The sequence below is a fragment of the Vibrio splendidus genome (assembly GCF_024347615.1).
Lineage (GTDB): Bacteria > Pseudomonadota > Gammaproteobacteria > Enterobacterales > Vibrionaceae > Vibrio > Vibrio splendidus.
Map to the genome: position 1 here is coordinate 1844619 of NZ_AP025508.1, position 54577 is coordinate 1899195.

Annotated in this window: 74 protein-coding genes and 1 pseudogene (2 of these 75 only partly in view); 62 read left to right on the plus strand and 13 right to left on the minus strand. The window is 43.0% G+C overall.

The features are described from left to right. The 24 genes from OCU90_RS08265 to OCU90_RS08380 form a co-directional block, all read left to right on the plus strand. Positions 1–319 carry the end of an MBL fold metallo-hydrolase gene (locus OCU90_RS08265; protein ID WP_061024935.1) on the plus strand. Its footprint begins 527 nt before the window's first position, so 319 of the gene's 846 nt are visible here — the last part of the coding sequence; the start codon falls outside the window, past its left edge; it ends in the stop codon at positions 317–319. Between the two features lie 38 nt (positions 320–357). Next, positions 358–915: a nucleotidyltransferase family protein gene (locus tag OCU90_RS08270; protein ID WP_061024756.1), complete on the plus strand. Its 558-nt coding sequence runs from the start codon at positions 358–360 to the stop codon at positions 913–915. Between the two features lie 139 nt (positions 916–1054). Further along, the gene (locus OCU90_RS08275) at positions 1055–1408 is read left to right on the plus strand and encodes a tRNA-binding protein (RefSeq protein WP_017087128.1); all 354 of its coding nucleotides are present in this window, start codon (positions 1055–1057) and stop codon (positions 1406–1408) included. Between the two features lie 96 nt (positions 1409–1504). Then, positions 1505–1762, plus strand: a complete 258-nt coding sequence (locus OCU90_RS08280; RefSeq protein ID WP_004733879.1) for a hypothetical protein — start codon at positions 1505–1507, stop codon at positions 1760–1762. A 98-nt stretch (positions 1763–1860) separates the two neighbouring features. After that, on the plus strand, positions 1861–2277 hold the full coding sequence (locus tag OCU90_RS08285) for a nucleotide triphosphate diphosphatase NUDT15 (RefSeq protein WP_061024754.1): 417 nt from the start codon (positions 1861–1863) through the stop codon (positions 2275–2277). 25 nt (positions 2278–2302) lie between these two features. Continuing rightward, complete coding sequence (locus OCU90_RS08290) at positions 2303–2740, plus strand: NUDIX hydrolase (RefSeq protein ID WP_061024752.1); 438 nt, start codon at positions 2303–2305, stop codon at positions 2738–2740. Between the two features lie 87 nt (positions 2741–2827). Next, positions 2828–3235, plus strand: coding sequence for a bleomycin resistance protein (locus tag OCU90_RS08295; protein ID WP_017083593.1), 408 nt, complete (start codon positions 2828–2830; stop codon positions 3233–3235). A 151-nt stretch (positions 3236–3386) separates the two neighbouring features. Then, a complete protein-coding gene (locus OCU90_RS08300; protein WP_054541346.1) occupies positions 3387–3818 on the plus strand; it encodes a DUF2000 domain-containing protein in 432 nt (143 codons plus the stop codon). A 222-nt stretch (positions 3819–4040) separates the two neighbouring features. After that, complete coding sequence (locus OCU90_RS08305) at positions 4041–4961, plus strand: alpha/beta hydrolase (RefSeq protein ID WP_017083595.1); 921 nt, start codon at positions 4041–4043, stop codon at positions 4959–4961. 126 nt (positions 4962–5087) lie between these two features. Beyond that, entirely contained in the window at positions 5088–5507 is a 420-nt protein-coding gene (locus OCU90_RS08310; RefSeq protein WP_061024749.1) for a GNAT family N-acetyltransferase, read from the plus strand. A 34-nt stretch (positions 5508–5541) separates the two neighbouring features. After that, positions 5542–5976: a GNAT family N-acetyltransferase gene (locus tag OCU90_RS08315; protein ID WP_061024747.1), complete on the plus strand. Its 435-nt coding sequence runs from the start codon at positions 5542–5544 to the stop codon at positions 5974–5976. A gap of 89 nt (positions 5977–6065) precedes the next feature. Further along, complete coding sequence (locus OCU90_RS08320) at positions 6066–6422, plus strand: hypothetical protein (RefSeq protein WP_017070704.1); 357 nt, start codon at positions 6066–6068, stop codon at positions 6420–6422. Between the two features lie 36 nt (positions 6423–6458). Beyond that, positions 6459–6929: a GNAT family N-acetyltransferase gene (locus tag OCU90_RS08325; protein ID WP_017066546.1), complete on the plus strand. Its 471-nt coding sequence runs from the start codon at positions 6459–6461 to the stop codon at positions 6927–6929. 88 nt (positions 6930–7017) lie between these two features. Then, positions 7018–7362 carry a VOC family protein gene (locus OCU90_RS08330; protein ID WP_061024745.1) on the plus strand — a complete coding sequence of 115 codons (345 nt, stop codon included), beginning with the start codon at positions 7018–7020 and terminating at the stop codon, positions 7360–7362. A gap of 119 nt (positions 7363–7481) precedes the next feature. Next, positions 7482–7898 carry a VOC family protein gene (locus tag OCU90_RS08335; protein WP_061024743.1) on the plus strand — a complete coding sequence of 139 codons (417 nt, stop codon included), beginning with the start codon at positions 7482–7484 and terminating at the stop codon, positions 7896–7898. 52 nt (positions 7899–7950) lie between these two features. After that, positions 7951–8370 (plus strand): GNAT family N-acetyltransferase, encoded by a 420-nt coding sequence (locus tag OCU90_RS08340; protein ID WP_061024741.1) that lies wholly within the window; start codon positions 7951–7953, stop codon positions 8368–8370. Between the two features lie 89 nt (positions 8371–8459). Beyond that, entirely contained in the window at positions 8460–8867 is a 408-nt protein-coding gene (locus OCU90_RS08345; RefSeq protein ID WP_061024739.1) for a GNAT family N-acetyltransferase, read from the plus strand. A gap of 66 nt (positions 8868–8933) precedes the next feature. Continuing rightward, the gene (locus OCU90_RS08350) at positions 8934–9515 is read left to right on the plus strand and encodes an HD domain-containing protein (protein WP_061024737.1); all 582 of its coding nucleotides are present in this window, start codon (positions 8934–8936) and stop codon (positions 9513–9515) included. Between the two features lie 122 nt (positions 9516–9637). Continuing rightward, the gene (locus OCU90_RS08355; protein ID WP_004733862.1) at positions 9638–10030 is read left to right on the plus strand and encodes a hypothetical protein; all 393 of its coding nucleotides are present in this window, start codon (positions 9638–9640) and stop codon (positions 10028–10030) included. A 199-nt stretch (positions 10031–10229) separates the two neighbouring features. After that, a complete protein-coding gene (locus OCU90_RS08360) occupies positions 10230–10487 on the plus strand; it encodes a hypothetical protein (protein ID WP_004733861.1) in 258 nt (85 codons plus the stop codon). Between the two features lie 139 nt (positions 10488–10626). Next, entirely contained in the window at positions 10627–11631 is a 1005-nt protein-coding gene (locus OCU90_RS08365) for a S66 family peptidase (RefSeq protein WP_061024735.1), read from the plus strand. Positions 11632–11782: 151 nt separating this feature from the next. Next, a complete protein-coding gene (locus OCU90_RS08370) occupies positions 11783–12241 on the plus strand; it encodes a DUF302 domain-containing protein (RefSeq protein WP_029406454.1) in 459 nt (152 codons plus the stop codon). Between the two features lie 266 nt (positions 12242–12507). Then, positions 12508–13023 carry a P-loop NTPase family protein gene (locus tag OCU90_RS08375; RefSeq protein ID WP_061024733.1) on the plus strand — a complete coding sequence of 172 codons (516 nt, stop codon included), beginning with the start codon at positions 12508–12510 and terminating at the stop codon, positions 13021–13023. A 132-nt stretch (positions 13024–13155) separates the two neighbouring features. Beyond that, positions 13156–13398, plus strand: a complete 243-nt coding sequence (locus OCU90_RS08380; RefSeq protein ID WP_061024731.1) for a hypothetical protein — start codon at positions 13156–13158, stop codon at positions 13396–13398. A 105-nt stretch (positions 13399–13503) separates the two neighbouring features. On the opposite strand, the gene OCU90_RS08385 is transcribed toward OCU90_RS08380, so the two are convergent. After that, a complete protein-coding gene (locus OCU90_RS08385) occupies positions 13504–13836 on the minus strand; it encodes a PBPRA1643 family SWIM/SEC-C metal-binding motif protein (protein ID WP_004733856.1) in 333 nt (110 codons plus the stop codon). 253 nt (positions 13837–14089) lie between these two features. On the opposite strand from OCU90_RS08385, the gene OCU90_RS08390 reads away from it, so the two are divergent. The 4 genes from OCU90_RS08390 (at position 14090) to catB (ending at position 16844) form a co-directional block, all read left to right on the plus strand. Further along, positions 14090–14806 (plus strand): HAD family hydrolase, encoded by a 717-nt coding sequence (locus tag OCU90_RS08390; RefSeq protein WP_061024729.1) that lies wholly within the window; start codon positions 14090–14092, stop codon positions 14804–14806. Positions 14807–14902: 96 nt separating this feature from the next. Beyond that, complete coding sequence (locus OCU90_RS08395) at positions 14903–15286, plus strand: nuclear transport factor 2 family protein (protein WP_061024727.1); 384 nt, start codon at positions 14903–14905, stop codon at positions 15284–15286. Between the two features lie 106 nt (positions 15287–15392). Then, positions 15393–16124 (plus strand): glucose 1-dehydrogenase, encoded by a 732-nt coding sequence (locus OCU90_RS08400; RefSeq protein ID WP_004733853.1) that lies wholly within the window; start codon positions 15393–15395, stop codon positions 16122–16124. 93 nt (positions 16125–16217) lie between these two features. After that, entirely contained in the window at positions 16218–16844 is a 627-nt protein-coding gene (catB, locus tag OCU90_RS08405; RefSeq protein WP_061024725.1) for a type B chloramphenicol O-acetyltransferase, read from the plus strand. Between the two features lie 82 nt (positions 16845–16926). On the opposite strand, the gene OCU90_RS08410 is transcribed toward catB, so the two are convergent. Together OCU90_RS08410 and OCU90_RS08415 are read right to left on the minus strand one after the other, a co-directional pair. Then, positions 16927–18105 (minus strand): BamA/TamA family outer membrane protein, encoded by a 1179-nt coding sequence (locus OCU90_RS08410; protein ID WP_004733851.1) that lies wholly within the window; start codon positions 18103–18105, stop codon positions 16927–16929. A gap of 118 nt (positions 18106–18223) precedes the next feature. After that, positions 18224–18589, minus strand: coding sequence for a c-type cytochrome (locus tag OCU90_RS08415; protein WP_061024723.1), 366 nt, complete (start codon positions 18587–18589; stop codon positions 18224–18226). A gap of 244 nt (positions 18590–18833) precedes the next feature. Between OCU90_RS08415 and OCU90_RS08420 the strand changes: the two genes are divergently transcribed. The 3 genes from OCU90_RS08420 to OCU90_RS08430 all read left to right on the plus strand — a co-directional run bounded on the left by OCU90_RS08420 (position 18834) and on the right by OCU90_RS08430 (position 19844). After that, complete coding sequence (locus OCU90_RS08420) at positions 18834–19085, plus strand: Rho-binding antiterminator (RefSeq protein WP_004733849.1); 252 nt, start codon at positions 18834–18836, stop codon at positions 19083–19085. 8 nt (positions 19086–19093) lie between these two features. Continuing rightward, positions 19094–19327, plus strand: a complete 234-nt coding sequence (locus OCU90_RS08425) for a hypothetical protein (RefSeq protein ID WP_004733848.1) — start codon at positions 19094–19096, stop codon at positions 19325–19327. Between the two features lie 67 nt (positions 19328–19394). Next, positions 19395–19844, plus strand: a complete 450-nt coding sequence (locus tag OCU90_RS08430) for a GyrI-like domain-containing protein (protein ID WP_061024721.1) — start codon at positions 19395–19397, stop codon at positions 19842–19844. Between the two features lie 173 nt (positions 19845–20017). On the opposite strand, the gene gltS is transcribed toward OCU90_RS08430, so the two are convergent. From gltS to OCU90_RS08445, 3 genes are all read right to left on the minus strand, one after another. Further along, on the minus strand, positions 20018–21241 hold the full coding sequence (gene gltS, locus OCU90_RS08435) for a sodium/glutamate symporter (RefSeq protein WP_054541361.1): 1224 nt from the start codon (positions 21239–21241) through the stop codon (positions 20018–20020). 77 nt (positions 21242–21318) lie between these two features. Beyond that, a complete protein-coding gene (locus OCU90_RS08440) occupies positions 21319–22692 on the minus strand; it encodes a patatin-like phospholipase family protein (RefSeq protein WP_061024719.1) in 1374 nt (457 codons plus the stop codon). A gap of 249 nt (positions 22693–22941) precedes the next feature. After that, entirely contained in the window at positions 22942–23538 is a 597-nt protein-coding gene (locus tag OCU90_RS08445; protein WP_061024932.1) for a glutathione S-transferase, read from the minus strand. 173 nt (positions 23539–23711) lie between these two features. Between OCU90_RS08445 and OCU90_RS08450 the strand changes: the two genes are divergently transcribed. Continuing rightward, complete coding sequence (locus OCU90_RS08450; RefSeq protein WP_017078225.1) at positions 23712–25967, plus strand: peptidase U32 family protein; 2256 nt, start codon at positions 23712–23714, stop codon at positions 25965–25967. A gap of 249 nt (positions 25968–26216) precedes the next feature. Further along, complete coding sequence (locus tag OCU90_RS08455) at positions 26217–27539, plus strand: IS4-like element ISVbsp1 family transposase (protein ID WP_009845967.1); 1323 nt, start codon at positions 26217–26219, stop codon at positions 27537–27539. A 71-nt stretch (positions 27540–27610) separates the two neighbouring features. Here OCU90_RS08455 and OCU90_RS08460 read toward each other — a convergent pair whose 3' ends face one another. Both OCU90_RS08460 and OCU90_RS08465 read right to left on the minus strand, forming a co-directional pair. Next, the gene (locus OCU90_RS08460) at positions 27611–28075 is read right to left on the minus strand and encodes an acyl-CoA thioesterase (RefSeq protein WP_016786146.1); all 465 of its coding nucleotides are present in this window, start codon (positions 28073–28075) and stop codon (positions 27611–27613) included. A 242-nt stretch (positions 28076–28317) separates the two neighbouring features. Continuing rightward, positions 28318–30141: an ABC transporter ATP-binding protein/permease gene (locus tag OCU90_RS08465; RefSeq protein ID WP_061026097.1), complete on the minus strand. Its 1824-nt coding sequence runs from the start codon at positions 30139–30141 to the stop codon at positions 28318–28320. 555 nt (positions 30142–30696) lie between these two features. Between OCU90_RS08465 and artP the strand changes: the two genes are divergently transcribed. The 7 genes from artP (at position 30697) to OCU90_RS08500 (ending at position 35610) form a co-directional block, all read left to right on the plus strand. Then, positions 30697–31425: an arginine ABC transporter ATP-binding protein ArtP gene (gene artP / locus OCU90_RS08470; protein WP_099426150.1), complete on the plus strand. Its 729-nt coding sequence runs from the start codon at positions 30697–30699 to the stop codon at positions 31423–31425. A gap of 120 nt (positions 31426–31545) precedes the next feature. Beyond that, positions 31546–32277 (plus strand): lysine/arginine/ornithine ABC transporter substrate-binding protein, encoded by a 732-nt coding sequence (locus OCU90_RS08475; RefSeq protein WP_017063913.1) that lies wholly within the window; start codon positions 31546–31548, stop codon positions 32275–32277. 3 nt (positions 32278–32280) lie between these two features. Then, complete coding sequence (gene artQ / locus OCU90_RS08480) at positions 32281–32967, plus strand: arginine ABC transporter permease ArtQ (protein WP_061026093.1); 687 nt, start codon at positions 32281–32283, stop codon at positions 32965–32967. Further along, positions 32964–33632 (plus strand): arginine ABC transporter permease ArtM, encoded by a 669-nt coding sequence (gene artM, locus OCU90_RS08485; RefSeq protein ID WP_061026092.1) that lies wholly within the window; start codon positions 32964–32966, stop codon positions 33630–33632. Before artQ ends, artM begins: the two co-directional genes overlap by 4 nt. A gap of 443 nt (positions 33633–34075) precedes the next feature. Next, on the plus strand, positions 34076–34369 hold the full coding sequence (locus tag OCU90_RS08490; RefSeq protein ID WP_061026090.1) for a hypothetical protein: 294 nt from the start codon (positions 34076–34078) through the stop codon (positions 34367–34369). A gap of 138 nt (positions 34370–34507) precedes the next feature. Next, positions 34508–34723, plus strand: coding sequence for a DUF6434 domain-containing protein (locus OCU90_RS08495; protein ID WP_061026088.1), 216 nt, complete (start codon positions 34508–34510; stop codon positions 34721–34723). Positions 34724–34917: 194 nt separating this feature from the next. Beyond that, on the plus strand, positions 34918–35610 hold the full coding sequence (locus OCU90_RS08500; RefSeq protein ID WP_061026085.1) for a hypothetical protein: 693 nt from the start codon (positions 34918–34920) through the stop codon (positions 35608–35610). A 367-nt stretch (positions 35611–35977) separates the two neighbouring features. On the opposite strand, the gene OCU90_RS08505 is transcribed toward OCU90_RS08500, so the two are convergent. Next, entirely contained in the window at positions 35978–37003 is a 1026-nt protein-coding gene (locus tag OCU90_RS08505) for an IS110-like element ISVisp6 family transposase (protein ID WP_061024100.1), read from the minus strand. Positions 37004–37092: 89 nt separating this feature from the next. On the opposite strand from OCU90_RS08505, the gene OCU90_RS08510 reads away from it, so the two are divergent. The 22 genes and pseudogenes from OCU90_RS08510 (at position 37093) to OCU90_RS08625 (ending at position 48418) form a co-directional block, all read left to right on the plus strand. Beyond that, positions 37093–37509: a hypothetical protein gene (locus OCU90_RS08510; protein ID WP_061024101.1), complete on the plus strand. Its 417-nt coding sequence runs from the start codon at positions 37093–37095 to the stop codon at positions 37507–37509. Positions 37510–37669: 160 nt separating this feature from the next. Continuing rightward, positions 37670–38095 carry a hypothetical protein gene (locus OCU90_RS08515; protein WP_017083679.1) on the plus strand — a complete coding sequence of 142 codons (426 nt, stop codon included), beginning with the start codon at positions 37670–37672 and terminating at the stop codon, positions 38093–38095. A gap of 126 nt (positions 38096–38221) precedes the next feature. Then, on the plus strand, positions 38222–38593 hold the full coding sequence (locus OCU90_RS08520) for a hypothetical protein (RefSeq protein ID WP_228607527.1): 372 nt from the start codon (positions 38222–38224) through the stop codon (positions 38591–38593). Positions 38594–38785: 192 nt separating this feature from the next. Further along, a complete protein-coding gene (locus OCU90_RS08525) occupies positions 38786–39157 on the plus strand; it encodes an acyl carrier protein (RefSeq protein ID WP_061024103.1) in 372 nt (123 codons plus the stop codon). Between the two features lie 78 nt (positions 39158–39235). Then, on the plus strand, positions 39236–39880 hold the full coding sequence (locus tag OCU90_RS08530) for an HAD-IA family hydrolase (RefSeq protein WP_061024348.1): 645 nt from the start codon (positions 39236–39238) through the stop codon (positions 39878–39880). 116 nt (positions 39881–39996) lie between these two features. Continuing rightward, positions 39997–40343 (plus strand): annotated as a pseudogene (locus tag OCU90_RS08535) (hypothetical protein). A gap of 152 nt (positions 40344–40495) precedes the next feature. Beyond that, positions 40496–40834: a hypothetical protein gene (locus tag OCU90_RS08540; RefSeq protein ID WP_017083684.1), complete on the plus strand. Its 339-nt coding sequence runs from the start codon at positions 40496–40498 to the stop codon at positions 40832–40834. Positions 40835–40982: 148 nt separating this feature from the next. Further along, complete coding sequence (locus OCU90_RS08545) at positions 40983–41384, plus strand: hypothetical protein (protein ID WP_061024104.1); 402 nt, start codon at positions 40983–40985, stop codon at positions 41382–41384. 133 nt (positions 41385–41517) lie between these two features. After that, on the plus strand, positions 41518–42330 hold the full coding sequence (locus OCU90_RS08550) for a class I SAM-dependent methyltransferase (RefSeq protein WP_061024106.1): 813 nt from the start codon (positions 41518–41520) through the stop codon (positions 42328–42330). 132 nt (positions 42331–42462) lie between these two features. Continuing rightward, positions 42463–42879 (plus strand): GFA family protein, encoded by a 417-nt coding sequence (locus OCU90_RS08560; RefSeq protein ID WP_061024107.1) that lies wholly within the window; start codon positions 42463–42465, stop codon positions 42877–42879. A 120-nt stretch (positions 42880–42999) separates the two neighbouring features. Further along, positions 43000–43404: an NUDIX domain-containing protein gene (locus OCU90_RS08565; RefSeq protein WP_054543306.1), complete on the plus strand. Its 405-nt coding sequence runs from the start codon at positions 43000–43002 to the stop codon at positions 43402–43404. A gap of 213 nt (positions 43405–43617) precedes the next feature. Further along, entirely contained in the window at positions 43618–43815 is a 198-nt protein-coding gene (locus OCU90_RS08575; RefSeq protein WP_017087942.1) for a hypothetical protein, read from the plus strand. Next, a complete protein-coding gene (locus OCU90_RS08580) occupies positions 43812–44357 on the plus strand; it encodes a GNAT family N-acetyltransferase (protein WP_061024108.1) in 546 nt (181 codons plus the stop codon). The genes OCU90_RS08575 and OCU90_RS08580 overlap by 4 nt, the downstream gene beginning before the upstream one ends. A gap of 112 nt (positions 44358–44469) precedes the next feature. Beyond that, positions 44470–44949 carry an AAA family ATPase gene (locus tag OCU90_RS08585; RefSeq protein WP_061024110.1) on the plus strand — a complete coding sequence of 160 codons (480 nt, stop codon included), beginning with the start codon at positions 44470–44472 and terminating at the stop codon, positions 44947–44949. Positions 44950–45019: 70 nt separating this feature from the next. Then, complete coding sequence (locus OCU90_RS08590) at positions 45020–45424, plus strand: DUF1801 domain-containing protein (RefSeq protein WP_061024111.1); 405 nt, start codon at positions 45020–45022, stop codon at positions 45422–45424. 174 nt (positions 45425–45598) lie between these two features. Further along, complete coding sequence (locus tag OCU90_RS08595) at positions 45599–45931, plus strand: hypothetical protein (RefSeq protein ID WP_061024113.1); 333 nt, start codon at positions 45599–45601, stop codon at positions 45929–45931. A gap of 59 nt (positions 45932–45990) precedes the next feature. Next, positions 45991–46272 carry a hypothetical protein gene (locus OCU90_RS08600; protein WP_061024115.1) on the plus strand — a complete coding sequence of 94 codons (282 nt, stop codon included), beginning with the start codon at positions 45991–45993 and terminating at the stop codon, positions 46270–46272. Between the two features lie 90 nt (positions 46273–46362). After that, positions 46363–46821 carry a GNAT family N-acetyltransferase gene (locus tag OCU90_RS08605; protein ID WP_061024118.1) on the plus strand — a complete coding sequence of 153 codons (459 nt, stop codon included), beginning with the start codon at positions 46363–46365 and terminating at the stop codon, positions 46819–46821. A 92-nt stretch (positions 46822–46913) separates the two neighbouring features. Further along, on the plus strand, positions 46914–47363 hold the full coding sequence (locus OCU90_RS08610; protein ID WP_061024120.1) for a DUF3291 domain-containing protein: 450 nt from the start codon (positions 46914–46916) through the stop codon (positions 47361–47363). Between the two features lie 104 nt (positions 47364–47467). Further along, positions 47468–47764 (plus strand): hypothetical protein, encoded by a 297-nt coding sequence (locus tag OCU90_RS08615; protein ID WP_017077832.1) that lies wholly within the window; start codon positions 47468–47470, stop codon positions 47762–47764. A gap of 71 nt (positions 47765–47835) precedes the next feature. Next, positions 47836–48168, plus strand: coding sequence for a YnfA family protein (locus OCU90_RS08620; RefSeq protein WP_004733816.1), 333 nt, complete (start codon positions 47836–47838; stop codon positions 48166–48168). A gap of 34 nt (positions 48169–48202) precedes the next feature. Beyond that, positions 48203–48418, plus strand: coding sequence for a DUF6434 domain-containing protein (locus OCU90_RS08625; RefSeq protein WP_061024124.1), 216 nt, complete (start codon positions 48203–48205; stop codon positions 48416–48418). Positions 48419–48535: 117 nt separating this feature from the next. Here the strand turns inward: OCU90_RS08625 and OCU90_RS08630 are convergent, their stop codons facing one another. The 4 genes from OCU90_RS08630 to OCU90_RS08645 all read right to left on the minus strand — a co-directional run. Continuing rightward, positions 48536–50044 (minus strand): efflux transporter outer membrane subunit, encoded by a 1509-nt coding sequence (locus OCU90_RS08630; protein ID WP_061024126.1) that lies wholly within the window; start codon positions 50042–50044, stop codon positions 48536–48538. 2 nt (positions 50045–50046) lie between these two features. Then, positions 50047–53166 (minus strand): efflux RND transporter permease subunit, encoded by a 3120-nt coding sequence (locus OCU90_RS08635; RefSeq protein ID WP_206207879.1) that lies wholly within the window; start codon positions 53164–53166, stop codon positions 50047–50049. A 10-nt stretch (positions 53167–53176) separates the two neighbouring features. Beyond that, positions 53177–54310, minus strand: coding sequence for an efflux RND transporter periplasmic adaptor subunit (locus OCU90_RS08640; RefSeq protein ID WP_061024130.1), 1134 nt, complete (start codon positions 54308–54310; stop codon positions 53177–53179). Positions 54311–54409: 99 nt separating this feature from the next. Then, positions 54410–54577: the end of a LysR family transcriptional regulator gene (locus tag OCU90_RS08645; protein ID WP_004733811.1), read on the minus strand. Its footprint extends 711 nt past the window's final position; only the last 168 of its 879 coding nucleotides appear in the window; its start codon lies beyond the right edge, outside the window — the gene reads right to left on this strand; its stop codon occupies positions 54410–54412.

A 54577-nucleotide genomic window follows, 5' to 3' on the forward strand; every position in this document is an offset into this window, starting at 1 on the left:
AGAGCCAGATGGTTTAGTTATATTCACGGGATGTGCGCATAGTGGCGTTCTTAATATGGTTGATACAGCGGTTACTCTGTTCCCAGGAGAGAGAATAAAAGCGGTTGTCGGGGGCTTCCATCTAGTGGGCTTACCATTGTTCAATAGTATTGGTGGCACAAAGCAAGACATTAGAGATCTTGGATTGACGTTGTCTCAATACCCCATTGATAAACTGTATACAGGGCACTGCACAGGCAAGAAAGCTTATGACCTGTTGAAAGAAGTATTAGGCAAGCGTCTGGAAGCAATGCCGACAGGTCGGCGTATTCATGTGTAGCGTTGGTCAAACCTTAGATGGATGTTAGTTAGGTCACGATGAATAAACAAAAACTAAAGAACCTCATTCAACAAGTTCCTGAGCTAATCGAAACAGCCAAAGTATGTCGTGAGGTGGGCTTGCCAAACTTCTATATTGCAGGCGGTGCTATCACGCAAATCATCTGGAATGATATCGAAAACAAACCGCTTCTAGACCAAGTCAAAGACTTCGATGTTGTCTATTTCAATAGTACCTCAGCTATCAATGAAGATGAGTTCAAAAACCGCATTCGTTCGCGGTTAAGTCATTGTGTCGACGTGGACGTAAAGAACCAAGCGACCATTCATGAGCATTACGCTAAGAAGTTTGGTTGCTTCATTCAACCATACGATCGTGTTGAACAAGGTATCGAGTCTTGGCTCTCTGCATTTACTATCGGGTTTACTTTGAATGATTCAGGCGGCATCAAGTTGTTTGCCCCATACGGTGTAGAGGACGCTTTTGATATGCTGATTAAGCCGAATAAGCGAGCAATGACAGAAGTAAATTACAACAAAATGACCACTGGTTATAAGGCTCGATGGCAGCAAGTAAAAGTGCTTCCTTGGAATTGATCTATAAAGCTTTGTGGGATTGCTCTTAACATTGGGTATTTAATTCAGTTTGGCGTCAGTGGTAAATTTGAATCTAGTCTCAGCATTGTTAGTGACTTAGTTGTACGTTATGTGATTTGGAAATAACGAGGTCTGGTTTATGAAATACGCTCCAATTAAAGATGAAATTACGTTTGATGATTTCGCAAAATTAGATATTCGTGTCGGCTTAATCGTAAAGGTTTCTGAAGTCGCTAAATCAGATAAGCTGATGAAACTCACCGTCGACTTTGGCGATCATCAGCGATCAATCTTGGCTGGCATTAAACAAGAGCGAGAAAACCCGAAAGAAATCGAAGGCAAGCAAGCTTTGTTTGTTGTGAACTTGCCTGAAAGAAAGATGGCGGGTGAAGTGTCTCAAGGGATGTTGTTTGATATTGGTTATGAAGACAAATTAAATCCGTGTTTAGCTTGTCCTGAAACCGAAATGCCTAATGGTGCTCGAGCTGGGTAACGTACACATAAACGTGAACAATAATGTAAGACGGAATAACGCGTATCTTAACTTAAAGCGAACATCATAGATGGAACACAAAACAGGGTACAAGAGATGAAAGCTGGTACGCCAAGAGATTATAGCGAAGACATGTATAACGTTTATTTTGAAGTTGGAGAGTGGGAAGGAACGGCTCTCAGCATACTTGAGTCGTTTGTTGGTCAGTCACCGTCAACGTCTATTTCACATTTGGAGTTTGGGTATGAACTTGCGATGCCTATCCAATGTGTACCAGATCTCGTGAGGCTTTTGACTGAGAAAAATATCGCTATTTATCAGATCGTACGTGGTAACAAAATACTAGAGTCATAAAGATATTGGTCGAAGTAGAACAGTGAATTAATCGAGATTGATTCGTTATACATGGCATTAATCGTTGAAGGTTGGATTTCTTTCTTAAGGAGTTTTAAGTGAGTCAGGAAGTAAGAGCAGGTGTAGCTGCGGTTATTCTACGTGAAGGACGAGTACTACTTGGAGAACGAATTGGTTCTCATGGGGCTCATACATGGGCAACGCCGGGCGGACACCTTGAGTGGGGTGAAAGTATCGAAGAGTGTGCCAAACGCGAAACACTCGAAGAGACTGGCTTAGTTGTTAGTGCATTTGAGAAGCTGACTTTTACCAATGATATTTTTGAGAAAGAGAACAAGCACTATATAACGCTGTTTGTTGTTGCTTCTGACGCTAGCGGCGAACCACAGATAACAGAACCTGATAAATGTAAGCAATGGAAATGGTTTAAGCTAGATGAGTTACCTGAGCCACTGTTTCTTCCTCTGACGAATCTGTTGAGCGATCCGGTCATCCTTGGGAAGCTAGCGCAGTAAACGCGAATGATTGGAGGGCACATCAATGAGAGCACCTTTTCAGGTTTTAGTCTTTCCCTACAAAACAGTCGATAACAAATATCGATTTTTAATCGCACGCAGAAGGGACAATGGTGTTTGGCAGGCAATATCGGGTGGTGGCGAAGACAATGAGTCATTACTTGAAGCAGCAAAACGAGAGCTCTCTGAAGAGACTCAGCTAGTCGGTTGTAATTGGCAGTTGCTCGATTCAATGTGCATGCTTCCAAAAGTCTTTTATGCAGGAAATCACAATTGGACTGAGCATCCATTCGTAATTCCTGAGCATTCCTTCTCAGTTAAAGTGACGGAAGATCCTCAATTATCAAATGAACACACAGATTACCGTTGGTGTGACTACCAAGAAGCTATTGAACTTCTAACATATGACTCGAACAGAAACGCGCTTTGGGAGATCAACGAAAGGCTTTACAAAGCTAGCTAAAGTACACAGATTAATTAACTCTATATTAGAGTGGAAATCCTGATTAGATTCTTACTAATCTCTCGCTATTTAGTGAATAGGTAAATCATGACATTACGAGTAGTTCCAGAGCTTTATTGTTTCGATATTAATGTGAGCAAATCCTTCTTTGTCGATGTGTTGGGGTTTGAAGTGAAATACGATCGCCCAGATGAAGAGTTTGCTTATCTAACGCTTGATGGTGTTGATGTGATGCTTGAAGGGATTGCGGGCAAAAGTCGAAAATGGCTTTCAGGTGATCTGGAGTTTCCGCTAGGGCGTGGTGTTAACTTCCAATGGGATGTTATCGATATCGAACCTCTATATCAGAGAGTTAACGAAAGCGCCGCTGATTCTATTTACTTAGCGTTAGAGTCGAAGTCTTATCAATGTGGTGATTCGATCGCGACTCAGAAGCAGTTCATCGTTCAAACTCCAGACGGTTATCTCTTTAGGTTCTGCCAAGATATTCATTAAATCATGACCTTGTGGTTGGATACCAAATACTGGTCTTTGCTCGAGATTATTGGATAGACTAAACGTATTAACTGAGTACTAAGGTTGCATTGCTCACGCCCCAGTAATGCGTTATACAAATACTGTGATTAAGAATGAATGAGGATATGTAGTGAGCCATTTACCAGACGAAAGCCAAAAACGATTCATAGCGGTTTTAAGCAAAAAGATGGATTTAGGAAGAACATTGAACGTGCTAGGGCACTTGAGCGTTGGCCTATCTAATCAATTAGAAAGTGACGAGACTTGCTACGTTGACTATGAAGACTTGGATGGCAATGTCCACCCTAATTTATCTCATTACCCTTTCATCGTGCTGAAAGCAGACAACTCAAATAAGCTTAGAAAAGTGCGTGAAGAAGCCTTCAGCCGTGGTATTAAATTTACCGATTTTACGAGCTCAATGATCGAAGGTGGTTCTGTTGAGCAGCAGCAACGAACCAAAGAAACCAAAGAAGAAGACCTTGAGTATCTTGGTGTATGCCTGTTTGGTGACACGGAAATCCTGCGTGAGTTTACAAAGAAGTTTAGCTTGTATAAGTAAATGTCCGTATTACCTATAAATTAATAACACTATTAATGCTTAGTCTTCGAGATCAAACTTAGATTTGCTGCTTTGGTTTGAAGCATTTATGTAGTTATTGCTCTCGGATTATTAAGAATCTGAACAAGAGTTTTAATTGAGCTCACAAATTAAAACTGTATGTATGTACATGCCTTTCTTTTGGTATATCATCCCTCGATTTTTCAATCATTGAGTCATAAAATGACGAATCATTTAGAACCAGGCATTAAAGATCTAGTCGAAGACTTCCAATCCAATGGTAAACCTTGCCCATCACTCCAAACCATCGAAGAGCGACGTACTGGCTATATTGGCAGTACCGTTTTAGCGGGGAAGAGTCCTAAAATAGAACACGAATTCTTAGATGCATTAAATGGTGTGCAGATAAAAGTTTATAAGCCTACGACCGAATCGAATCTACCTATCACAGTGTACTTCCACGGTGGTTGCTTTATCAGCGGTGGCTTTGAAACACATGATGTTCAATTAAGACAGATTGCCCTTCAATCTAACTCAATTGTTATTTGCATCAAATATAGACTGGCACCTGAGCATACATATCCAGCGGCGCACGACGATGTGTATCAAGCTGTACTTGGTATCAAGGAGTTTGGTCGCAAATATGGTGGCAATATCGAACAAATGGCGTTTGTTGGTGATAGTGCCGGTGGGCAATTAGCGTTGGCGACAACATTGAGACTAAAAAAGTATGAGTCTTGGTTACCGAGCCAGCAAATTCTTATCTATCCGATGCTAGATCCTAAAGGAAGTTCACGCAGTTACGTGGAAAATGGCACAAACTATATTATAACGGCAAACATGTTGCTTTCCGGCTTCGAGTTATACACAAATAATAAATCTAATGCATTCAATGAGCCTGAACTCAACCTTTTGAACTGTGATTTTAACGGACTGCCAACGACAACCATCATCACTGCCGAGTTCGATCCATTACGTGACGAAGGCGAACAGCTCTATAAGTTAATGGTGTCGCAAGGTGTTGATGCTAGTTGCCAGCGCTATTCGGGTGTAATCCATGGTTTCTTTCAGTTATCGGGTGTTAGTCAATCAGCAAAGCATTGTGTTGAGTTAATTTCAAAAAAATTGATGACTCGAAATTAAAATTATAGATAGTACAATTAGTTATGGTTAATCTGGACGCTGTGTATATCTCAATTAGCGCCAGATAGACCTTATTTAAGACTCAATTATTATAAGACAATCGGTTAATCTATAGATAGGAAGTCAATGGAATACCAATTAGATATCGAGCCCTCCGATGACGACATTAATGAAGTCCGAGGCGGGTTAATCAAACACAACACACCGTTTCTCGAAGGGATACCCAAGTCTCAAGTTGCGTACTACGCGATGGTGGAAGGCAACAAAGTTGGTGGTATTGTCGCTGATCTTTGGGGAAACTGGTTACTGATTAAGTTTCTCTGGGTCGATGATTCGATGAGAGGAAAGCAAGTCGGCAGTAAACTACTTAAGCGTATTGAAGAGTATGCACAGTCTCAAGGCTGTACGTCGTCATTGGTCGATACATTAAGTTTCCAAGCCAAACCTTTCTATGAGAAACGAGGGTATGAATGCCAGGTGGTGTTAGAAAATTACCCTGTAGATTCCTCGCTATCGTTTCTCACCAAGTCGCTCGTCAAAAAGTAGCGTATTAAGCGCCCGTTTATACAAGGAGAGTAGAGTGGTCAACATTCGGGAAATGGCAATTTCAGACTACGACTCAGTGATTGCGTTGTGGTGCCAGACAGAAGGCATGAGTATTCGAGGTGCCGATTCGAAAGAAAGCATTGCGAGCTATTTAGATCGTAACCCCGGTCTGAGTTTTGTGGCTGAAAGTAACAACGAGATCATTGGCGCTGTGTTAGTCGGAACGGATGGACGTCGTGGGTATTTACAACATTTAGCTGTCTCGGCCAACTTTAGAGGGCAAAAGTTAGGTTGTAAGCTTGTCGCAGAGGCGGTCAACGCCCTTGCAGGGTTAGGCATCCCGAAGACCCACTTGTTTGTCTATAACGACAACATCAATGCTCAACAGTTTTACGAAAAGTTGGGCTGGTTTCCTCGCGATGAAGTTCGAATGTACTCGTTTAATAGCTCGGATAATAGTAACGTTTAGCCTTAAAGGTTCGCGCTGGCTGAGCTTTAATTTGTAACAGGTTCGCGCGCATACGCCCAATATCAAAACAATCTTTGGAGTATTTAGAAATGTTGTTTTCTAGTCTGTCTAAACCATTGGTTCATGGCTCCGAGTTATGTTCTGAACTGCTCAACTTCTTAACCGAGCATAAACGTGAATTCGAAGAAAAGTTAATCCCTGATCTGTCATACATCGATGATATGGCACATGTGGTGAACGGTATCAAAATCAAAGACGTTCTACACATCAACGCGAATCAATACCGACTTCAATATTCGTTTGATTGGGAGCTGTTTCTAGGATGTTCAGATAGGAACGAAACCGGTGTAGAGAATGGAAGTGTTCTATTCACTCTTGAGGACGATAACGTTCTTAATATCAACTTCCCAAACTACGGTTCTCGAGACACTAGCGATGAGCTTTAGTCGGTTTTTCGTGCGTGTTATACAGAAGGAACAACAATGATAACTATCGAAAGGCTTGAAGAATCCCATGTGGCGTCAGTTCAGGCCATCCAACTCGCCGATGAACAGGTTAAGTTCGCTGGTACAGCTGCAGAGTTTTTATTAGACGGCAGTGAAACGACGCACTTGCACGTGATTAAGTCTGATCACGAAATTGTTGGTTTCTTTAAGCTGGATATCGCTTACGCAGAGCACTACCAATTCTGCCCTGAAGGAAGCATTGGGCTAAGAGCTTTTGTGCTTGATAAAAACCAGCAAGGTAAAGGTTTAGGAACTGGCACGGTCAAAGCTTTGTTTCCATATTTAAAAGCGAATTACTCAGCGTATCAGTCGATTTACTTAACTGTGAATTGCAAAAATCCCGCAGCATTTAACTGTTATCAGAAAGGCGGCTTCGAAGATACCAATGAACAGTATTTAGGTGGCGCAGCAGGCCCGCAATTTATCATGCGCGGTCGAATTGCTTAGTAATATGAAACCGATTAATTGTTGATGGGACACTCCTGAACAGCTATATGCAGGTTGAGAGTCTTAAAGAACACGAAAAGGAAATTTGATGAAGGTTCAATATCTTGAAGTGGTTACCCCAGAAGTCGATGTTGTTTGTGCAACATACGCTCAGCTCTACAACGTGAAGTTCAGTGGTGCAGATGTAAACCTTGGTGGGGCGCGCACTGCAAAGCTATCTAATGGCGGGGTAATTGGCATTCGAGCACCGCTTCGTGAAACTGAAAACCCAACTGTTCGTCATTACACGCTGGTTGAGGATATTCAGTCTGCAGTAAATGCAGCCGAGAAACTAGGTGCCGAAGTCGTGGTGCCGCCAATGGAGTTACCACGTCACGGCATGTGTGCCATTGTTATTCAAGGTGGCGTCGAGCTCGGGTTCTGGCAATTATAAATGATGTATACCTTTTTGATTGTGACGGACGAGATACTACGATTTATGATGCGACACCTAGTGTCTTTGTCAGCTTCATGGCATCATTCGACGCAGCTAAAACCCCAACAAGGTATGTTATGAAACAGAATATTGTCCACATTGCACTCGTGGTAAAAGACTACGATGAAGCGCTTGATTTCTATGTAAACAAGCTTAAGTTTGATCTCATCGAAGACACGTATCTACCAGAAGAAGATAAACGCTGGGTTGTTGTTGCTCCACCAAATTCAACCGGTGTGAGCCTGTTACTTGCTAGAGCTTCTAAGCCAGAGCAACTTGATTTCATCGGCAACCAAGCTGGTGGACGCGTATTCCTATTCTTAAACACCGATGATTTCTGGCGTGATTACGAACGCATGACGTCTTTGGGCATTAACTTTGTCCGAGAGCCTAAAGAGCAAGGCTACGGCACCGTTGCTGTGTTTGAAGATCTTTACGGTAACTTGTGGGATCTGCTTCAGTTAAACCCTGAACATCCTATGGCTAACAGTTAGAAAAGCTTAACCCACAACCTTAATTCTAGTCATACGGATATGCAGGAGCGACATGGAAGTCACAAGGCATCAACCCAAGTATTTAACCGCTTTACAGGCGCTCTATCTAGAATCAAGACAGAACACCTTTCATTGGGCTGATGCCGACGCTTTTAAGTTATCCGATTTCGATTTAGATACAGAAGGAGAGCAAATATGGGTGGTTGTTTCTGGCGACAAGGTTTTAGGTTTTGCCTCTGTTTGGGAACCTGAAAGCTTCATCCATCACCTCTATGTTTGCCCGCGAACGCTACGTTCTGGGGCTGGTTCTGCTTTACTCAATACTTGCAAACAACATTACTCTGGTCTGACATTGAAGTGTCTGACTGCTAATGAAAATGCGATTGGCTTTTATCAGTCGCAAGGCTTTGTTATCTCATCCACAAAAGGAGAGGGACTAGAGCGTTATCACTTAATGACTTACCAAGTTTAGTAATAATAAGCTAAGTAATAACAACCATGGCAATCACAAGCGATGCAATTACAACAAGGGTCATCAAGTCGGGAGTTTAAACCGAGAATATGGAAATAAAACAGCTTTCAGCGACGGAGGTACTTCCGGTTAGGCATCAAGTGCTTTGGCCTGATAAACCGATGTCGTTTTGTATGGTGCCAGATGACGAACACGCAACGCATTACGGTGCGTTTATTGGTGAGCAGTTGGTTTGTGTCGCGTCTATCTATATCCAAGGCAATGAAGCGAGGCTGAGAAAGTTTGCGACGCTGCCTGAATTCCAAGGGCAGGGAATCGGTTCAAACGTGATTGAACATGCAATCTCGAACCTCAAAGATTTAAACATCCAATATTTTTGGTGCGATGCGCGTACAACGGCTTTAGGTTTTTATCAAAAATTTGGGATGGCTGTAGAAGGCTCTGAATTTGAAAAATCGGGCGTTGCCTATTACAAAATGTCGGTTCATTGGGAGTAACGCTTTTCTTTCGTTGGGTTAACCCTCCGCACCGCTAAATCACAACTTAAGTTAAGGAAGCTCATCGTGGAAGAAATCAAAGGCATTCTGCAATTCATGGTCGAAATTGAACAATTAAAGGATGTTCATCGACAAACAAAACCGGTTGGATTGGATCGATATGAAAACTCGGCCGAGCACAGTTGGCATGTCTGTTTGAGCGCACTTATGTTGAAAGACTATGCCAATGAAGAAATCGATATTACCCGAGTAATGAAGATGTTGCTGATTCATGACCTTGGGGAAATCGATGCAGGAGACACCATCATTTATGCCAGTGAAACCGAAGAAAACAAGCTCAAAGAGAGAAACTGCGTCGAGCGCTTGCTCAAATCATTGCCGAGCCATTTAAGCACCGAGTACTTGGATCTATGGCTTGAGTTCGAAGCGGGTGAGTCGCCGGAAGCCAGATTTGGTAAGGCGATCGATAGAGTGCCGCCTTTGCTTCATAACATCCATGGTGGTGGTCATAGCTGGAAGAAGCACAACATATCCAAAGACAAAGTACTGAGCTTCAATGGCGAGCGTATTTCTAAAGGCAGTCGTGCTCTATGGAAAGAGCTAGAAGTGCAACTTGAAGGTGCTGCGGACAAAGGGTTATTAAAGTAAAAGTTAACTATCTTGCCAAGGAATGACAAAGAAGTTTCAACCTAACAACGTTTAAATTAAACTCGGGAATTCATAGTGTTACTTCAGCGTAGCAAGCCCATTGTTAAAGGAATAAGAACAACATGAAAACCACTGCTTTAGCTTTATTGCTGCTTAGTGTTTCTGGTAGTGCATTTGCAACCAATACCAATATTGAAGCGATCGATTACCAAGTGTCGGTCACTGTCGAGGATTCTGAATCAAAACTCAACTTCCCAACCTTTAAGTTCGACTCTTTCGGACAGGAAGTCACATCTCAAACTGAAAAGTGCATTTATTCGGGTGTTCTTTCTAAGCATGAAGCTAACGCTATTCTATTAGAGGCCAAAATGTCATGCGATTATGAAAATGGTGAGTCTAGTAGTGAGATGCCGGTTTTTATTCTTGATCAAGAGGGTGGAGAAGCAAGTATCGAGCTTGGAGAAGATGAAGCAAACCTGTGGAAATACACGGTTCTAATTAAAGCGCTAAACTAAACTTCAAACGATACACGGTTACTCTTTTTGTTCTGCTATTGAACACCGCAACGCCAATTAAAGTAGATGCATGACACATGGTATTATCTTGTGTCTCATTTCTTTCTAATAAAACTCTAATGGACAACAATAAGTTCGAGAACCGAGTGATAAGTTGTTAGTATGCATCAACTTTATAAATGTTAGTTGGCTTATATAAATGCTTGATAATAAGTATATTAAACACCCTTATCACTGTGAGCAGTGCAACGCACTTACCCCGCACCTTGCTGTTAACGCTTCCGATGCTCAATCTAAAGCGGACGCTGAATCTGAAAAGAAACAATGGAAATTAGGCGTGTTGATGGAGTACCTGATGACGTTATTGTTCAAAGGTGACCATAATGTTCCCGGTTTTTATGTCGACAGTGATTACGAATACCAGTGTGAAAAGTGTGGGACTAAGTCGTGGCATTGATTGGGTATGAACATTTGATTCAACCTTAATTTTTGAGCTCTAATCCCGAAATCAACTCGCTTAAAGAACTCGTTCACTTTAATAATTAGTGAGTTTCAATCAGGCGTATTATTCCTATTTTGTTATGGAGGACAAACGAGTGATATACCCAAAAGCTTTAAATATCGGTGACAAAATCGGATTTTTCTCACCGTCATCGCCCGCAACTGTCTTTGCACCTAATCGATTTGCTCGTGCTAAACGTTATTTGGAAAAGCAGGGCTTCATTCTAGTTGAAGGTTCGTTAACTGGAGAGTCAGAAGGGTATCGTTCTGGTTCCATTCAAGCGCGAGCCGAAGAACTCAATCAGCTCATTCGAGATCCTGACGTACGCTGCATTATGTCGACCATTGGTGGTAACAACAGCAACTCACTGTTGCCATACATCGATTATGACGCCTTAAGAAATGACCCCAAGATTATTATCGGCTATTCAGATGCCACCGCATTACTATTAGGCATCTACGCCAAAACTGGATTGGTGACTTTCTATGGCCCGGCACTTGTTGCGTCATTTGGTGAGTTCCCGCCATTAGTCGACGAAACCTTCCAATCGTTTACTGACATTTTATGTTCGGATTCACACCAACACCAGTACACGATGCCTGAGAGTTGGACGGACATTAAACACGATTGGGAAACTCAAGATTCGGCAAAGCCAGTTTACAATAACGAATGGCACTTCATGGGAAGAGGTCAAGTAAGCGGTCGCGTGATTGGTGGCAATCTGAGTACGATGGCGGGGATTTGGGGCAGCGAATACATGCCAGAAATTCAGTCTGGCGATATTCTGCTTATTGAAGATTCGCTAAAAGGCATTGAAGCGGTCGAGCGTTTATCCGCACACTTATTGGCTTGCGGAGTATTCGATAAAGTAGGTGCGCTTGTGCTTGGCAAACATGAACTGTTTGATGACAAAGGGACAGGACGAACACCACTCGATGTACTTATTGAAGTGCTGAATGGTAAAAATGTCCCGATCCTGTATGGTTTCGACAGTTGCCACACTCACCCTATGCTAGTCACTCCACTAGGTGTGCAAGGTACCATCGATTTTGATGACCACACATTCAAGCTTCAAAGCCAATGGTTAGCGTCGAGTTAGCCTAAACTGATGATAATAAGACGCATTAGAAAAGTGATCCTCTCTGCAAACTGAGAATGGAAACGCGTCTATACTGACATGGGTTACGTCACTGATTTAAGAAGTGGCGCTATGAATGTAAGTTTGATTAGGCTAAATCTCAGAGGTGACGATGAAAAAATTACTACCACTATGCGCCATTTTGCTCTCGGCATCATTTTCAGCTGCGGCTTCTGATGGTTTGATTAAATACCAAAGTAATTACTCAGTGAAAGAGACTGCTGACCGCTTTGAAGAAATCGCCAAAAGCAAAGGTTTGACCTTGTTTGCGAGAATCGACCATCAGAAAAACGCGAGTAAGGTTGGTCTTGAATTGAGACCAACGGAAGTCATCATCTTTGGTAACCCAAAAGTAGGGACACCATTAATGCAATGCGCTCAAGATGTCGCGATAGATTTACCGCAGAAGGTGTTAGTCACTGAGGATTCTAATAAAGAAGTATGGCTATCTTACAACGATCCTAATTATTTGGTAGAGCGTCACGCAATCAATGGCTGTGACGAAGTGGTTAAGAAGATCTCGGGTGTACTAAGCAAGCTTTCAGAAGCGACAGTGGCGAAAGCTGAATAACCGAGCCAATAAGCACTCATTTAGACCATTAATGGGTGCGACTTGACGATGATATAGCTTCCCAATCAACGTTTGGCTGCATTGACAACTAAGCAACAATATATAAAAGTAGTGTTATGAAACTGAATTTAGCGTCATCTAACCAACGAATTATCATCATTCCATAGGAATGGTGGGATTGTTGATGCGCTTTGTTTATCGAACCCACCCGTAAGGTGGGTTTTTTGTCGCTGTCTTATGGGTTTTATCTGAATAGAGGAAGTCATATGAAAAAGGTCGCGGTTTTTGGCAAGCCTGGGAGTGGAAAGTCCACAATCAGCAAAGCGTTAGCACTAGCTACAGGCATAGAGCTTCACCAGTTGGACTCTATTGTTTATAAGGCCAACGGAGAGTTGGTTGAGCGTGAAGTGTTCGACCTAGCACACGACAACATAATCAATTCTGAAAGCTGGATCATCGATGGTTTTGGCCCTCTAAGCTCATTCAACACACGTTTAGAAGCTGCAGATACTTTGGTTTATATCGACCTTCCTTATCCAATTAGCTACTGGTTTGTTACCAAGCGAATGCTTAAAGGGTTGTTCGTTAAACCTGAAGGCTGGCCTGATGGAAGCTCAGTGATAAAAGGGACGATACAAAGTTACAAGACACTAAAACTGTGCCCGAAATTTTGGAATGACGACTTTAGACTACGGTTAGAATTACGCGCAAAAGAGAAAGAGGTTCACATCATCAGAAGCGTGAGTGAATTGAATAACTTTGTCCGTCAACACGTCACTTAACAGGTGAGAGCTTACCTTTCTTTGAAACGCTTTAATTTGCTCATAACTTCATGAAAATATTTAGATTTAATTCAACATGTGGCATATTTGCCATGTGTTTAATTTGTGCTTTGAGTTAAGGCTATAGATATTATGTATGGAAGTGAGAAGACGAGAGCGTTCTGCTGTAACTGTAAGGAACTTACACTGTATAGGTACACGATGTTCAGTAGCCAAGTGCAAAAGGCACCACAAGCTGAAGATAAAGAACCGAGCTTACTCCAACGAATTTTATCGGAGCTTCTATCTTTTGGTGTAACAGGTTCGGGCGCGACAGGTGATTACAAATGTACCCAATGTGGAACATATCTGAATACACCAGACAACCTCGACTGAGTTTGTAAGTTTGGCTTAGGCAAATAAAAACGGGAAGATCAGCAATGATCTTCCCGTTAGGTATTACTTAACTCATCGTGCTATTGGCAGTTTGAGTGAGAAGCCTTATGCACAACACTTCTTGTATTTCTTACCGCTACCGCAAGAACATGGGTCGTTACGGTTAGGTGTCTTTTCGAACGTCATTGTTTTTGGCTTGTTTAACAACGTGTCGAACTCAAGCGTGTTTTCTTCTTTAGTTGCATCAACAGATACAGTAACAAAGATTGAATGCTCGGCCGCGATTGCTTCAACTTCTGCTTTACGAGCTTCAGTTTGAACCATTACAGCAACTGGTGACTCTTCAGTACCCACTTTAACATCGCGGTTTACATTGTAGCCAGCAAGAACGTGGTTCTGTCTTGTTTCGATACGGCCTTTGAAAAATAGTTTCGACATTGGGTACTCACAAAATTTGGGATGACGCTATTCCTATGCTAGGTAGCGTTATAGAGCGGGGGATTATACGCATATATTCCAATTGATAAAGCAGTGATGTGAGTAAAGATTGTTGGTTTTTGTTTGCTAGCAATTATTTGTTTTATTGCTTTGTTCTAGTCAGACTAATTTTGAAACTCAAGACAATAAGATTTCCCTTAACAGGGCCTCAAGTGATAAATTGAAATCGTCAATTTAAACAACGAGATACCCCATGAAGTTAGATGCCATCCTGTGGGATTACGATGGAACCTTAGTGAATTCAGTTCCAAAGAATATCGCAATTACTAAAGATATTATCTCTGTGGTCGCGCCACGCTTATCAGGTGAGAACTTACCTAAATATCTGCTGAGCGAAGCGCTTTATCATGAAGCCAACCACGGCGCTAAAAACTGGCAAGCCTTATATGTCGACTATTACGGCTTATCCCATGATGAAATGTTGATCGCTGGTGGAATGTGGGCAGAGCATCAAGAGAAAAACCGAACATCTGTTGCCTTGTTTGAAGGAATGGAAACCGTGGTTAATCAGTTTGCTCATCTTCCTCATGGGATCTGCTCTCAAAACTCTCAATTGAATATTCGTGGCGTGCTCGACAGTTATGGCATTGGCGATTTGTTTAAATCGGTAGTGGGCTATGACGATGTCTCGAATGGCCACCAGAAGCCACACCCTTTTGGTGGCGTGAAATGTGTTGAGAACATATTTGGCGCCGATCAGTCTAACGAGCTTTGTTTGATGTACATCGGTGACCATGAAGCGGACACACAGTTTGCTCGCAATATTGAAGCAGCATTGGGTAACAACGCAAAAGTGATTGCGGTGGCTGCCGGTTATAGCCGATCTGAGCCTGAAAACTGGCAAACCAAGCCCGATTATATTGCCAACCATGTCGATGATCTTTTAACGATCATCGGTAAGTATACGTAGAGGTATATAGTTTAAGTACGCTTAAAGCGATCTCTTCACGTACCTAAATAGCTATGTAAAAAATTCGTTATAGCTGAACGATTTTAAGGAAGAATAATGACACCAAAACAAGTGGTATTAGGTTTTTGGGATGCAATGCGCAGTAATGATTTTGCCAAGGCAAGCGAATGGCTAGCCGCAGATTTTGAAGGCTATTGGCCTCAGTCATCTGAACTCACATTAGGGCGCGATAACTTTACGGCAATCAACTCTGAATACCCAGCTAATGGTGTTTGGGAATTCACACTCAATTCGATTGTCTGTGAAGGAGATTCCGTAGTAACGGACGTTTCGGTTACTGACAGTGTATTGAAAGACCGAGTGATTACCTTTCACACGGTTGCTGATGGTTTAATTCAAAAGCAAACTGAGTTTTGGCTAGACTCATTCGAAGCGCCGGCGTGGCGATCGCAGTGGGTTCAGGTTGTATCGAAAAATTAGTTTGTATCGATACGATCAGTTTGTAACGAAAACCCAGGTCGTATCGAACGATCAGGTTTCATCGAAAAATCAGGTTATAACAAACAAGTGGCATTAGGAGGTTTCATTGAGCAAGGTAGTGATTGTAACAGGCGGAAGCCGAGGCATTGGCGCAGCGACGTCTAAATTGTTGGCCAGTAAAGGCTATGCCGTATGCGTTAACTTTATACACAATGAGTCGCGAGCTGAAGATCTAGTGAACGAGATTCGCGAGCAGGGCGGAACCGCGATAAGCGTGCGTGCGGATGTGTCTGTTGAATCGGATGTGAAATCTTTGTTTGAGATTGCTCGTAACAAGCTAGGCCCAGTGACTCATTTGGTCAATAATGCGGGGATCTTGTTTACCCAGTCACCATTAGTTGACATCGAATTGGATCGCTTTGAAAAGGTGATGAAATCGAACGTATCAAGCTGCTTCTTGTGCAGTAAAGCCTTTATCAAACAAGCTGATGGTGCAGGTTCTATTGTGAATGTATCGTCTGCGGCTTCTAGAACAGGTGCGCCGTTTGAATATGTGGATTACGCAGCATCCAAAGGTGCGATGGATTCACTCACCAAAGGCTTATCACTTGAATTGGCTTCACGCAATATCCGAGTGAATGGCGTAAGGCCAGGCTGTATTTATACTGAGATGCACGCAGACGGCGGAGAGCCAGATCGCGTAGACAGACTAGCTTCGCAGTTACCATTACAACGAGGTGGCACGCCAGAAGAAGTCGCTAACTCTATCGCATGGTTATTATCGGACGAAGCTTCGTATGTAACCGGCTCATTTATTGATATTGCTGGCGGTCGATAGGGCTCGTTAGCTTTTACACTAAGATAGACCAGTAAAAACCATAAACACGTAACACAAGTACCTAACTAAAAGAACGAAACTAAGAGTACAAAGATGAAAAACTATTTTGAAAGTCCGTTTGTCGGAAAGTCACTCAAAGAACAAGTGACCAACCCAAACATTATTGTGGGCAAGCACAGCTATTACTCGGGTTACTACCATAACCACAGTTTTGATGACTGTGCGCGTTACCTATTACCGGATAGAACCGACATCGATAAGCTGATCATCGGTAGCTATTGTTCGATTGGTTCTGGCGCAGTCTTCATGATGGCGGGCAACCAAGGCCACCAAAATCAATGGGTGAGTACCTTCCCGTTCTTCTACCAAGACGACGAGAAGTTTGAAGATGCAATAGACGGCTTCGAACGCTCTGGTGATACCGTGATTGGTAACGATGTGTGGATTGGCACAGAAGCCATGATCATGAGTGGTGTTAAGGTCGGTGATGGAGCCATCATCGCAAGTCGAGCGGTTGTGACGAAAGACGTCGCGGCATACTCGATTGTGGGTTCAAACCCAGCGCGTCACATCCGTTATCGTTTCAATGAGACTGAAATCGCTCAGTTGCTAGAAATGAAATGGTGGGAGTGGGGCGAAGAACAAATCAAAGGCGCAATGTCGTTGATGTGCTCTTCAGATATCGATGGGCTTTATCAATATTGGAAAGCGCTTAAGTAATCGCTGTTACCTGAGCACTTTGTCTCATCGCTACCGCTTTAGTTTATCGCTTTGGTTTATCGGGTAAGCACAGCGTAATGAATTAGATACCAGCACCGACTTGGAAGTAGAGGGCGGTATCTTCTTCACTGAACGCAATATCAATCCCTGAAATCAAACCATAGCGTCTTGCGATAAGGTATCGGAAACCGACACCGTAAGCCGCGTGAGAGCTTTGATCAAACATGTCTTTATCGCTGTCACCCGCATAGCCAATTCCCGTAAACACCGCGGTTGACCAACGTGGTGTCCACTGTTTGCTTACTTGAACTTCTGCCGCGACCGTGTGTTCACCTTGATAGCGATTGCGGGCGATACCTCTCAGTTCAATGTCTGGGTAATATTGAGGAGAAAGCACTCGTTCGTTGGTCGACAATGATTTGTACTGTCCTCGCAACGCTAAGTTCCACTCTTTGTTTAACTCCCAATAATTCAGCCCTTCCAAATTAAACGTTTGATAGGTGTAATCACTGCCAATCGCATCACCAAACCAAAGGTATTCCGCGACATAGTTGTATCCTTGTGTCGGATTCAAGAAGCTGTTCTTGCTGTCGTACTCGGCGATTAGACCCAAACCGGAAGAGGTCGGTGACGTGTTGCCAATGTTGTTTAAGATTTCTTGCGCTTTAGGATGATTATTAAGTGAGAGTGTTGGTGCGAAGAACTGTTGAGAAAACCCCAGTAACCATTGGGAGTCGGGTACTCTAAATTGGAGTTTCTGTATCCCGCCCATGCCTTTGAGTCCTAGCTCAACACCTTCGTTTGGATCGAGTGGAGACAAGGCGTTCGGAGAGCTTTGTCTATAAAAGGTCATGTTGATATCGCCATAACCTAATCCACCAAGGTAGCGTATAGAGTCCTCATTCCAACTGCGCTTGTGGCCAACAAAAGCCATCCAAGTGCCATTCTCTGTCGCAAAGCCGCCAATCGCAGTGATTGCAGGGGTGAGAAGCTGGGCGCCACCATCGATGGATTTTTCGGCGAGTTCTTTACGTGTGTTTTTTTGCTCTTCAGATTCGTGCATGAAGATACCAGTGAAGCCGCCACCGTATCCTACCGCAGGCTCTGTAATTAGAATTGGAACAGGAAGAAAACCGTAGGCATTTTCTGCGAGGTATTCTCCCATATCGAGTTGGCCATCAATTTCATCGATAAAGCTGGCGGCGTGTGTCGTCGTAGAAACAAGTATCAGGCTACTTAGTGCTAAAGGTTTAAAGGTCATAACATTCCGTATTATTCACTATCCATTAAATTGAGTGTAATCAATCAAATAGATAGCGCAATAGAACGAGGAGTATTAACCGATATATCTGTTCAAAAGGCGAATGGAACAGCGTTTACTATTGGATAGTTTCTACGTACGTCAGAATATCCAGAGCATCTTGCTTGGTAATTGTCCCTTTCCACGCTGGCATACCTTGTTCTACGTTACCTTCTAAAATGTCATCCGCCAAAGAACTTGGACTGGTAAAAAAGCCGCCTAGTTTATTAGCGATATTGGCGGGCTTGTGTGGCAATGAAGCGGCAGAGGGGCCATCACCGTGTCCTTTGTCGCCATGACACACCCGACAAAGCTGCGTGTATTTGGCTTTACCATTGGCAAAGTGCCTCGCATCGATTTCTGAGGCGGCACTCGCATTAAACGTCATTATTGAAGCGACTAAACCTAAGAAAGCTAACACGTGTAAATGGTTCATGGTTTTCATTGTTTTGTTCTCAATTATTATTTAACAATGAAAGAATAAGCAGATGTGAGTAGAAGAAACGTGAATGGGTAAAGCGGGATTAAGCTCAGTTTAGAAGCAGGTTTAGAAGCACGTTTAGAAATAGGATTAGAAACAAGTTTAGTTGCGGACGAACATCAATGTGACTTGGGTAAATGATTGATTATATGCATATTGCATAGTATGGCGTGTCGCATTAGCGTGGTGGATGAATTGGAGGGGTATTATGATTAGTTGCAACGATTACGATTATATTGAGATTGTGTGTATGCACCGATACCCAATCAAATTAACGCTGAAGTCTGGCGAGCAGATTGAATGTGTCGGATTAGATACTCAACGCAATGATAGCCGTGAAGAGTGCATTAAGGTCAGTATTCAAGGTGTAGAACAACTTGTCGTACTCACTGATCTTTCCACACTAGAAGTCTGTGTCGACAATCCTCATTTTCAGCAGATTTCATTCAAAACGTCATAGGCTTTCAAATGAATAACACCATAGAACAATGCTATTGCACCGCGTGCAGAGAAGACACACAACATGTTGTTGTGTTGGTCAGAAAGACGAGTGCGTTTGCAGACAAACCTAACCAAAAGCGAAGCGAGTTTTGGGCAGGCATGATAAAAGGTTGGTTCCTTGGCCCGTTTATCGCGTCAATGGATGAGTTTTCTCGTCACCTTGTCTGTGAAAAGTGTGGCCATAAAGAGATACAAGATTAGTCGCGTTATTTTACAAAACATTGGATTCAATACAGTTAGATCGTCAATTGGCTTAGGAATAAAACGAATGAAAGTAGAAACGATTGAAGCCGTAAAGGCGTATGGTTTTTCAGTAAGAACCACTAATACCGATGAGATTGACCCAGCCAAAGCCAAGATAGGGCAATTGTGGCAGGGCTTTTTTGACCAAGCGTTTCCAAAATTAACGCCGGATTCAAAAGTGTATGGTGTCTACACCAATTACGAGTCTGACTTTACGGGTGAATTTGATGTCATCGCTTGTACTAGCGCACTCACCGATAACAATTTAGATGCGCTTGTCGAAACCGAAATACAAGCAGGCAAATACTTAACGTTTTCTGCTGAAGGTGAACTCCCTCAAGCAGTGATCGACCTATGGGGTGAAGTGTGGGCGTATTTCAACGCTGCAGATTGCCCACATGTTCGAACTTACGCGACAGATTTTGAATTCTACAAAGGCGAAACTGAAGTCGAGATTTCGATAGCGATTCAATAAGCTTTGGGTTGTCGTTAGTGATAGTCAAATTGAGTCATTAGAAAAAGAGCCGCTCTGTACGAGCGGCTCTTTTTATTGGGGTACACCGCTTTAATGAATTGGGGTACACCGTCTAAATAAATTGCGGTACACCGCTTTAACAAATTGTGGAATATCGTATTAACAAAGGTCAGCTACATCATTCTCATGAAGTAAGGAATAATCAGGGCGTTCGCTAAATCAATGAAGAACGCGCATACCAATGGCACGATGATGAAGGCTTGTGCTGAATGCCCATACTTCTGACTTACTGCCGACATGTTTGCCATGGCTGTCGGTGTTGAACCTAACGAAATCCCTCCGAACCCAGCACATACAACAGCCGCATCATAGGTTTTACCCATTGATGGGAACACGATGAAGATATTGATTATCACCGCGAGTAGCAGCTGCATTGCCAATATCGCGAAGATAGGACCCGCCAAGTCAATGAGCGTCCAAAGCTGCATGCTCATTAGTGACATCGCCAAAAATGTACCCAGGGAGATTTCAGCAATTAAGTCGATAGCGGGCGAGCGTGTCGGCCATTTTGCACCCGAGATTCTAGGGTAGGAGTCTGGCATTACGTTGGTGATCACGATACCCGCAAACAAACACGATACAAACAGTGGAAGCTGTAATCCTGTCTGACTGATCAATTCATTAAGCAACGCGCCGACAATGACACAAATATGGATCGCTAACACGGCGTCTAAAAATTGAAATGATGTGAGGGCTTGTTGTTGCTTTGTGGCATTTGAGTCGATTGAGCCTGATTGCTCATCGGTAGGTTTGAGGTTATGACGCTTGATAAGAAACTTTGCAATAGGACCGCCCATAAGGCTGGCTAAAATCAGCCCGAACGTTGCACTGGCGATACCAATTTCCATTGCGCTTTCTAGGCCGAACTCTTCTGCAACCTTGGGTGCCCAAGCAATCGCGGTGCCATGTCCGCCAATCAGTGAAATACTTCCGCTGAGCAGGCCAAAGACAGGCTCTAGGCCAAACATTGATGCGACAGAAATACCGACGATGTTCTGCATGATCATGAAGAAGATAGTGATTGCTAGCAAAATGACCAAGGGCTTTCCGCCTTTGAACAGATCTTTCAAACTTGAGTTAATACCAATCGTGGTAAAGAAGTAGACCAATAAGACATCACGAGCAAACAGATCAAACTGCACTTCGATTGAGGTCGTCGCGTAAAGAGCCGCGAACAGGAGCGATGCCAAAATCCCGCCAGAGACAGGTTCTGGAATACTGAACTCTTTCAAAAAACCGATGACCTGATTGAGCCTCCGACCGATAAATAGAACCACGATCCCCATGGTCACTGCAAAGAATGACCCGAGATGTAAGATGTTGTTTTCAAATTCCATAGTGATCCTTGTAAAGGTGAAATTATGACGTGATTTTTGATTGCCAGATTGCGCTTTAATAAGCAACTAGATTAACATCATTTGTTATATTCAAATGATAAGAAGTTTTGAAATTCCGAATCGGCAACAAGTTGTTTGTTACCTTCTTCAATCAATAGGTCGACGTTTTCTTTGTCTATCATAAAGTCCGTCGGAATTTGATTGAGTAAGTATCGCTTGGCACTGTTGTCTGATTTATTCAAGCTGATCTCAATGAAGTGGGGAGAAACCTTACGACCTTGATGAGAGGCCAGCTCCGACCAAGACTGCAACTCGTCGACGATCAAATCTTTTGTTGTGTCGTTATAGCGATGCAGCTGGATATCGGTGATGACGTCCACCGTTTGTTTCATGGAAGGCGCTTTAATTGACTCTCCAATGCCAGATTTTGGGTTCGTCGATGCATCAACCGAAATGATGACAATAGGACGCGCGTGCTGGGTGTAGTACAAGTTTTTCAGCTCTTCGTTGTCGTTGTAACGCAAGTATTCAGACATCTCATACACCGACAGCAAACCGAGGTTGTCAGTAATCCCGCCATCCACAAGGTGGAGATAACTCACATCATCCTTATTGCTATATGACTTTAACGACTTGATCAGATTGCGGTTGCGGTAACTTGTGGCTTCAAACGAGGGCTGTAAATGCTCTGATTTGTCACAGTCACTTTTGTTTTCTAGTACCACAGGTGTGAAAACGAAAGGCACGGCAGAAGAAGCCGTCACTGAACTAGATACAGAATAGCTGTTCAAGTCTGAACAAATCAGGTCAAAATACTCTTGTGTGAATGAAAAACGCGAGCCCGTTGAAATGTCAGTTGCGTTAATCACAATGTAGGGCGCATTTTCTCGGTGCATGTCGGCAAACGTGCTTTCACCGAAGATGTTGGCTTTGTAATAGTCGGTGGCTTTGTCTGTTCTGGTGGCGTACGAGAACCAATAACTGGGAGATAAAAGGATGGAAAACAGATCTTTCGAGACTTCGTGATAAAGGAATGCTTCTTCGTAATCTTCGAATATCTGGTCGCCATAGATACCATAATAGGCGGCGGTAAAGCTGCCACCGGATACCGAGCTGATCATATCGACTTCTTCTAACAGATTGACCGTTTCACCATCGATTTCGATGTTTGTGTCGCGCAATGCTTGCAGCACGCCATATGAGAGCGCTGCCGCACGTGTGCCGCCACCAGAAAAAGAGAGGATCAACGTGACTTTGCTATTGGGTTTATTGAAGCTCTTCGCCGTGTAGGCTTGATTCTGCTGCGCGGCAGATTGGCCTGTGTTGGTTGCTTTGTTTTTCGCGCTACAGCCTGAAAGGGCAAGCGAGAGGGCCACTAACAGTGAAACTTTCGCGAATCCTTTAAAATCGGGACTAGGTGTGTTGAACGTGTTCACTTTGTTTTTTGGCATAGCGCATTTCAAACTAACGTTGAGGTTGAGTGAAAGGCTATTTTCGTTGATATCTAATATGCCATCAATGGCGCCACCTGTAATTCAGTGTCACGATTTTCATAACAATCTAGAGGTATTCAAGCTTATTTAGAACTGTTTACAGTCATCTCCAGGAATCTAGAGTGCTCTTCGGTAATCTAGGGTTATCTTCAGCAATTTAGAGTTATTCCCAGAAATTTGGAGTTATCTCCTGCAATTTATAGATACTTACTGGTATCCAAAAACACAATCTTGCTTGGTTTCATTCCACAAAGGGTATTGCTTCATGACTTGGGTGTAGAGCTTACTTTCCAAGTGCGCTCTTAACCAACGTCCTACGTTTTGGTATTCCGATTTCACAAACCACTTCTTTTCGACCCGCACAAACTGGCTGACAAAAGGCATCACCGCGAAGTCAGCCAAGCTTGGGGTTTCTCCGAAAAAGTAGGGCTGATCGGTGAGTAGCGCTTCTAACTGACTAATGAACGCTTCGCAGGCTTGTCGACGTTGTTCAACATCGATGTTTCGGTAACGAACAGACGCTCTGTACTTTTCTAAGTGGGCAATAAAATCTTCATCGTTGGTTTTGATGAGCTGGTGGACTTGTTGGCTCAGTGTTGGATTACTTGAACGCAGAAGATCTTGAGGATCGTTTTGCTGAAGTGCCCAGTTCATCACATCCAAGCTCTGCTCAATGATTTGTCCGTCTGGTAACACCAATACCGGAACAGTACCTTTTGGCGAACTGGCCAATAGTTCACTAGGCTTGTCTTTGGTAACGATTTCTCGAAGTAACACTTTTTGCTGTGATAGTGCGATGCCTATTCGTCCGCGCATGGCGTAAGGGCAGCGACGTAAAGAATAAAGGATAGGTAAATCGGATTCGTTTGGCATTATTGAGGTCATTTAGTTTGAAAAGTGTTGTTAGGTGGTAAAGAGATCGTGATGTAGGTAGAATACGCGGCTTAAAAATTATAAGTAAGTGAGCGACTTCAAAAATGAGCAGAAAGATTGAGTTATTAGCCCCAGGTGGCGATGTAGAGGCGATTAAAGCAGCTATCGTAGCGGGTGCTAATGCGGTTTATTGCGGTTTAGACACCTTCAACGCTCGTAACAGAGCCTCTAACCTATCGTTAGATGAGTTGAATGGTGTGATTCGCCTTGCTCATGAATACGGTTGTGAAGTGTTTCTGACTCTTAACGTTGTGCTGCTGGAGCATGAAATTAAGAGCATCACTAAACTGTTGAACCAACTTGTGAACACTAAGCTTGATGGCATCATCGTCCAAGATCTTGGTTTGTTCGATTTGGTGAAAAAGCATTTCCCATCGTTAGATGTTCACGCATCGACTCAGCTGACTACGCACAACGAAGGCCAGATTAAGTTCTTGTCTAAAATTGGCGCAACACGCGTTAACTTGTCTCGTGAATTGAACCTACCAGAAATCAAAATGCTGACGGAAGTAGCACACGATCACGATGTTCTAACCGAAGTGTTTGTACATGGCGCTTTGTGTATCGCATTCTCTGGCCAATGTTACTCGAGCTCAGTAAGTGTGGGTAACTCAGGTAACCGTGGCCGTTGTAGCCAAGCATGTCGTGATGAATACGAAATCACCGATGCAGGAAACAAGTTTCCACTGAACCTGAAAGATAACTCTGCTTACTACGACCTACCTGAATTGGTTGATGCGAAAGTCGACTCATTGAAAGTTGAAGGCCGTATCAAAGGCGCACACTACGTATACACAGTGGTTGATACGTGGCGCAAACAGATTGATAGCTTTGTAGAAAGTGGTTTGTTGATCGAAGACGATTCAAACCTGCACAAAGTATTCAACCGTGATTTCACCAACTCTTTCCTTAAGGGCAACCTAACGAAAGACATGTTCATTGATAATCCTCGTGACAACAGCATGAACTACGCCGTTGATAAAGCGACGAAAGAGAACAATGAAATCTCAGTCGTACAAATTCAAGAAGTGACCAGTGATCTTTATGAAGCGAAAAATGCCCTAGGCAGTGAAATGCGTGACAAGATCGAGTTCCTTGATATTCGTAAAACACCCGTGTCATTGTCGTTTAACGCTAAGGTGGGTCAACCATTTACGGTGACAGTGAACACACCAAAAGAAAACTTTACGGTTCAATCTCAATCATTATTGGCAACAGCTAAAGAGACTGCGATTACTCAGGCGTTACTTGAAAAGCGTTTCAAGTCAGTGAAGAGTGCGGTTCATACGCTTGAAAACTGTAATTACGACAACTTAGATGAAGGTCTGATTCTTCCTTTGAAAGAAGTGTCGGTCTTAAAAGACGAAATCGATTTCATCTTAAACGGTTCTGTGAAAGTGATTAAGCACGTTGAAGTGCCAGCACTGCCTCAGCAACCAAAGGTTAACGAGAAGCCAACCATGTCGATGCTTATCGCTGATGTGGAAGACTTGCACCTGTGTGACGTAACTGACGCGGATGTTTACTTCAAACTGCCTGAAAGCTTCAAGAAGCGTTGTAATAAGTACATCGACATCCTGGCAGCAAACCCACGTTTGATTCCTTGGTTCCCAGCAGTATTGATCGGTAAAGATTACGACGAAGCGGTTCGTATTCTTGAAGAGATCAAGCCAGCTCGCATCGTAACCAACAACACGGGTATTGCTTACAAAGCTTACGAAATGGGTATCGAGTGGGTTGCTGGCCCATTCATGAACACCACGAACTCTCACGCACTGGTTACGCTGAAAGAAGAGCTGAACTGTGCTGGTGCTTTCATTTCGAACGAGATCAATAAAGGCCAGATTCGTCATATTCGCCGCCCAGAGAACTTCAAACTGTTCTACAGCATCTACCACCCAATCTTGATGATGACCAGCCGCCAGTGTTTCTTCCAAAGAACCGTGGGTTGTAACAAGCCAAGCATCGAAGCGGGTTGTATGTTGAAGTGTGAGAAAGCGACCACGATTACCAACGTGAAAGGCATCTCTTTCGCGGTTGATAAACAGAAGGGTGGCTACCCAAGCATTTACAACCATGAGCAGTTCTTAAATCATGACGCTGTAACGGATTTCTCAGGTCTGTTTGACGAGTTCTTCATTGACCTGACCAACATCGGCGCGGGTTCGAAAGAAGTACAAGACAAAGTAGAGCTGATTAAACATTTCCAAGGTTTGATTAACGGTGTTGACGGTTCACAACAGAACCTAGAGCAGATGGTTGAAGTTCGAACTAATGCTCAGTACGTTCAAGGTTTATAGGGTGCAAGGTCTATAGGGTTCAGGTTTGTAGGTCTATAGATTTATAGGCTGCACGGCTTATAGCTTCTAAAGCAAAGAGCGTTCAGCTTCAAGGTCTATAAGTCTTAACCGTTTATAACCGCTTATAAACACTTTGAACCAATAAACAAAAGGCCACTCAATCGAGTTAATGCCGATCGTTTAAGAAGACTTGAACGATCTTGCAGTTAGCAGATAATCCCCATCAACAACGTTGATGGGGATTTTTTTATGCTTGAACAAGAATTAGCAATGGCACACGAGACCATTGAAGATGCCGACAATTATGAATCTGTCGTCGACGCCATTCAGATTGAGTGGATAGAACAAGCTCTTCTTGAAACCAATAAAGCGAGCATAAGACGACGTCGGCTTCCCGCTCAGCAAGCTGTCTGGTTAGTTATTTGGATGGGGCTGCAACGCAACATGTCTATCAAAGAGGTATGCAGTTCATTAGACATTGCGCTTCAGCCTAAACCTGAAGATAGCTGGTCTCGTGTTGCACCTAGTGTCCTAACTGATTCACGCCGACGTCTAGATGAGAGTCCATTAGCGGCTCTGTTTCACACAACGGTAAAGGCTTGGAACGGAGATATCCTTCAACAAGATAAAGACTTGGAGCTTAATGTTCTTGCTGTGGATGGAACAACATTTAGGTGCCAAGATTCCCCAGAGAACGCTGAAGAATTTGGGTTCATCTCTAAAAAATTGAAACCTTACCCTCAACTTCGTTTAGTCGCTTTGATGTCAACAGAAACTCGAATGATTATGGGGGCGGCTTTTGATGGCTGTCATGTCGGTGAAACGACCTTAGCTAAGCGTCTATTCAATGATATCCCCGCACATTCATTGACCTTATTTGATCGTTGTTATTTCTCGGCAGACCTCTTGTTGTCGTGGCAAGAGAGTGCGGAAAATGCTCACTGGTTAATGCCGGCAAAACGTAAGCTACGCTATGAAGTGTTGGAGAAATATGCGGAGAACGACATGCTCATCTCAATGCCCATATCTCCTCAAGCTCAACGGCAGAATCCGAATTTACCCGCACGTTGGGAAGCTAGATTAGTCCTATATCAAGAGCCAAAAGGTGAGATAAAAGGTTTTATTACTTCACTTACAGACCCTAGTAGATACTCGCTAGAAAGCCTGCTGCGTATTTATTGGCAACGCTGGGAGATAGAAGAAGGTTATGGTGAAATTAAACAGACTCAACTGCAAAGTCACGTCACTTTACGAAGTCGTTTTTCTGCCGGTGTGAAGCAAGAGCTTTGGGGCGTATTACTTGCCTATAACTTAGTGCGATTAGAGATGGTTAAGATAGCTTCAGAAGCCGGGGTTCGAGCGACTAGGGTCAGTTTTACCGCCGCAATTAACCTTATTGATGCGCAATTACGTTGGTTAGCTTTAAGCCCAGACGGAACTCTACCTGTAAAACTGAAAAGGATGAGAGACAGTTTGAGTCACTTCATTCTTCCAGATAAAAGAAAGGACCGAACGTTTCCACGTTCAGTCCTCTTTGTCCCAGCCAAATATCCGTTCAGGTTCAAGCAATAATGCTTATCCGAACGGCATTAACTCAATCGAGTGGCCTTTTTGTATCTGAGTATTTTGAATCAGCGAATACGTTATTCCGTCACGGCTTCTTGTTTGAAGCATGGGCTTTTCAACGTGTTCATCTTTTCAATTTCGTTGGTTAAGCGCAGCGAGAGCAGGGCTTTTTGGTTTGAAGCAAAATCAAACATCACGATAGTCGCGGTGCCTATGGTCGTCAGTTTCTGCTGAGTTTTACTGACAATCGCGTATTCCATGGTGAATCGGTCATCTTGAATATCAGTGACACGAGAGCCAATCATTAAGGTATCTGGATACGTGACTGGGCGGAAATACTTACAGTAAGTGTCACCAAGAACAGGGCCAACTTTGGTAATCGCCATCTCTTCCATCAGCTCAACGTGCTTAAAGAAATCTAAGCGAGCGGTTTCGAAATAGCGAAAATATACGGCGTTGTTAACGTGATTGAGTGCGTCCATTTCTCCCCAAGCGACTGGGATTTCTGTTACTACCGGGTAGTCAGATAATAGTGCTTCCATGCGAACTCTCTTATTGTTATCTGTATAGTTAATGTTATCTGGGTAATTAATGTCATCTGCTTATCCTTCATCGGGATAAGTTGTTATTGGAATAAAAACCCTACCGCTAAATTAACAAAACTGCAACACGTGTGATTTAAGTTTTTGAAGCTTGAAACCACACAATGTCAGTGACTTAACTTTCCGTTACTTATTAATTAGTGTCTCACTAAACAAACGACTTACGCACATCCACTCAATGATTACGCATTAAGGTGTTTGAATTGCAGTTCAACTAGGCGTTGGTACAATTCGCAGCTATTGATGAGAGACTGGTGGTCGCCGATGTCTACTAGCTGTCCTTTATCGAGCACCGCAATCTGGTCGGCGTGTTTAATTGTTGATAAACGATGGGCGATAATGATCGTCGTTCTACCACGCATTAACTCTTCTAAAGCTTGTTGTACGTGATGCTCACTTTCGCTGTCTAGTGCGCTGGTTGCTTCATCCAATAACAGAATATTCGGATCTTTTAAGATGGCACGAGCGATGGCAATACGTTGTCTTTGCCCGCCAGACAATCTCACGCCACGTTCACCAAGAAAGCTGTGATAGCCCTCAGGTAAGTTCTGGATGAACTCATGTGCGTGTGCTTTCTTAGCGGCCTCGATAACTTGCTCGTCCGTTGCTTTCGGGTTTCCGTAGCGAATGTTATGGAACACATCGTTACTGAACAGAGCAGGTTGCTGTGGCACCAATGCCATCTGCTTTCTTAGCTCGTTAGGATCAAACTGATTCAGTTCAACACCGCCTAAGGTTACTTTACCCACTTGCGGATCGTAGAAACGTTGCAGCAGTTCAAACAGGGTAGTTTTGCCTGCACCAGACGGGCCAACCAATGCCAACACTTTGCCTTCATGGGCAGTCAGTGTGAGGTTACTTGTTGCAGGCTGGTCGGGTCTTGAAGGGTAACAGAAAGTCACATCATCAAAAGCGACTTCGGGTGTCACGTTATCCAGTGATGTTGGGTTCGCTACTGGCGCAACAATATGGCTTTCAACTTGTAGAATTTCAATTAATCGCTCGGTCGCACCTGCCGCGCGTTGCAGTTCACCCATCACTTCAGAAATGGTACCTAATGACGAAGCCACCATAATGGCATAGAAGACAAACGCCGCTAAGTCACCCGCCGACATGGTGCCGTTGATGACATCACTACCACCAACCCACAGCATCCCTGATATTGCGCTGAACACGATAACAATCACACCAGAGATAAGAATCGCGCGCTGTTTTACACGCTGGCGACCAATCTCATAAGCCTTTTCCACTTCTACCGCGAATGACGCTTTCTCTTGCTCTTCTCGGCTGTAGCTTTGCACCGTTTTAATGTGCTCAATTGCCTCACCTGCGTAAGAACCCACATCAGACATGGAGTCTTGGCTTTGGCGAGATAAAGCTCTTACACGACGCCCATAGACAAGGATCGGAATCAAGATAAACGGCACCGAGGCCAATACAATCAACGTCAGCTTAATATTGGTGGCAAACAGCATGATGATTGCACCAATACACATCAATGCGCTGCGCATCGCCATAGAGAACGATGAACCAATGATGCTTTGAAGCAGAGTGGTATCCGTGGTGATGCGCGACATGATGTCGCCACTGCCATTGGTCTCGAAGTAACTCGGATGCAGCGTCACGACATGATTGAAAACCGATAGGCGAATGTCCGCACTCACGCGTTCTCCAACAGAAGAAACCAAATAGAAGCGGAAGAAGGTACCAATCGAGATCAATACGACCACGACCATGATGAATTGAATCGCGCTGCCTAAATCTGAGAGTGATTGTTGGCTAAAACCTTGGTCGATGAGAAGGCGAATACCATGACCGACTGAAAGGGTTAAGCTCGCCGTGAAGATCAACGCGATCAACGCAGCAATAACACGACCTTTATAAGGCTGAATGAATTTACTCAGCTCAAACAAAATACTGAGGCTTTTTTTCTCAGGTTTGGGTTCTGGCGCTTTTTGAGTAGAGCGCTGAGTTGAGTCGAGCGTAGAAGAGACATCGTTTTGCATATGACTGCCTTAATGTGTTGTCGCTTTAAAAATAGATGGCTTGTTGCTTATGGCTTGTTACTTATAACTTATTGCTTGTACTGCGCGTTGTTCGCTGAGCAGTACTTGTTGTTGAGAATAGAACCCATTAAAGCATTTATTGCTCCGTGACGCTCCCTAGGAAACTCAATTTCCAATATTTCATCATCATCAAGTGCATAGTTCGAAACGACCTTAAAGGAAAACTAAGCATTCTGATCGAGTCAGTTCGATAGGAAAGTAGGGGATTTAACCCTAATTTTTATGCAAGTAAATTAGCGTTAATAGGAGAGTGCGCTCATAAGTTAGCAATCGAGTGGTGATTTATAAATTGACAGAAAAACGTTTGCTTTTTATCTCGATATTAACTTTATCAATGACTTGCAATTTTTGGTTGTAAGACCAGTTATAGCGACTGTTTTTTGTGCAATATTTGTTACAAAAATTCAACAAAGTAGTTTTTTATACATTTTTCTTGCATAAAACCTCGGATTGAATAGAATAACCAACAAATGACAATTAATGCAGTATTGTGGCATGAGTATTCAAGTAAAGAGCATCAACAAATCATACGGTGATACCCAAGTTCTTCATGACATCAGTTTCGACTGTGAGAGTGGCGAAACCTTGGTATTGCTTGGCCCAAGCGGCGCTGGCAAGAGTTCACTACTGCGTGTTTTGAACCTGCTAGAAATCGCGGACAACGGCGAATTAGACATTGCTAACGAGCAATTCGACTTTGCTGGTCAGATCCAAGAGAAGCAAGGGCTTAAACTGCGTCGTAAAGTCGGCATGGTGTTCCAGCAATATAACTTATGGCCACACATGACGGTGATGGAAAACTTGATTGAAGCACCGACGAAAGTTGCGGGTTTGGATAAGCAAGAAGCGATTAAGCAAGCTCAAGAAGTACTAAAGACACTTCAACTTGCAGACAAAGCCGACGCTTGGCCACTTCAACTGTCTGGCGGTCAACAACAGCGTGTTGCGATTGCACGTGCGCTGATGATGAAACCGGATGTGTTGTTGTTTGATGAGCCAACAGCGGCACTTGATCCTGAGATCACCAACCAAGTCGTGAGCATTATTAAAGAGTTGAGCGGAACGGGCATTACCCAAGTGGTCGTAACGCACGAAGTCGATTTCGCGAAGAAGATTGCTAGCCACGTTCTGTATCTAGAGAAAGGGTACATCGTTGAACACGGCACCAGCGATTCATTCGTTAATCCGCAGACATCTGAGTTTGCTGAATATTTGACTCATTAAGTAAGTCACGTATTAAAAGAAAGTTGACTCACTAGATTTAGCTAAACACAACATCGATCAAAACAATCAAATTATAAGAATGGCCACAGGCCGCTATCAAACAGTATTCGGAGTAACAAAATGAAAAAGATTCTACTAGCTTCACTTATCGGCCTTGCTTCTTTCAACGCAGCGGCGCAAGAAGAAATCAAATTCGCAATGGAAGCAACTTACGCACCATTCGAATACATGGATGAGAACAACCAAATTCAAGGTTTTGACGTAGACTTAGCAAACGCACTTTGTGAAGAGATGAAAGCAACGTGTACTTTCCACAACCAAGCATTCGATAGCTTGATCCCTGCACTTAAATTCAAACGTTACGATGCAGCTATCTCAGCAATGGACATCACAGAAGCGCGTCTTAAACAAGTGAACTTCTCTAACGCATATTACGACAACTCTGCAGCATTCATCTCTTTCGAAGGCAAAGTAGCAGACCAAGCAGCACTAGAAGGTAAGCGTGTTGGTGTTCAAAACGGTTCTACTCACCAGAGCTTCCTACTTGAGCAAATGACTGGCGTAACAGCGGTACCTTACTCAAGCTACCAAGATGCATTCATTGACATGAAAAACGGTCGTATCGATTCTGTATTTGGTGACACAGCCGTTGTAGCAGAATGGTTCAAGAAAGAAGACAACCTAACGTACGTTGGCGACCAAGTAACAAACCAAGAGTACTTCGGTAACGGCTTTGGCATCGCAGTAAACAAGAGCAACCAAGAACTTGTAGACCAGCTTAACGTTGCACTTGCAGCAGTAAAAGCAAACGGCGAATACGACAAGATCTTCAACAAGTACTTCGGTAAGTAATTTATGGAATTAACGGGTTACTCTTTAGGGCTCGTCGAAGCAAGTTGGATGACTGTTCAGCTTGCGTTCGTAAGCCTATTGGTTGGATTGGTTCTAGCATTTTTGTTTGCAAGTGGTGAGATGTCTCGTCGTATTGCAATCAAATGGCCAACGACTGCATTTGTGACGATTGTTCGTGGTTTACCAGAAATTCTGGTCGTACTGTTTATCTACTTTGGTTCGACACAAGTTCTGTTCATGATCACTGGCGACTTCATAGAAGTGAGCCCGTTCTTATCTGGTGTTGTTGCACTGTCACTTATCTTTGCTTCTTACGCTTCACAAACCATCCGTGGTGCTTTGAAAGCAGTAAGCAAAGGGCAGAGAGAAGCAGCAAGCGCGCTTGGTATCTCTCAATCACGTTCATTCTTTCGTATAGTTTTACCTCAAGCGGTAAGACACGCGCTACCAGGGTTAACCAACCAATGGTTAGTGTTGCTGAAAGACACCGCATTAGTATCGCTGATTGGCGTGACAGATTTGCTGAAACAAGCACAACTAACATCAGCGGCAACGCACGAAGCATTTACTTGGTACGCGACAGCAGCAGCAATCTACTTGGTCATCACTTTAATCACCCAAAGATTGGTAAAAGTGATTGATGGTAAGTTCTCTATTCAAGGTTTGGGTAACAAAGGGGCAATGGCATGAATCAACAATACCTCTCTCAAATGCTTGAAGGCTTAGCGACCAGTCTTCAACTCACAGGTGCTTCATTGCTGGTTGGTTGTATCTTGTCACTGCTGATGACGGTAACGCTAATCCTAAGAATACCGGCGATTCACTGGTTAACACGTGGCATCATTACGCTGTTCACTGGCACACCATTGTTGGTTCAAATCTTCTTGGTGTATTACGGCCCGGGTCAATTCGATTGGATTCGTGAAAGCTTCCTATGGACTTGGTTAAGCCAACCTTGGTTCTGTGCAATGTTAGCATTAGCATTGAACACCGCGGCATACAGCACGCTACTGTTCAGAGGCGCATTCAACGCCATTCCAGCAGGGCAGTGGGAAGCATGTCGTGCACTCGGCATGGACAAAATCGCAACGCTTAAAGTGTTACTGCCATACGCTTTACGCCGCGCCGTTCCAGCTTACTCGAACGAAGTGATTCTAGTCTTCAAAGGCACGTCACTGGCAAGCACCATCACCATCATGGACTTGATGGGCTACGCTCAGCGTATCAACGGCCAAACCTACGACACACTCACCGTGTTCGGTATTGCTGGCGCATTCTACTTAGCAGTAAACGGCATACTAACGCTGATCTTCCGTCAAGTAGAGAAGAAGGCCCTCGCATTCGAAGCGGCGTAAGCTAGCCACTCACAAGCTTAACTAACGTATAAAGCCTGCCATTTATGTTCGCATAAATGGCAGGCTTTTTTGTGCTTTGGATATTTTTAAGTAGCTGTGTTTACATACACTGTCACAAGGTTTTTCGCTAAATTCATACTAAATGGAAATATTCTTCATTTTGTCATTCAATGAACGTATCCATGCTTTAAGTCACTGAAATGCGGTGATTAATCGTGGTAAATTAATGTGCATATGAAACTAGATTGACTGGTTCTGTATTCAAATGCAGAATTTTTCAGTCTAATAGCTGTTATGTATCTATCGGAAGTATACAAAATACTGATTTTACGTAAATAATCCTTACATATAGCTTTGGTTTCTTATTGCTCTATGTCTGAATTATCGTTTAGTGTCGTTCTTTAAATTCGCCTATATATGAGTACTAAAGAATGCATTTATCTATGTTTATTGAGCTGAGTTCTGTATTAAGCATGTTACTGATAGTAGTTGCATCTTATCTTGTTTTTTCATCAGAAAAAGAACTTTCCGTAAAGTTTGAAAAAGTCAGTAAAACTTCATTTCACTTGTCTATTTTCGTATCAGCGGGGTGGGTTATTTACTGGCTTTCTCATATCGAGAGTATAAAACAAGTTGGTTTCATTTTAGCTTACCCAAGCCAATTGTTACTTTTTGCATCGGTTCTTAGGGTTCTGTCACTATTAAGCAACCACTTTGCTAAAGCCACCGATACATAACAAGCAATTTAAGCAGACTGCCAACGCTTGGCATTTTTAGTTCGATTTAGCTTCAGTGATTTAGGTGGTAAATTTGAGTTTCTTGGTAGCATTGTCAGCTACTTAATTGGGCGTTATACAAAGGGAGTAATCTAAACCATGGAAAAGGTTGATTGGCACAAGATTGAGATACTCGATACAACTGTCATTACAGACACTTATAAAACGACTCAAAATGTTCGTAGATATTTCAAATCCAAATTTGGCGATGATTTCAAATTCGACCGAGGTTTTATGCAATGGATGCAAGGAGCAACTGGTCTCACAATGATTGATGCCTGCAAAGAATGGTCGAGTCGCCAGAAACTAAAGTAAGGTAGTGATCAAAGGCAAGGCACTAAGTTCTGCGGGTGTTGCTAGGCTTTGTATAACAAGCAATTTAAGCAGACTGTCAACGCTTGGCATTTTCAACTCGGCTTAGCTTCAGTGATTTAGGTGGTAAATTTGAGTGTATTAGTAGCGTTGTCAGCTACTTAATTGGGCGTTAACTGGATTGGTTGATTAATACGATGGATAAAAGTTTTAGCGAAATTATTTTACGAAGTTCAGTTGGAATTGTTCCGTATGTTGGTCCTTTTTTGAATGAATTAATAAGTACATTTATTCCTGACCAGCGCTTAGAGAGAATTGAGCATTATCAGTCATTGCTAGCTCAAAAATTGTCCGCATTATCTGAGGATTACCTAAATCAACTTGGAAAGCGTCCCATTCATCTTAGTTTGTTAGAACGTGGGTATAAGGAAGCAATTGACGCTGCTACTGAAACTCGACGAGAATTTATTGCGAACTTAGTTTCTTCAGGTGTAGAGAAAGAGAAAATAGACCTTGAGCTTACATCACATTTGTTCAGAATACTGAAAGAGGTAACAGATAACGAAGTGATCTTACTTCGATATTTTGCATCAATATATGAAAGTGAAGATCGAGAGTTTAAAGAAAAATTTAGGGATATAGTAGAGCCTATACATGTACTAGCTCTAGATCCCGATCCAGACAAAATTAGGCGTAGTGCGCTGCGTGAAAGTAGTGTATCAACTTTGCGTCGATTGAACTTAATTGACTCTACACTGGTGTCGCCAAAAAGTAGTGGGAGTTTTATTTCAACACGAGATGATGCAATTACTTACAAATCCAGCAATGTCACTCACTTAGGGTCTCTGTTTCTAGAATACCTAGAAATGCTTCCGGATAAATCCAGTTAACAAAGCGTTTAAGACAGATTCCCAACGCTTGGCATTTTCGGTTTGCTTTGAATTTAGTGTTTACGGCACAATGGTTTAGGTTTAGTGGTCTGCGTTGCTCACTACTTAACGCGGCTACATGGATTCCCCCGGTTGTCAAACATCCGCTAAACTTATGTTGATGGGTTTTGGACTGCCGCTCTACATTCGGCCTACTTATCGACGATTCGCATACGTCGTGGCCCTGATGACTTGCGCGACTGCGGTGCCTTATTCGTTAGATGACATCTAGTGTGTCCGCCGCATTAACAGGCTCTCCGCAAGTGGTCTTAACCTATGTCTGCAATGACCCGGTGGGTTTAACTCTTTATGCTGCTTAGGTTTCTACTTAAGCAGCATAGTTTTCATATTCGGTTTGATTGTGTAAAAGCGACCATATAATTCGTGCGTTCTTCGCGGCAAGTGCCACTATCGCTCGGTTCATTCCTCTTCGTTCTAGAACGCCTCGACACCACTGACTTAGCTTATCTTGCTTGTCGCCAAGGTTGGCAATGACTGTCCTTGCCCCGTGAATTAATAGTGTTCGCAAGTATTTGTCGCCGTGTTTGGTTATCCGACCTAAGCGAGGCTTTCCTCCCGTCGAATATTGCTTTGGTACGAGTCCTAGCCAAGCAGAGAAATCACGGCTTTTATCAAATTGAGAACCATTGCCTATCGAAGCAAGTATCGCAGTAGCGGTTTGCGGTCCAATGCCACGAACCTTCATCACTCGTTGAACATTAGCGCTGACCTTAGCAAAAGACTCGAAGACTTGTTCAGTATCGGCGATACGTTGATTCAACTCTCCAAGGTGGTGATAAGCATCGGCAATCACCGTTCTTGCGAGATGTGGCAGTTCATTTTCTGCATCTTCAAGCATTAAGGGAACGTGTTTCATTAATGAAGAGCGACCAACAGGAATGATTAACCCGAACTCAGAGAGTAGGGCGCGCATGCGATTCATAAGCGCGGTGCGTTCACGAACCCAATGCTCTCTCATTCTATGTACCGATAAGATGGCTTGTTGCTCGGGGGATTTTACGGGTACAAAGCGAGTTGATGGACGCTGAACAGCTTCGCATATGGCAACAGCATCATTAAGGTCGTTCTTTCCTTTAGTTCGATAAGGAATTACGTATTTAACGGCCATAATGCGGGCGTCGTGCCCAAGTTTATTGAGTGTTCTTGCCCAATAATGTGCACCACCACACGCTTCAACGCCTATACGCATGAGTGGCATATTTGCTATTGTAGTCAGCAGTTTAGAGCGAGTTACCGACTTATGAAGTATGACCTTACCATTTTGGTCTACGGCATGAAGACTGAAGTGGTTTTTAGCTAGGTCGATACCGCAGAAATAAGAATAATCAGACATGGTGCCTCCGATGCATTTAAGTACCACATAAGTGTGGTAGATCCTCGGTAGGGGGAATCCATGTCATTCGTTAGTTCACAGGAGTATAAATGGACTATTTTAGTTTGGCGGTTGGTTTTCTCGTAGGGACGGCAACTGGTGCTGCTGGTACATATTTTGGAAATAAGTACACAGACCAACGGAAAGCGAAAGAGCAGAAAAAAGAAATCAAGTCTTTCTACAAGTCTCTATGGGCTAAACATGAGCCTTTACTGAAGGAAATGAGGCTAGATCTAAAGAATCCTGATTTCAAATTTCATAGAGAATTTTTCCTCTTAAGTCGTTCTTGGAGTTTCGTACATGCTGGTAAGTTTCTCGCATACTATCTTGAGGAGCATGAAAATCTAGAGCAGCAAATTAAAATCTTAGAGTCACATGGTCTTATTATTGAGGTCACCGAGTTTGGTAAAAACGTTAAGAAGTACCAGTTTTCAGAACATTTAGTGGAGCATTTTCTGACAGAGTGAACTAACAATAAATTTAATAGTGATTCACAACGCTTGGCGCTTTCACTTCAAGCCAGTTTAGTGTTTATGGCATAATGCTTTAGGTAAGGTGTTAGCGTTGTTCACACCTTAATTGGGAGTTAAGCGTCATGCGCTACTCCAACTTGAGAAGGTAGTACAAGTGGAAACTAGAGTTAAAAAGTCAGTTCGGTATCTTGCCTTGGGTATTCTTATCTATCCGTTTCTTTACATGATACTCAATTTTATTATCCCGATTCTAATGGCGACTTTGGGCGAAGGTGGTCGCTCGTTAGTTGAAATTCTTGAGTATTTTACTTGGTTTATAATGCCTTTTTTTTCGGTGCTCTATTTGTTAGCTTTCTATCATTTCTCGCCAATGTTAGGTAAATGGCATCAATGGGTTGGGTATACTTTGGTTTTTGCCGCTGCGCTAATCGAAATAGCGATGCCCTGGATGGAATCTGGTCTGGTGTTTAAGACAGCATCTTTTCTATGTCAGCTTTTCGAGATAGGCATTTTGGTTAGTTGTCTGTTCGTTTTTAGCAATAAGTTGAGGCCAAATTCTGAGCTTGGAAGTAACGTATAGCAAGTCTTGGTCTCACCTTACCCGATTGGAGTGCTTATTATAAATGCAAGCTGCTTCATGATAACTTTCAACGCATGGCACGTGGTAATTTTGTGTTTCGTTGCTCAAATCTTAGCAAGGCGTTATGTGCCAGATAGTCTCGAACAGGCAGGTGTCATGAATAATTTGTTCACATATATATCGGCGATGAAAAATGAGCCTGATGGCCTGTCGATAGTAGAGAAAGTAATAAACAAACAGACTTCCGAAGAAGATGGCATTCTCATGGAAAACAGTGATTTGTTCGTAAAGTTTAACAATGGCGTTGCTATAAAAAAGCTAACTGAGCGTGAATTATCCGGACATGTAACGGGCGCAGTTTGCGAGGAGTGTTGGATTTCATATGAAGTAACTGAACAACCGAGCGCTTTAAATATAGCGCCCAAGAAAAAGAACTTTACTAATCAATGCCAAGAGTCGTTTTGGCTAAAAATCAATAAGGTTCAATCAAGCACATGACAGACTACTAAAGAGCGATTCACAATGCATGGCATTTTTACTAAGCCTTCATTTTAGTGATTAAGGTGGTGTCCGGCATCTTTGGTATTACGTTGTTCACCCCTTAACAAGGTGTTAGCTCTCCTTGTTAATTCTGCGTATTGGCGGGGCTGTTAGCTACTTAATTGGGTGTTAAGCATCAAAGAGGAAAATATGAAATATCCCAAACTTGTGTTCTGTTCAGTGTTAGCAATCACGTATTCAAATTTCGTTTGGGCTAATGGCTGTGATGCAGTAGACGATAAAGTATTAAATGCAATGGCTAAGGCTTTCGATGTTCGTGTGGATGAAATTGCTATTGATGGTACATTTTATGATCAAAACTTTGATACTGATGTTTTAGATCTCATAACTGTAGTTGTTGATATGGAAGAGGCTATTGGAGTTGATCTTAAAGACGAAGATGTAGTCGACCCGATAGTTTATTTCGATGAAGAAGAGTTTGAGCCAAAAATTAAAGGCAAGGTAACGGTCCGAGAGTTTCAAGAGATTGTCCAAACAGCGTGTGCTAACTCTCTCGGCTAGGCGTTGGTTGTTGGAAGTACCTAAAGGCGTTATGTTTCATTTCCACGTTTGTATTTGCACATTTAAGGAATAGGTTTGATAAATAGATATTCATGCAATGGTTTTATATTTGATGTAGATGCAACTCTTGTAAACACCACACTGGTTATAAATAATATTTGGAAAGAGTGGGCATTGCAAAAAGGAGTTGAGTTTTCAATAGTACATCCACACGTTCACGGCAGAAAAATTAGCGAAACTTTAGAATTAGTAGGTTTTCAATATGCAAATGCGAATGAAGAAAACGTAGTTAAAAAAATCGCAATAAAAGCAATGGAATCAGCTACTGAAATTGATGGAGCACTGAGTTTTGTAAAAACCATACCTAAGTGTTCGTGGGCAATCGCAACGAGTGGTCCAAGAAATGTGGCTGAGACAAGTTTACGTGCATCCGGGTTTGAGTTACCTGAGATTATGATATGTGGTGAAGATGTTAGCATCGGTAAGCCACACCCAGAACCATTTGTGCTTGCCGCTGAAAATCTAGGTTTGAATGCGATGAGCTGTGTTGCCTTTGAAGATTCGCCAGCGGGTGTCAAATCGGCTAAAGAAGCAGGGTGTTTTACTGTTGCTATATTAACTAGTCATAAAGAATCTGAATTAGCTTTAGCTGATCTAATTGTTAATAGCTTTTCAGATCTGGCAATTGAAAACAGAAACGGTTCATATGAACTATGTTGGTGAAAACTTAACAAGGCGCTTAAGTATGATTCGTGAAAGCATACTATTCTCGCTTCGGTCCAATTTGGGCACACGTTCACTCACAGCTTAACGTTATGTAAATGGAGCAGAAATAAGCTATGGAATACAACGTCGTTAAAAATTATAAGGATGATCCAGAATTACCTATTCGAATCGTAAAAGGTGAAAATTGCAGTTTGTAGAAGAATCCAACCCAGAAGGTGATTGGGCAAATTGGATTTTTTGCCGAGGAGAAAATAAAGAAGGCTAGGTTCCAAAACACATATTAGCTGTAAATAACAGTGAAGTAACCGTACTTGAGGACTATTTTGCCAAGGAACACCGTTTGATAGTTGGTGACATTCTAGTAAAGGAACATGAATTAAACGGCTGGATCTGGAGTTATAAATTAGGTAATTCGGAAGAATTAGCTTGGGCTCCTTTAAATTATCTGTGCGCTGTATAAATTCAGATCGAAAGTTGCTAAAGCAAGCAGCTAACACTTAGCATTTTCGCTTTGCGTTACGTTTGTGTTTAAGGTTGTCCACTCAAGGTTCAGTATTTCCTTGATCACACCTTAGCTTTGCGTTTTGTAACAATGAGGAAAAGATAAATATAATGAACAAGTTAATGTCATTTGTAGTTACGTCAAACTTTCTATCTCTTGGTTTTGTTTATTTGTTCGAACGGTTGACAGGTTCTTTGGCAATCCAGTTCTTGAGTGACTACGCCTTTTACTCAATGCTCCTACTTATTGGGCTCGGCAGCATCTTCTCTTTTTCGGGGCACAAAGTAGGTTACAGCGATCCAAGTAATGTGGCGGGTGTAGCGGCAAGTAGTTTGATTGAAAATAACTCTTCTAAACATACTGTTGTAACTAAGCTTGAAAGTACCGGGTTAGGTGGTCGTTTTTTACTCGCTAGTTTATTCCCTTTAGCTTATTGCGTGATCGCATAGGTCAACTAACCACAATAAGAACTTTAAAAGTGATTCACAACGCATGGCATCATCATTTCAGTAAGTTTAATGACGATTGCACTATGGTCTAAGTAAGGTGCTAGCGTCGTTCATACCTTAATTTGGCGTCATACGAATGGAGTAAATAATGTACAAGGAAACAGATTTTCGACTAAGCCAAAAAGAGTTTAGCTTCAAAAAAGATTCATACCCTTTATCAAAAATTAAAGATGTGAGAGTTAAAAAACTCGGTTTGCTCGACAATGTGGGGCAAATAATATTTTGGCTATTTGTCTTCTCTGGAGCAGTTTGGCTAGCAGTTCCAAGCCTTGAAAGTACCCCGCTTTGGCTTAAAGCCATAGTTGTTATCTTAACTTTTGTAGGCTTTGGATTTGGTCTACTTCATTGTTCAAAATATGCATTACAAATTGAGTTTCGTCATATTGACGATACAGGAGTTCAATGGGTAAATGTAGCTAAGTCTACCTCTGAATCTGACAATGGGTTATTTGAGCAACAAGTTGCGGCACTAAAGGTAACATTCGAATAATAAGTGCTTAAGTAGACTACCAACACTTGGTATTTTTAACACGGTTTAGCTTGAGTGATTTAGGTGGCAAGTTTGAGTGTATTTGTAACGTTGTCATTTACTTCATTTGGTGTGAACTGGATAGGAGTGAGTCGTGCAAGAAGAGTATATGGATTACTACGCGAAATTTGACGAAGAGAAGCGTCTACTTTCTCAAAACATAACGCGTATTGAATTTGATACAACAATTAATGTTTTGGGGTCTTATCTCGAATCAGCAGGTCGTTTGACGGAGCTTGGTGCGGCTACTGGTCGCTATTCACTTCATTATGTTCGACAAGGTATGGATGTGACAGCAGTGGAGTTAGCTCCAGAATTAGTCGAGCAACTTAAATATAATGCTGAGACCCAGAATTTAGACTTGGTTGTTCACGAAGCAAATGCAACTAACGTGAGTTTTATTGAAAACGGTACTCAAGACGTTGTTTTAGTATTGGGGCCGCTTTATCACATACAATCGAAGTCAGGCCGAGAAGCAGTTTTAAAAGAGGCAAATCGAATATTGAAACCAAATGGTGTAGTTGCGATAGCGTATATCAGTCGTTTCTTTGTGGCGGGTTTGCTTGCCAAAATGTCCAGTAGCTTAGTTTCCCCTGATATTCTAAGTGAATTGAATGAAAGTGGCTTGGTCTCTTCTCCCGATGTAGATCCATTTTTTAGAACGGGATACTTTGCTAAGCCTTTAGAGATTGAAAGCTTGGTAATTGAATCTGGATTTAGTATCGAAAATCATATTGCAACCGATGGGTACGTTCGGTTTATTGGTCAGGAAGTTAATCAACTAAATGAGCAACAGTATCAATCATGGTTTAAGTATCATTTATCGACATGCTCCGAGGTTTCATTGCTTGGTAGCAGTAATCATGGTTTAGTTATTGCAAAAAAATGCAGAGGAAAAAGCGCCTAGAACCGATTCTCAATGCTTGGCATTTTCACTGTGCATTGGTCTTAGTTATTAAGGTTCCTTTTAGCGGCTTAGTTATTGCGTTGCTCACCAATAGGGCAGCGTGTATGTTTCATCAATCTAGGAGCTCTTTCAATGTATTATTCTGAGGCTAATTGCCTTTGTGGTTCTGTCATAGTCACAGCTAAAATCATCGATCCTAAGTTTACAGTTTGCCATTGTCAGTCATGTCGAACTTGGGGTGGTGCTCCGTTCTTTGCTTTGAAATGTGGTACTCAAGTGAAACTGGAAGGTGAAGATAAAGTAAAGATGTACAAATCTTCTTCTTGGGCTTCACGAGGTTTCTGCAGAGAATGTGGAACCCACTTATTTTATAAATTCAAAGAAACAGGCGAGTACAATATGCCAGTGGGCTTGTTTCCAAATTTGGAAGGGTTGGAAATGGACATGCAATATTTTAGTGACATGCGACCTGGTTACTATTGCTTTTCCAATGAAACTAAGGAAATGACCACCGAAGAAATCATGGCCTACTTTGCAGACAAGGTATAACTATAGGCACAGCAACCAGTTTAAGGGAGACTCTAATGCTTGCCAGTTTAGCTTACAGTATTGCAAGCGTTTGTAGCCCCGTCAACGTGAGTATTGTTTTCCAAAGGAAGATTCATATAAATGAAAAATGTAGTTCAACTTGTCTTTGTCTCTAGAAATCAGTTATTGCTCGCCTTCCGCCAAAATACTGAAGCGTTTGACCAGTATTGGGGCTTTCCTTCTGGACGCATAGAGGACGGTGAATCTCCTCTAGACGCAGCAGAACGCGAAGCTTTGGAGGAAACTTCGGTTAGCACTAATGAATTGAATTTAGCGGCTGAATTGGTTGACCCTACTTTGCCGATTCGTCATTACTTTTACCTATGTTTTGATTGGGTTGGCAAAATAGAGAACGCAGAACCTAACTTGTGTCGAGAGTTGCGTTGGTTCAACCTCGACGAATTGCCAGAAAAGTGCACTCCAATAACTTACGTAGCAATGAAAAAAATTAAAAACGCGTTGCGTGACCATCAGCAACGAACTTAACGCTATAACCTCTTAGCGCTATAACCTAAGAGGGATATATGGGACTTAGATCATTTGAAAAGGAAGACTATGGCCTACTTATTTGTTGTATAGATTCAGATAAATTGAATTATCAATGGGGCGGCCCAAACCTAGAGTTTTCATTGGATTAAGTTCAAATTAGTTGGCACTGCTCATATCTATACACCAAATTTTTACTGCGAGGGAATGAACATGAAACAAGGAATTTTCAAGAATCTCAAGTTGGCATTAGGTGTTGGTTTTGGTGTTGCCATTCATCAGTACTTTTTTATGACGGATGGTGCGTTTGATTTCTATCAGCCACTTGTGGCGTTTGCTTTTACGTTTGTCGTTAGCAGTATTGGTACACTTCTAAAAGAAAGAATCATGCGCAAGAAGGAGATTACATGAGAATATCGGAAGCCGTTCTGTCGGATTTAGAATCCTTTTTCGAATACATAGGAGCACAGCTTCTTGAAAATGCGGATGATAACTCTCCACTTTTCCAACCGATCTCTAAAGAGAATTGTGTAGTTTCAGAACAATTTAAAGATAAGTTTCGAAATGGTTTTGAGGCAAGCCTTGGTGAAAATGGCTGGAGAAAGCTCTGGGTAATCAAAGACTCTAAGGAACGAGTGTTTGGTCATATAGACCTACGTCATTACGGTGAAGAGTATAAGTTTCATCGTGTGCTTCTCGGCATGGGTGTTGATTCAAGTCTAAGGAAGCAAGGGTTGGGTGTAGAACTGATTAAGTGCGTGACTGAGTTTTGTAACGAAAGCCCAAGTATCGATTGGTTAGATCTCAATGTTCTCTCGAATAATCTTCCTGCAATAAAATTGTATTTGAAATGTGGTTTCGAAGTGATTGGAGAAGTCCCAGATTGTTACCTTATAGAAGGACAGTTTGTGTCTGAAACAATGATGACACTATGCACAAGAAATTCCAGGTAAGAACGCTTTGAAGAATGAATTATGACACTTGGCATCCTAAGCTTATGTTAGTGCTTAAGCTTGGTGTCAGCGCTTTTACACGGCAACTCTACCTATGAGCTAAAGAGGAATCATGACTAAAATCTATTTCGTATGTGGCTTTATCGGTTCGGGTAAGACGACTTACTCGAAAGCGCTTGCAGAAAAGCATGGCGCGTTTCGTTTTTCGATTGATGAGTGGATGATTCCTTTGTATGGCGAGCATATGGAGCGTGAAGTTTTTGACCGCCGGCTAGCTACGCTACAAGGGTTATTCAAGGGCTCTGCAATACAGCTGTTTTCCTTGGGTGTTCCGGTAATTTTTGACTTTGGTTTTTGGCGTAAATCAGACCGAGATTCTTTTACAAGCTGGGCATCAAACCTAGGTATGGACAGCGAAGTTCACTACCTTGATGTTCCGTTTGAGACTTGTAAGCAGAGAGCATTCAGCCGTAACTCGGAACTCAATGGCAAGTCTTATGAAATGACACCTGAAATGTTAGATCTGTTTTGGTCTTGGTTTGAGGTTCCAACTTCAAATGAAAGTGTTGTTTGGGTTCAACAGGACACTTAACAAGCTATATAGCCAAACATAGTTTGAGTTAGCAGCTCCTTAATATCACAACAAATGAATCGGAGGTTGAATGGACCAAACAATCAAAACACATTTCGACGAGTATCCCGATGATGTTCGAGCTCGGCTTGAAGAGTTGCGTTCATTAATCTTTGAGCTTTGCTCTGATTTGGAACTAGGTGAAGTCGAAGAGTCTCTGAAATGGGGCGAGCCGAGTTACAGCGTTAAGACGGGCAGCCCAATTCGAATCGACTGGAAATTGAAGTCACCAAACAACTATTACTTGTTCTTTAACTGTCAAACGAAGCTAGTCGACACATTCAGAGAATTGCACGATGGTACGCTGACATTTCAGGGTAATAGGGCAATCATATTGAACCTAACTGAACCACTTCCCAAGGCACCGATTAAGCAGTGCTTAGAGCTAGCCTTAACTTATCAACAACGAAAACATCTACCGCTTCTTGGCGCGTAATTCTTACGTGTTGTCATGTGCTTAACTGAATGTGATTAGAATTTGAAAAGTACGCCTGCCACTGATTTACAAGGCTTGGCACTTCTCGTTTAATGTAGGTTAGTGTTTAACGTCTTATGGTTTAGGTTAGTGGCGTTGCTCAGACCGTAAAGTGGTATGTGGACAGGGAAAGTTATGAATCAACAAGAAGCCTTTATAGGATTTGCGGTCTATGGGGTTATCAGTAGTTTAATCGGATTTTTTACGTTTTTTATTATCAAAGATGCAAAGTACAAACAAACATTGTGGACTTTGGAGTCTGTTATGTTTGGTATCTTCGCGATTGGTTTTATCTATTGTTCAGGTGGTAATGGGCCAGAATTGTTGGTCTGGATTCCGCTTGTTACTTTAATGTCTATTTACAATGTCCACTCTTTGAAATTTTGTGGTTCTTGTGGGAAAACTAACGTAAGAAAAAGCGGATTGTCATCCATTAAATCATGTAGTGAATGTGGTAATGCTTTATAGTAAAGCTAAGAAATATCAGACGTTTGTTCATTTTAGTTTCAGCCTTAAAAGGAAGTTGTATGAATTTAGATAAAGCTAAAAAACGTATCGCGAAGCAGGTTAAAAAAGGCGATAACGGATACCCAAAAATCACGTTAGCGTATTACGGGACGACCAAAGATCTCGCAACGGAAGTCGCAGTTCAATTTATGCTGGGTGAGAGCGATGGTGTCCAAGAAGAGCGTTTTTCTTGCGAAACCGAAATCCGAGATAATGAGCTAATCCAAACGACGCTGCTCAAGATAATCGAACGCGCTAATGTTAACTCAGTGATTGAAGTTGAAGGCGTGACGGTTCTTTAGTTTGCCTCGTATCTGTAAGTTTATGAGTGGCTGTCGTTGTCTCGGTAATGTGGTATTACACGGGTTAGTTGATTCAGGATATTTAGAGTAATGCACTTAAGAAAAGCACAGCTTCACGAGTTAGATTCCATTTATACAATGGGCTTCGATGTTTGGGGTGATGGCTTGACGTTAGACGATTACTTAGCAGGTTGTCGTAACAGTGAAAAGTACTTGTCTGGCACTTGGTATGTGTTAGTCGAGAAGGATAGAGTCGTGTCGTCTCTTATCGTTTACCGTGACATGTTTGGCCTTGCAAAAGGATGTTTCGGTATTGGCTCTGTGGCTACACCTCAAGAATTACGACACCAAGGTTATGCGTCTGAGTTGATCAACTTGGTAAAAACGGAGTTATTCACTCGTCATAATTGTAAGGCTTTATACCTACACAGCGACATTGAGCATCAATTTTATATTAGGCTTGGCTTTGTGAGCATAGTAGGTTCTGATTGTATGTATATTTCGAACGACTCTTCTGAGTTTGATGGACGAATACCAGATTACTTCTAGGCGTGAGTATTTTGATTCGTTATAAAAGTGGGGCTTAGAAGGTTAAGTGTATCCGAAGTGTTTTACTCATAATTTATCAAGGAAGAAACATTATGAAATTAGCTCAGTTAAATATCGCTCTGGCGAAATACCCGTTAGATGCGCCAGAAATCAAAGAGTTTGTCGATAACTTAGAGTTGGTTAATGGAATCGCAGAAAGCAGTGAAGGGTTTGTTTGGCGTCTGAAAGATGAATCTGGTGACGCCACCAATATCCAAGCTTTCGATGATCCTAATATGATTGTGAACATGTCGGTGTGGGACTCTGTGGATTCGTTAAAGAACTTCATGTTCCGCACACATCACCGTGATTTCATGCGTCGAAAGGGGGATTGGTTTCATCGTTTACCTGAAGATACTTATGTGCTTTGGTGGATCGAAGAAGACGATATTCCGACACTCGAAGAAGCGATAGAGCGACTTGAACACCTCAGAGAAATCGGTGATACGCCGTATGCCTTCACTTTTAAAACCAACTTTACGGAGTCAGAAGCGCCAAAATAGCGTTCATAGATAACCAACGTTATGTTTTTTAGACGTTTTATGGCAATTCCCGTGAAGATGAGTCGATTATTGGTATGATGTTTCTATAGTCTTCGAGAGGTTTTATGATGTTGAAAATGAAAAGTAGTGTACTTGCGGTGTGTTTATTCGGTTTCAGCATGAGTGCTAGCGCTTCAACACTGGAAGAGTGTGCCAAACTCCTTCCTGATGGTCACACGTATAAAGTAGAGATCATTTTAGACGTAGATAAGACTGAGAAGGATCCAACGGTCAAAGGCAGTTTTGGTGTGACGGGCGGAGCCGATGCGCCAGATACTTTCGATATCGGTGATTTTGTCGAGTGCGCTGGTCCTCTGATCAAAACCGTAGATACAGACAGCAACGATGCGTCTAATTCCTAGTCACTGGTTATTGCGTTTGTCGGCCCTAGACGCCAGAGGGTATCCTGCATTTAAACAGATAAAGGTAAGTTGTGATTGAATTTAAAACGGTCGGTCTTTTTGTACTTACGGCGGTCGCCGAGATAGTAGGGTGTTATCTACCTTATCTTTGGTTGAGAGAAGACAAGAGTATTTGGTTATTGATTCCAGCTGCGATCAGCCTGGCGTTGTTTGCTTGGTTATTGACGCTTCATCCTACAGCGACAGGGCGTGTTTATGCGGCCTATGGCGGTGTGTATATTTCTGTTGCCCTGATATGGCTGTGGCTTGTTGATGGCGAAAAGCCGACAACGTGGGATCTGGTCGGTGGCTCAGTAGCACTACTCGGTATGGCGATTATAATGTTTGGCCCTCGAAACGCGTAGTGCATGCATTGAGATTATAGGAAGAGAATAAACCATGGAAAAGGTTGATTGGCACAAGAATCAGATTGATGACAGTACCGTCATAACGGACAGCTACAAAACGACTCAGAACGTGCGTCGATATTTTAAGTCCAAGCTTGGCGAAGAGTTTAAATTTGACCGTGATTTTATGCAGTGGATGAACAATGCGACAGGGTTGACTATGGGTGATGCCTTGCAAGAGTGGGCGAAGCGTAACGATACAAAGTAACGGATTATCTTGTTGGTCAACTTATTAGCCAGTTAACGAGTTCATAAAAATACCGCCGTAATCAACGGCGGTATTTTTTATTATGCTTATTGCATCGTTCAGCTGAGAACAGAGAGCCTAGTTAACGTGGGCTAATTCAACACTCTGCGTTTCGTTTGCGACTTTCCAATCGCCACCTAAGGCTTTATACACGGCAATCGTGGTGTTGGCGGTTTGAAGCTTGGCGGCTACTTGGCGATCTTGCATCGCTTTTTGTTGTCTTTGTGCGTCTAACACCGATAAGTAATCGACTAGGCCTGCTTTGTATAGCGACTTTGCTTTGTTCACCGCGTTATCGACGGCAAGGGTAGCTTCATCGATGCGCTTTTGGTTTTCTTGGCTACGGCCATAGGCAAACAAGCTTGAATCGACTTCTGCAAAGGCGCTGTCTACCGAGTGTTGGTAGTTAAGCGCTGCAGAACGGAACCTTGCTTCGTTCATTTCCGCCATGGCTTCGCCTCGACCACCATCGAATACATTCCAACTTATGCCTGCAGATGCCGCCCAACCGAATGAGTCGCTACTGAACAGATCATCAAAACTTCCGGCTGTCACTCCTGGCGTACCCGTTAGGAAGAATTTTGGATAGCGATTGGCAATGCTTGCGCCGAGTTCTTCGTTAATGGCTGCCATTTCTCGTTCTGCAATGCGGATGTCTGGGCGTTGTTCTAACAAGTCAGAAGGCAAGCCTGTCGGAATAACATCGTTCATACGCGGTAAGGTAAATTCATTCGCTAAACGTTGGTTCACGCTCGTAAGTGATTCACCTAACAACACTGCCATACGTTGTTTGTGTACTTGCTCTGCGATTTCAAGTTGAGGAACAATGGATTCTGTCGCGGCAAGCATGGCTTTGGCTTGAGCAAGATCTAACTCCGAGCCATAGCCGCTACGAACAACTTTGGTGACCAGTTCTAAAGTCTGCTTTTGGTCGGAAATTTTCTCTAGTGCGATCGCTTTTCGCTCTTGAGCGCCACGATATTGCAGGTAGTTGTGAATGACATCGGCAGTGATCAAGGTATTCAAACCCGATTGGAATATCTCGGCTTGTTCCACTCGAATTGTCGCCGCGTTGGATTGCTTATCGATACGTCCAAACAAGTCCATTTCCCATGCGACGCTTGCACCTAAGAACCCGCCATCGTGTTGCGCTTCCAGCAACGACATGCCCGTCGCTGATTCAACCGCATCAGAGGCGCCAAATACCGGGCCGAGTAGGGAGTCGTTCTCACTCAGTTGGTAATTGTAATAACCACCGCCGACATTGATGGTCGGGACTTTGAATGATTCAACAACGCTTTTGTATGAGTTCGCCATGTTGATTCGCTCGGCGGCCAGTTTAAGTGGGATGTTCTGGCTTTGAACATCGGCCACTAACTGATTGAGCGTTGGATCATTAAACTGCGTCCACCAATGATTGTGCTGTTCGATTTGGCTCACTCCGTCTTGGTTCACATCACCTTGGCTATATAAGAAGGTCTCAGCCATAGTCGTTTGCGGTTCATCGTAATCAGGGCCAACCGCACAACCTGTTAGCAACAAGGCAAGAGCAATAGGAGCCACTTTAAACTTAGTTAATGGGTACATGTTTATTGCTCCTTGTTGAATGAGGTTGGAGTACCGATGTTTGTAGTTTGAGGCGTCGCATCGAGTACAACTACAGCATCTTTAATGGCTTCAGCCACTGTCTTTTTTTCTTCAGTTCGATAGAAGAGCTTGTACAGCGCAGGCATTACAAACAGAGACAACACGGTTGCCGCAGCCAAGCCACCGATAATGGTTGCCGCCATCTGGTCAAACAGTAGGTCACTGAGCAACGGGATCATGCCAAGTGCTGTGGTGAGTGCGCCCATTGAGATCGCCATAGTACGGTTCACGGTTGCTTCTTTAATTGCGTCTGACAGTGAGCGACCGTCTTTACGTTCAAGCTCGATCTGGTCCATCAACACGATGCCGTTCTTGATGATCATACCTGTCAACGTTACCGCGCCAATCAACGCCATGAAGCCGAACGGTTTATCCAACAGCAACAAGCTGAACGTTGCACCCGTCGCCGCAAGCGGTAGGGTGGTGAAGATGATCACTGGCTGTTTGAAGCCGTTAAACATCGCAACTAGGATGATCACCATCAACAACATCGCTTTAGGTAGCTGTTTAAGAATATCGCTGACCGCTTTATGCTCGTCGTAATATTCGCCACCCCATTCCAAGTGGTAACCGTGTGGAAGGTGAATGGATTCTATTTGTTCTTTAACTGAGCCTCTCACTGCTGCAGGTGTGGTGTAGCGACCAACGCCCGCTTGTGCTGTGATGGTTTTTACTCGGTCACGACGCCAAATCATGGTCTCTTCGCTTGTAAGCTCAAACCCGTCAATGACTTGACCTAGTGGAACGCTGTGGATGCCCAATAAAGAACGTACCGGCAAAGTTTCTAGCGATTGAATAGAGCTTTCTGTACCACGCAGTTGAATCGTCACCAGTTCGTCGTTTAAGTTCATACGACCCAGCGGCATGCCTTCTGACGCGCGTTTCATCGCGAATGCAATGTCGGCACGGTTAATACCCGCAAGACGCATCTTGTCTTGGTTGATGACAGGTTCTAGCATTTTGCTCTTTTGACGCCAGTCGTCACGCACGTACTTGGTGTCTGGGTGTCGAGCAAAGATAGCTTTCGCTTGTTCAGATAAGCCGTGCAGTACCTCGATATCTGGGCCTGAAAAACGCGCTTCAACACTGAATTTATCCGAAGTCGCAAGCTTTAAGCTTCTAAAGCGAGGATCGGCGTTTGGAAACTCTTGCATTAACCATTTGTCGCCACGCGCAATCAGCGGGCTGAGTGACGGGAAATCGGTCGCGTTAATCAAGATCTGACCGTAAGCAGAATCAAACGGTTCTGGCTCAATGGTCACTGAGAAACGAGGAGCGCCAGCACCAATGTACGTTGAAATACTCTCGACTTCCGGCTGCTCTAACAACCATTGTTCGATACGCTTCATGTCTTCTGAGGTCTGTTCAACCTTGGCGCCATTGGGCAGCCAGTAATCTAAGAACAGAATGGGTCTGTCGGCTTGTGGAATAAAGTTAACGGCAATATTCGGGATAGCTAATGCAGTAACCAAGATCAGCGGAATAAGCCCCGTAAGTGCTTTGAGTGGGTTATCTACCGTCCAGTTTACGCTCTTACGGTATAAGCTCACTTTGGTGTTGTCAGCTTGCTTAGTTGGCTTGATGAAGAACCAACACATCAAAGCTGTGAAGGTCATTGCGACAAACCATGACAACAACAGTGAAGAGGCGATAATTAGGAATACTGAGCTTGCGAACTCAGCGGCATCGGTTTTTGAAAAGATAACAGGGCTCGCACCCATGATAGCAATGACTGTCGCGCCAAAGAGTGGTGTAGCGGTCTCTTTAACAGAATCAATTGCGGCTTTGGTTCGGTCGATGCCTTTGTTGATTTTCACAATCATCATATCGGTGATGACAATGGCGTTATCCACCAACATGCCGAGCGCAAGAATGAAGGTACCTAGCGAAACTCGGTGTAAATCGATTGACGCGATGTTCATGTAGATAAGCGTCAGCAAGATAGTCAGCAGTAAGCTTGAGCCGACAATGGTTGCGCTTTTTAGCCCCATGAATATAGACAGGACGATGAATACAATCGCGACACTCTCTAGCAAGTTACTCACGAAGTTGTCGATCGATTTCTGAACTTCTTCCGGCTGGTTAGCAACTGTCGCGATATCAACACCTAACGGCAGGGTTGCTTGAAAATCGCTGACGATTTGATTGATTTCATCACCAAGTGATACCACGTTGACGCCGGTGACTGGGCTCATCGCTAATGTGACTGCAGGTACGCCGTTGTAGCGGTTCTCTGTCATCATTGGCTCTTGGTAGCCCATTGTGACGTCTGCAATATCGCCTAAGCGGATTAAGCTGGTTCCTAATTCACTCACGCCGCCTTTGATCATCAGGTTTTTGATGTCGTCTAATGAACCAAACTCACTCGACTGTTGAACTCGGATTCGTTCAGTTCCTGCTGAAAACTTACCGGCATCGAAGGCCATGTTTTGCGTATTCAGCTGCGACCAAACTTGTGTGATAGATAGGCCGTATTGCGCTAACCTTTCATCTGGGATGTCGATATGAACAACGCGTGGTTGAACGCCGTGTAATTCGATCTTCTTAATACCATCGACGGTTTTAATTCGACGTTGCAACTCTTCTGCGTAACGTCTTAGCTCAGCAGGCGATGCATCTTTACTGTGGATAGAGAAAAGCATGCCGTAGACTTCAGAAAACTCGTCTTGTACGACACTGATCTGTGCAGTCGAAGGCAGTAACAGCTTCATGTCAGATACTTTGCGGCGCAATAAGTCCCACTCTTGAGGAAGTGCCTTTGAATTAAGAGATTCTTTGAGATCGACAAACACCATCGACATGCCAGGCCGAGACAGTGAACGAAGTCGGTTCAATGACCCCATCTCTTGCAGTTTAGTTTCAACGGTATCCGTGACTTGCTGTTCCACTTCTTCCGCAGAAGCACCGGGATAGAACGTTACCACGACGGCCGTTTTGATGGTGAAGCTTGGATCTTCGAGCTTGCCAAGATCAAAGTAAGAAAACAGGCCTGCGATAACACTCAATGCAGTGAAAAACAGGATGAAGGTGCGTTGTTTGATCGCAAAATCAGCTAGATTCATCATGATTTACCTACAGACTCTTAACTTGAATATCGGAGAAGTGTTGGCCTTCCATGACGTACTGAGCACCACTCACCACGACGAAATCGCCATCGTTGAGCGTTGATTCAACACATACGGTATTTTGGGACATCGAAACCACGTCCACGGTTACACCATTAGCTTGCTCGTTCTTAACTGTGAACACTTGCTCGATGCCAGATTGATTCACCAACGCTGAATACGGTAAACAGAAATTGTTGCTAGCTTCGCCAAGTTGAGTTGTCAGTGTGACGGCTTTTCCTGGCAACACTGACTTGTTGGTTGTCTCTACATGGTAGGTAACCGCGTAGGTTTGCTTGATAAGATGAGGTGACGTGGCAATTTCAGCGGCGTACCCAATCAGCTTTTCCTCTGAACCATACCAATTGATAACAGCGGTTTGATTCGGTTGGAACTCATGAATCAAGTTTTCTGGGACTTGGATTTTAACTTCAAGCTGATCTGGGTTGTGGATGGTGAAAACCGAAATGCCCGGCAGAACTTGTTCAAACTGTTCGAAATTCGATGCCGCTACAACGCCGTCGAAGGGTGCGAGTAACTTGGTATAACGAATCGAATCTTTCGCACGGCGTATGTTCTGTTCTACGACTTTAACCGCCGCTTCACTTCGTTCATAACCGCTGATTGCACGGTCTAGATTAACATCGGCAATCGCATTATCAGCGATGGCTTGTTTTACTCGTACAAGTTCGGATTTCGCTAATTTGTGTGCAGATTTCGCTTCGAGTGCTCGTGCTTGTAACTCTTCTAACGCGACTTGATAATCATGAGGGTCTAACTGCGCAAGTGGTTGGCCTTTCTTAACTGAATCACCAACCGAGACCATCATTTTTTGAATAGTGCCAGGTACACGAAACGCAACGCCAGCGGTTTCTGATGACTGCAATTTGCCTGTGAACGATTTTTCAACTTGATGAGAGAGAGGTTCAAGTTGGATAACTTGAATCGGGCGCGTTTGTTTTTGAGCTATCGTCGCCTCAGAGTCATTACAGCCAAACAGAGCGGTTAGGCTTAGTGCCATGACTGTGTATTTGAAGATAGGTGTCTGCTGAAAGATAGACGAACGCTGCAAAACAGATGAATGTTGAGATATAGGCTTCATGGATTACTCCTGTCAATTTATGGAGTAATTCTATCTTTCAGTCTTGTTTAGATAATCTAGTCTTCACGTGAAACACTGTCACAATATTCGTTACAATAACTAAAGTTTCGGAAGCTCTTGTAATAAAAAATCAATCAAAAGCTGTGCTGAATGGCTTAACGCTTTACGCTGAGGATAGAGCAGCCATGCTTCTTCTTCTTGAAGATTCTCGTCGGGGAACAGGTTAATCAAGGTGCCGTCTTTGAGTTGCTGTCGTACCAAGAGTTC

Bases quoted from the DNA above. Each gene is read 5' to 3' on its own strand.
- OCU90_RS08270 (WP_061024756.1), top strand. From the start codon at position 358: ATGAATAAACAAAAACTAAAGAACCTCATTCAACAAGTTCCTGAGCTA.
- OCU90_RS08275 (WP_017087128.1), top strand. From the start codon at position 1,055: ATGAAATACGCTCCAATTAAAGATGAAATTACGTTTGATGATTTCGCA.
- OCU90_RS08280 (WP_004733879.1), top strand. From the start codon at position 1,505: ATGAAAGCTGGTACGCCAAGAGATTATAGCGAAGACATGTATAACGTT.
- OCU90_RS08290 (WP_061024752.1), top strand. From the start codon at position 2,303: ATGAGAGCACCTTTTCAGGTTTTAGTCTTTCCCTACAAAACAGTCGAT.
- OCU90_RS08295 (WP_017083593.1), top strand. From the start codon at position 2,828: ATGACATTACGAGTAGTTCCAGAGCTTTATTGTTTCGATATTAATGTG.
- OCU90_RS08305 (WP_017083595.1), top strand. From the start codon at position 4,041: ATGACGAATCATTTAGAACCAGGCATTAAAGATCTAGTCGAAGACTTC.
- OCU90_RS08310 (WP_061024749.1), top strand. From the start codon at position 5,088: ATGGAATACCAATTAGATATCGAGCCCTCCGATGACGACATTAATGAA.
- OCU90_RS08320 (WP_017070704.1), top strand. From the start codon at position 6,066: ATGTTGTTTTCTAGTCTGTCTAAACCATTGGTTCATGGCTCCGAGTTA.
- OCU90_RS08325 (WP_017066546.1), top strand. From the start codon at position 6,459: ATGATAACTATCGAAAGGCTTGAAGAATCCCATGTGGCGTCAGTTCAG.
- OCU90_RS08330 (WP_061024745.1), top strand. From the start codon at position 7,018: ATGAAGGTTCAATATCTTGAAGTGGTTACCCCAGAAGTCGATGTTGTT.
- OCU90_RS08335 (WP_061024743.1), top strand. From the start codon at position 7,482: ATGAAACAGAATATTGTCCACATTGCACTCGTGGTAAAAGACTACGAT.
- OCU90_RS08340 (WP_061024741.1), top strand. From the start codon at position 7,951: ATGGAAGTCACAAGGCATCAACCCAAGTATTTAACCGCTTTACAGGCG.
- OCU90_RS08345 (WP_061024739.1), top strand. From the start codon at position 8,460: ATGGAAATAAAACAGCTTTCAGCGACGGAGGTACTTCCGGTTAGGCAT.
- OCU90_RS08355 (WP_004733862.1), top strand. From the start codon at position 9,638: ATGAAAACCACTGCTTTAGCTTTATTGCTGCTTAGTGTTTCTGGTAGT.
- OCU90_RS08360 (WP_004733861.1), top strand. From the start codon at position 10,230: ATGCTTGATAATAAGTATATTAAACACCCTTATCACTGTGAGCAGTGC.
- OCU90_RS08370 (WP_029406454.1), top strand. From the start codon at position 11,783: ATGAAAAAATTACTACCACTATGCGCCATTTTGCTCTCGGCATCATTT.
- OCU90_RS08375 (WP_061024733.1), top strand. From the start codon at position 12,508: ATGAAAAAGGTCGCGGTTTTTGGCAAGCCTGGGAGTGGAAAGTCCACA.
- OCU90_RS08380 (WP_061024731.1), top strand. From the start codon at position 13,156: ATGTATGGAAGTGAGAAGACGAGAGCGTTCTGCTGTAACTGTAAGGAA.
- OCU90_RS08385 (WP_004733856.1), bottom strand. From the start codon at position 13,836: ATGTCGAAACTATTTTTCAAAGGCCGTATCGAAACAAGACAGAACCAC.
- OCU90_RS08390 (WP_061024729.1), top strand. From the start codon at position 14,090: ATGAAGTTAGATGCCATCCTGTGGGATTACGATGGAACCTTAGTGAAT.
- OCU90_RS08395 (WP_061024727.1), top strand. From the start codon at position 14,903: ATGACACCAAAACAAGTGGTATTAGGTTTTTGGGATGCAATGCGCAGT.
- catB (WP_061024725.1), top strand. From the start codon at position 16,218: ATGAAAAACTATTTTGAAAGTCCGTTTGTCGGAAAGTCACTCAAAGAA.
- OCU90_RS08410 (WP_004733851.1), bottom strand. From the start codon at position 18,105: ATGACCTTTAAACCTTTAGCACTAAGTAGCCTGATACTTGTTTCTACG.
- OCU90_RS08415 (WP_061024723.1), bottom strand. From the start codon at position 18,589: ATGAAAACCATGAACCATTTACACGTGTTAGCTTTCTTAGGTTTAGTC.
- OCU90_RS08420 (WP_004733849.1), top strand. From the start codon at position 18,834: ATGATTAGTTGCAACGATTACGATTATATTGAGATTGTGTGTATGCAC.
- OCU90_RS08425 (WP_004733848.1), top strand. From the start codon at position 19,094: ATGAATAACACCATAGAACAATGCTATTGCACCGCGTGCAGAGAAGAC.
- OCU90_RS08430 (WP_061024721.1), top strand. From the start codon at position 19,395: ATGAAAGTAGAAACGATTGAAGCCGTAAAGGCGTATGGTTTTTCAGTA.
- gltS (WP_054541361.1), bottom strand. From the start codon at position 21,241: ATGGAATTTGAAAACAACATCTTACATCTCGGGTCATTCTTTGCAGTG.
- OCU90_RS08440 (WP_061024719.1), bottom strand. From the start codon at position 22,692: ATGCCAAAAAACAAAGTGAACACGTTCAACACACCTAGTCCCGATTTT.
- OCU90_RS08450 (WP_017078225.1), top strand. From the start codon at position 23,712: ATGAGCAGAAAGATTGAGTTATTAGCCCCAGGTGGCGATGTAGAGGCG.
- OCU90_RS08455 (WP_009845967.1), top strand. From the start codon at position 26,217: ATGCTTGAACAAGAATTAGCAATGGCACACGAGACCATTGAAGATGCC.
- OCU90_RS08460 (WP_016786146.1), bottom strand. From the start codon at position 28,075: ATGGAAGCACTATTATCTGACTACCCGGTAGTAACAGAAATCCCAGTC.
- OCU90_RS08465 (WP_061026097.1), bottom strand. From the start codon at position 30,141: ATGCAAAACGATGTCTCTTCTACGCTCGACTCAACTCAGCGCTCTACT.
- artP (WP_099426150.1), top strand. From the start codon at position 30,697: ATGAGTATTCAAGTAAAGAGCATCAACAAATCATACGGTGATACCCAA.
- OCU90_RS08475 (WP_017063913.1), top strand. From the start codon at position 31,546: ATGAAAAAGATTCTACTAGCTTCACTTATCGGCCTTGCTTCTTTCAAC.
- artQ (WP_061026093.1), top strand. From the start codon at position 32,281: ATGGAATTAACGGGTTACTCTTTAGGGCTCGTCGAAGCAAGTTGGATG.
- artM (WP_061026092.1), top strand. From the start codon at position 32,964: ATGAATCAACAATACCTCTCTCAAATGCTTGAAGGCTTAGCGACCAGT.
- OCU90_RS08490 (WP_061026090.1), top strand. From the start codon at position 34,076: ATGTTTATTGAGCTGAGTTCTGTATTAAGCATGTTACTGATAGTAGTT.
- OCU90_RS08495 (WP_061026088.1), top strand. From the start codon at position 34,508: ATGGAAAAGGTTGATTGGCACAAGATTGAGATACTCGATACAACTGTC.
- OCU90_RS08500 (WP_061026085.1), top strand. From the start codon at position 34,918: ATGGATAAAAGTTTTAGCGAAATTATTTTACGAAGTTCAGTTGGAATT.
- OCU90_RS08505 (WP_061024100.1), bottom strand. From the start codon at position 37,003: ATGTCTGATTATTCTTATTTCTGCGGTATCGACCTAGCTAAAAACCAC.
- OCU90_RS08510 (WP_061024101.1), top strand. From the start codon at position 37,093: ATGGACTATTTTAGTTTGGCGGTTGGTTTTCTCGTAGGGACGGCAACT.
- OCU90_RS08525 (WP_061024103.1), top strand. From the start codon at position 38,786: ATGAAATATCCCAAACTTGTGTTCTGTTCAGTGTTAGCAATCACGTAT.
- OCU90_RS08540 (WP_017083684.1), top strand. From the start codon at position 40,496: ATGAACAAGTTAATGTCATTTGTAGTTACGTCAAACTTTCTATCTCTT.
- OCU90_RS08545 (WP_061024104.1), top strand. From the start codon at position 40,983: ATGTACAAGGAAACAGATTTTCGACTAAGCCAAAAAGAGTTTAGCTTC.
- OCU90_RS08560 (WP_061024107.1), top strand. From the start codon at position 42,463: ATGTATTATTCTGAGGCTAATTGCCTTTGTGGTTCTGTCATAGTCACA.
- OCU90_RS08565 (WP_054543306.1), top strand. From the start codon at position 43,000: ATGAAAAATGTAGTTCAACTTGTCTTTGTCTCTAGAAATCAGTTATTG.
- OCU90_RS08575 (WP_017087942.1), top strand. From the start codon at position 43,618: ATGAAACAAGGAATTTTCAAGAATCTCAAGTTGGCATTAGGTGTTGGT.
- OCU90_RS08580 (WP_061024108.1), top strand. From the start codon at position 43,812: ATGAGAATATCGGAAGCCGTTCTGTCGGATTTAGAATCCTTTTTCGAA.
- OCU90_RS08585 (WP_061024110.1), top strand. From the start codon at position 44,470: ATGACTAAAATCTATTTCGTATGTGGCTTTATCGGTTCGGGTAAGACG.
- OCU90_RS08590 (WP_061024111.1), top strand. From the start codon at position 45,020: ATGGACCAAACAATCAAAACACATTTCGACGAGTATCCCGATGATGTT.
- OCU90_RS08595 (WP_061024113.1), top strand. From the start codon at position 45,599: ATGAATCAACAAGAAGCCTTTATAGGATTTGCGGTCTATGGGGTTATC.
- OCU90_RS08600 (WP_061024115.1), top strand. From the start codon at position 45,991: ATGAATTTAGATAAAGCTAAAAAACGTATCGCGAAGCAGGTTAAAAAA.
- OCU90_RS08605 (WP_061024118.1), top strand. From the start codon at position 46,363: ATGCACTTAAGAAAAGCACAGCTTCACGAGTTAGATTCCATTTATACA.
- OCU90_RS08610 (WP_061024120.1), top strand. From the start codon at position 46,914: ATGAAATTAGCTCAGTTAAATATCGCTCTGGCGAAATACCCGTTAGAT.
- OCU90_RS08615 (WP_017077832.1), top strand. From the start codon at position 47,468: ATGATGTTGAAAATGAAAAGTAGTGTACTTGCGGTGTGTTTATTCGGT.
- OCU90_RS08625 (WP_061024124.1), top strand. From the start codon at position 48,203: ATGGAAAAGGTTGATTGGCACAAGAATCAGATTGATGACAGTACCGTC.
- OCU90_RS08630 (WP_061024126.1), bottom strand. From the start codon at position 50,044: ATGTACCCATTAACTAAGTTTAAAGTGGCTCCTATTGCTCTTGCCTTG.
- OCU90_RS08635 (WP_206207879.1), bottom strand. From the start codon at position 53,166: ATGAATCTAGCTGATTTTGCGATCAAACAACGCACCTTCATCCTGTTT.
- OCU90_RS08640 (WP_061024130.1), bottom strand. From the start codon at position 54,310: ATGAAGCCTATATCTCAACATTCATCTGTTTTGCAGCGTTCGTCTATC.